Source organism: Microbacterium sp. NPDC080005 (assembly GCF_040702445.1).
Lineage (GTDB): Bacteria > Actinomycetota > Actinomycetes > Actinomycetales > Microbacteriaceae > Microbacterium > Microbacterium oleivorans_D.
On the sequence record NZ_JBFBLD010000002.1, the window covers coordinates 1 to 56,681 of the forward strand.

The window sequence follows — 56,681 nt, forward strand, 5'->3', positions numbered from 1 at the left end:
GCGGACGTGTTCGCCGACCTCCTCCTCTCGGGGACTCCGGCGTTGGACGACACGCGTGACACCACCGCGGGACCGCTGGGCGCGATCCGCGCCCGGGTGCAGGTCCTCGTTCCCGCGGCGACGTTGACGGGTGAGGATGACGGGCCGTGTGATCTCGCCGGCCGCTCCCCCATCGACGCCGGCGCCGCGCGACAACTGGCCGGGAACACTCACATCTGGGAGCGGCTGTTCCACGACCCGATCACCGGGGTCACCGTCGCGACCGACTCGTACCGGGTCCCGTCGGGAATGCGACGGTTCCTGCAAGCCCGTGACCAGCACTGCCGGTTCCCCGGATGCCGCACCGCCGCGATCCGCTGCGAGATCGACCACACCCACGATCACGCCCTCGGCGGGAAGACAGAGCTCGGGAACCTCGCGCACCTGTGCCAACGGCACCACTCGATGAAGCAGTTCACCGCCTGGCGAGTCCGACAACTCACGGGTGGCGTCCTCGAATGGACTTCACCCCTCGGCAGGACCTACAGAGAAGACGCACCCACCCCGGCCGTCGCCTTCAGCCCTGCCGCACCACCACCACCGCCCGCCGCGGCAGAACCTGCGCCGTTCTGAGGCCCCCTGCCTACACTCGACGGATGCCGATGTCCGACTACGTCGCCTCCCTCCGTTCGCGCATCGGCACGGACTTCCTCCTCCTGCCGGGCGTGACAGCCGTCATCAGGGACGGGCAGAACTTCCTCCTCGCCCGCCATCGCCATTCCGGCCTCTGGAGCCTGATCGGTGGAGGCGTCGAGCCCGGAGAGGAGCCTGCCGAGTCCCTCGCGCGGGAAGTACACGAAGAAACGGGCGCCCGCGTCCGCATCCGTCGCATCGTCGGGGTCTATGCAGGCGAACCGATGATGGTGACCTACCCCAACGGTGATCGGGTCGGATACGTCACGACCGCCTACGACTGCGAGCTCACGACCGACGCCGCGGCCGACGGTGACGAGCTGCTCGAGCTCGCGTGGTTCCCCCGCGACGCGATCTTTTCTCTTCCGCGCCGCGGCTGGATCGACCGCGTCATCGGCGACGTCCGCGACGATCTGTAGGGTGCCGCCATGACCACCGACACCCACGGCGATCAGACCGTCGTCCTTCTGCACGGGTGGCCGGGTCTCCCCTCGGACTACGACGCGGTCATCGACGGCCTGCCGGGGGTCAGCGTCATCACGCCCGACCTGCTCGGCTTGGGCGCCGGCTTCGACGGCATCCCCAGCGCCGAGGCATCCACCGCCGATGCACACGCCGAGCACGTCCTCGCACGGCTCGATGACGCCGGAATCGCCGGCAACGTCGTCATCGCCGGGTACGACATCGGCAGCCGGATCGCCCAGGCGACGCTCCGCATCAACCCCGAACGGTTCGACGGCGCGGTGCTGACGCCGGGCTATCCGGGCATCGGCGACCGCGCCGCATCCCCTGCCCTCGCGTCGGTCTTCTGGTATCAGCACTTCCACCGCGATCCGGTCGCGGCGCAGCTCATCGACGGCGACGAACGCGCCGTCCGCACCTACCTGACCCGCGTCTGGGACTCGTGGCGCGCCGATCCCGCTCCTCCTCCGCATCTCGACGACATCATCGCCGCCTACGCGCGGCCCGGCGCGTTCGCGGCCAGCCTGCAGTGGTACGTCGCCAACCGCGGCTACGCCGGCGAGACCCCACGCATCACCGTTCCGACGACGATGCTGTGGCCGGGGGCAGACCCGCTGTTCCCCGTCGAATGGAGCGACGCCCTGAACGACCACTTCGTCGACGCCTGCCTCGACGTGATCGACGGATGCGGGCACTTCATCCCCGTCGAACGCCCCGACGCCATGGTCCGGGCGATCCGGTCACACCTTCGCTGACCGCATCAGGTGGCCGCGAGGCGCGCCTTTTCGGCCTCCACATCGAAATCCGCGGCCGGCCACTGCGGATCGATGCGCTCCAACTCGTCGATGAGCAACGCCTGCACCGCCAACCGCGCGTACCACTTGTGATCGGCCGGCACGACGAACCACGGTGCCTGCTCCGTCGAGGTGCGATCGAACACAGCCTGGTACGCGTCCATGTACGCCGGCCACAGCTCACGCTCGTCGACGTCACCCGGGTTGTATTTCCAGTGCTTGTCGGGCCGCTCCAGGCGCTCGCTCAAGCGCGCCTTCTGCTCGTCGCCGGAGATGTGCAGCATCACCTTCACGATGTGCACACCCCGCTCCGCCAGGCCCGCCTCGAAGTCGACGATCGCCCCGTACCGACGCTCGATCTCCTCGGGAGGAGCGAGCCGGCGCACCCGACCGATCAGCACGTCCTCGTAGTGCGAGCGATCGAACACGCCGATGTAACCCGGCTCGGGGACCTCTCGCTCGATCCGCCAGAGGAAGTCATGCGCGAGCTCTTCGGACGTCGGCTTCTTGAACGCCTTCAGGTGCACGCCCTGCGGATCGGTCGCCCCGATCACGTGCCGGACGATCCCCCCCTTGCCCGCCGAGTCCATCGCCTGCAGCACCAGCAGCACCGCCGGCGAATCCGGCTGCGTGCGGCTCTGCGCGTAGAGCCGCTCCTGCAACTGGTCGAACTGCTCAGCCGCCGCGGCGAGATCCGCCTTCCCCGACTTCTTGCCGCCCTCATACCCCGGCGTCGATGCGGGGTCGACGTCGGCGAGACGGAATCCCGGCCCGACGCGCAGCAGCGTCGAGGGCGAACCGGTCCAGTGATCTCCAGCACTCATGCGGCACATCCTGCCGCGTCGCGGTCGCCCGCGCGACGGGCTTGCGGACTATCGCGTCAGCGGGACCTCGATGATCTGCCGACCGCCCGCGGGCGAGGTCAACGCCTGGTCGAGCGCACCCCGCGTGGTCACACGCTGGTACTCCCACCCGTACGCACGCGCGATCTCCTCGATCCGCGCGGTCTGGGGCGTGAACTGCACCCGGTCGAACGCCTCGGCACCCGCGATCCCCGCCACCTCGAGACCGTCGAAGATCGTCCCTCCGCCATCGTTGCCGACGATCACCTGAACCCGCGGCTCGTTCTCGGCCGACGGATGCAGCAGCGCTCCGACATCGTGCAGGAACGCGAGATCGCCGAGGAGCACGCGGGTGACGCCCGGTGTGGCGCCGCGCTGCGATGCGGCAGCGATACCCAGCCCTGTCGCGACTGTGCCGTCGATGCCGGCCAGGCCGCGATTGGCGTGCACCGGCACCTTCTTGCCGCCGAGCACCTCGTCGGCCACCCGTACGAGTCGCGACGATCCGAACAGCAACCGGTCGTGCGGCCATGTCGCCCGCCAGACGGCATCCACGAGCACGGTCCGGTCCACCGGCGCGCGGATCGCCCCCAGCTCCGCCGAGATCGCGCCGAGGCGCTGCGCCGGCACAGCCGACGACAGCGCGTCGGCATCCGGCGCAGCGGGGCTGAGATCGACGACCTGCTCCCGCGACGCCCGCATCCACGCCCCGAGCCACTCGCGGTCCGCAGCGCCGGAGGGCGCGGACACGCCGTCCACGGCGACCGTCGTGCCGTTGAGATTCACCTGCTCACCCGGACCCCGCACCGCCAGCACCTCGACGTCCCCGCGACTCAGCAGGCGCGCGACCTCCCGACTCAGCGTGGGATGCCCGAACACGACGACCCGTTCGACCCGTCCCCCGAGGTCCGGGTCCGCGAGCAATCGCCGATACCCGTGGACCAGATGCCGCCCGAACCGTGCGCCGCTGACGATCTCCGCGATCAGCGGGTACCCGCCCTCGTGCGCCAGCTGCTCGGCATCCGCTCCGGCATCCGCCCCGGCGACGACGATCGTGCGCGGTCCCGACTCGAGGGCCACCGGCTCCGCCTCGACCACCTCGAGCGCCGCACCGACGCCACCGCCGCCCTGGTAATGCGCACCCCAGTCCGCCTCGGCGGTCTCATCGGCGGGTTCCGCAGGGTCGGATGCCGCGACCACACCGCTCGACGACGGCAGCCACTCCGGCAGCTCACCCGCCAGCGGCTCGCGGAACGGGACGTTGAGGTGCACGGGACCGGCGACACGCGAACCCGCGCCCACCGCGGCATCCCACCCCTCGTCGGCGGCGGCGCGGAACGGGGCGACCTCGTCACCGTCGACCGCCTCCGCGAGTGCCTCGGCGACCGACAGGTCGGACTCGAGTCGGACGAAGCCCGAGAACATCCCCGGCTGTCGCGTCGCCTGGTTCGCACCGACGCCACGCAGCTCCGGCGGTCGGTCGGCGGTCAGCAGCAGCAGCGGCACACCGGAATGGTGCGCTTCGAGGACGGCGGGGAAGAGGTTCGCGACCGCGGTGCCGGAGGTGCAGATGACGGCCGCCGGCATCCGATCCTCACGACCGATGCCGAGGGCGGTGAAGCCCGCCACGCGTTCGTCGACGCGCACGTGCAGCCGGATGACGCCTCGCGCCTCGAGTTCCGCCGCCACGAGGGCCAGCGCCTGCGACCGCGATCCCGGCGAGAGCACGATGTGCCGAAGACCCCTCTCGATCAGTCGGCTCAGCAGCGCGGCCGCGGCGTCGGTCGCGGGGGCGCGACCGGATCGGTCGAGGGTCATGTCAGGAACGCGACCCGCGCGGCTGCTCGTCGGAGTCGTCGTCCGCCGGCGGCTCGATCGGACGATCACGCGGGTCGGGAGCCTCGGAGTCGAGCGCTGCGAGCTCCTCTTCAAGACGGCGGATGCGCTCGTCCTGGTCGCTGGTGGTGTTCAGGCGTCCGAGGAACTCCGGGTCGTCGTCGGGGGCGCGGAAGGCGACACGGCTCGACGAGGCGCGAGCACGGCCGATGACGAACCAGAGGATGCCGCCCACGACCGGCAGCAGGATGACGATCAGCAGCCAGATCGGCTTGCTGACCCCGCGGTGACGGGTCGGAGACTGGACGGCGCAATCGACGACGCTGTAGACCCAGAACGCGGCCAGCAGCAGCGCCAGAACGAGGTACACGCGCGCCATTCCTCCATCCTAGGCGCGCGTTCGCACCCCGAGGCTGCCGGGCGACGGCACGAGGGCACGGTCGTAGAATGGGGATATGCGTGCCCGCTCAGCCCTCGTCTTCGCGTTGCTGCGGCTGCTCGCCTTCTTCGTCCCGTTCGGCATCATGATGCTCTTCCCGGTCCTGCGCGAGCAGTACTGGCTCGCCGCCATCTTCGCCGCCCTCATCGGTCTCAGCCTCTCGATGCTGTTCCTCCGTCGTCCGCTGGACGAAGTCTCGGCCGGCATCGCCGAGACCCGCGCGGCGCGTAAGCGGGCCGAGAGCGACGAAGCGGTCGAGGACGCGGCCAACTGACGCTCAGGCGACGAACGCCCAGAGGATGAACGCGCTCCACGCGAGCGATGCCAGCGAGCTCAGCTGCAGCGCGACGATGAGTTCGCGCGGCGTGCGGTAGGTCCAGACGATGAGCGTGGCCGAGAGTGTCGCGAGCAGGACGATCAGCGAAAGCCACGCCACCGGGTAGAAGACCGCCAGGATCGGCACGATCGCGAACGGCACGAGCATGAACACGGTGTAGAGAACCTGGGACGCGCGCTTGCCGATGAGGACCGTGAGGGTGCGCTTGCCCGCGACACGGTCCTGATCGATGTCGCGCAGGTTGTTCGTCACCAGCACGCCGCACGCGAGGGCGCCGACGGCGATCGAGGGGATCCACGACTCCTGCGGCACGGACCCCGCCTGCACGAAGGTCGTGCCGATGACCGCGACGGGCCCGAAGAAGACGAACACGAACAGCTCGCCGAGACCGAAGTAGCCGTAGGGTCGCTTGCCACCGGTGTAGAACCACGCCGCGACGATGCAGACGGCCCCGACCGCGAGCAGCCACCAGAACTGGGTGCGGATGACGATCGCAAGGCCCGTGACCGCCGCGATGCCGAAGAAGATGAGGGCGGCGATCAGGACCGCGCGGGGCGCGACGCGTCCCGACGCGGTCAGGCGGGTCGGTCCCACGCGGTGGTCGTCGGTTCCCCGCACGCCGTCGCTGTAGTCGTTGGCGAAGTTGACCGCGATCTGAAGAGACACCGCGACGACGAGGCAGCAGAGAGCGAGAACCCAGTGGAAGCCCGCTCCGACGGCGATCGCGGCGCCGGTTCCGACAAGGATCGGGCTGATCGCGAGGGGGAGGGTGCGCAGCCGCGCGGCACCGATCCAGTCGCGCGCCGTCACCGGGGCGGGCTTGGACGGCGCGGACGAGACGCGCGTCTTCGCCGGGTTGCCGCGCGAACCGGAGCGCTTCGCGGCGGGCTTGCGTGAGGTCTTTCGGGATGCGGCCACGACCAAGAATCCTATCCGCGCTCCCCCGCGCCACCCCCTCCCGCGTACGGCGCCGCAGGCGGAGACTGGGCGCATGCTGCACATCGGGAACATCGTGCTCACCGTCGAGGACATCGATCGCGCCATCACGTTCTGGACGCAGGCACTCGGCTACACCGCCCGCAAGACCGACCTCGACTGGGCTCTCCTCGACTCGCCCGAGAAGACCCGATGGAGCGACCCGCTGCCGAGCCTCGCCCTCTCAGTCACCGGCTACCCGCAGCACTACCCGCCGCGGATCCATCTCGACCTCTACGCCGAGGAGCAGGGCGAGGAGGTCGCCCGACTGCTCGCCCTCGGCGCGCGCGAGGTGGACTGGGACGGGTACCCGGCCGATGCGGACTGGATTGTCCTCGAGGACACCGAAGGCAACCGGTTCTGCGTCGTGCAGACCGGTCCGTTCGCATCAGGCGCCGGGGACGGCGTCCTCCGCGAGTAGTCGCCGGAGCAGCGCGCGGTCGGGTTTGCCGCTCGCGGTCAGCGGCACGGCATCGAGCACGAGCAGCTCCCGCGGACGCGCCGGCGCACCGATGGCGGCCGCGACGACCCGGCGCACCTCCTCGAGCACGTCGGGCTCACCCCGGCCGGCGAGCGCTGCCCGTGAGAGGACGACGACGGATGCCGCACCCCACCGCTCGTCCGTCGTCGGCACGACCACGGCACCCTCGAGTCCCTTCACGGTCCGCGTGGCCTGCTCTACCCGGTCGAGCGAGACGTTCACACCACCCGAGACGATGACGTTGTCGCGGCGACCCGTGACCCGCAGCACGCCGTCGTCGAAGGACCCGGAGTCGCCCGTGCGGTACCAGCGCGCCCCGTCCTCGTCCCGGACGAACGCCTCGGCGGTGAGCTCGGGATCGCCGAGATAGCCGTCGGCGAGCGTAGGGCCACTCAGCTGCACCTCGCCGTCGGCGATCCGCACGCGCACACCCTCGAGCGGTCGGCCGTCGTAGACGCAGCCTCCGCTCGTCTCGGTCGATCCGTAGGTGCGGACGATCCGCGCACCGAGCGCGAGGGCGCGCTCGGCGAGAGCGGGCGGGAGCGCCTGCCCGCCGACGAGCACAGCCTCGAACGACGCGAACGCACGCGCGACCGCGGCATCCGTCTCCCCCGCCTCGACCACTGTCTGCACCTGCGCAGGCACGAGCGACGTGTACGTCGGGATCCGGCGCCCGCCCTCGCTCGCGGCCATCGCCGACGCCGCCGCGGTGAAGGTCTGCGCCGTGAACGACCCCGCCAGGATCGCCGGGTCGCGCCCGGCGACGAGCGCCCGCACCATGACCTGGACGCCCGCGACATAGGTGGCGGGCAGGGCGAGGAGCCAGCTGCCGCTGCCGATGCGGTCGGCGGTCGCGAGCGCCGACGACGTCAGCGCCGACCGGCTGAGCGCGACGGACTTCGGGTACCCCGTCGACCCGCTCGTCGTGACGACGACGGCCGTGCCCGCCGCGACCTCGCCCGGCAGGCCCTCCGCGCCGCCGAGCGCCACCGCGGGCCCCGCGCCCAGCACGGCCGCCCGCAGCGCCCGCAGGACGTCACGAGGATCGGCGGAGTCGAGGCGGCGCAGCTGCATCGCCGGACTCAGAAGTGGTACGGGTAGGGCGACCAGTCCGGGTCGCGCTTCTCGAGGAACGCGTCGCGGCCCTCGACGGCCTCGTCGGTGCCGTAGGCGAGCCGGGTCGCCTCGCCGGCGAACACCTGCTGGCCGACCATGCCGTCGTCGATCGCGTTGAACGCGAACTTCAGCATGCGGATCGCGGTCGGAGACTTGCCGAGGATGGTCCGCGCCATGTCGAGGGCCTCGCGCTCCAGGTCGGCGTGCGGCACGACGCGGTTGACCGCGCCCATCTCGTACGCGCGCTGCGCCGAGTACTCCTCGGCGAGGAAGAACACCTCGCGCGCCACCTTCTGCCCCACCTGGCGCGCCATGTACGCCGAGCCGTAGCCGGCGTCGAACGATCCGACATCCGCGTCGGTCTGCTTGAACCTGCCGTGCTCGGCGCTGGCGATGGACAGGTCGCACACGATGTGCAGCGAGTGTCCGCCGCCCGCAGCCCATCCCGGGATCACCGCGATGACGACCTTCGGCATGAAGCGGATGAGGCGCTGCACCTCGAGGATGTGCAGCCGCCCCGCCCGCGCCGGATCGTGGACCGCGCTCTCGTCGTCGGAGTACTTGTACCCGTCGCGTCCGCGGATGCGCTGGTCGCCGCCGGAGCAGAACGCCCACCCGCCGTCCTTCGGGCTCGGTCCGTTGCCGGTGAGGAGCACGACACCGACCTTCGGGTCCTGCCGCGCGATGTCGAGCGCCCGGTACAGCTCGTCGACGGTGTGCGGGCGGAAGGCGTTGCGGACCTCGGGCCGGTCGAACGCGATCCGCGCGACCCGCCCGTCCGTCGAGACGTGCGCGGTGATGTCGGTGTAGCCCTCGGCGCCGGGCGCCGGGGTCCACTCCGCCGGGTCGAAGAGCTCGGAGACGGTCACCGGGCCAGCCTACGCGCGGGGCCGAATCGAGCGGATGCCGCACAGCGTCACACTCGCCGTCGCGAGGAGCCGCGCGCCCCTACCCTGGAGCCGTGACGTCCCGCGCTCTCCCCGCCCTCGCCGCCGCCGTGCTGGCGCTCGCCCTCTGCGCCTGTGCGCCTGCCGCCCCGAACGCCGACCCCGGCCCGAGTCCATCCGACGAACCGACATTCTCCTGGAGCGTGGACTGCGAACCTGAGACGGGCGTCACGATCTTCGTCGACCTGGGCAACCTCCCCGGAGCGGATGACGTCCCATTCCATGCGTGCATTCCCGCCGACGGCCCGATCGCGGCGACCGACGCCCTCGCCGCCGCCGGCGTCGAGCTCGAGGGGACCACCGAGTACGGTGACGCCATCGTCTGCCGCGTGAACGGCCTGCCCGCAGCCGACGAGCCCGTCGGATCGACCGAGGACCCCGACTACGTCGAGACCTGCGAGAGCATGCCCGCCGGCTTCGCGTACTGGGGCCTGTGGGTGCGGACCTCCCTTTACGACGAGTGGGACTACGCGCAGGAGGGCATCGACACCCTGCAGCTCGCGCCCGGCGAGAGCCTCGAACTGCTCTTCTCGCTCGACGGCGAACCGGCGGCTCCGACGTCGTGACCTTCCGCCCCGGACCGCTGCGGGCCGCGACCGCCGTCGCGGTCGGGTTCGTCGTGGTCCGGGTGCTCTACCGCGTCCTCTTCGGTGGTGCGGACGGCGACGGTGCGGTCCTCCTCGATCTGCCCTCGTGGCGTCTGCCCGCCCCGTTCGCGCACGTCGCGGTACTCGGCCCGGTGACCTCCGACGGACTCGTGGAGGCCGCGGCATCCGCTCTGCCGATCGCGGTGCCGCTGCTGATCGTCGGAGCGCTCGTCGCGGTGCTCGACGTGCCGCGCCTGCTCGCGCGCGCGGCGCGGCGCGGTCCTCTGCAGGGGCTCGCGCGTGCGCTCGCCCTCGCATGGGCGACCCTGCCCGCACTGGCCGACGCCGTGCGCGTCGTGCGGCGGGCCGCGCGGCTGCGCGGTGAGCGCCCCGGGGTGCGACTGCTCGCGCCGGTCCTCGAGCGCACCCTGCAGCGCGCTGTCGCCCTCGGAACGGCGCTCGAACTGCGCGGGTATGCCGGGGCGGGCGAGGTCCCCCGGGCCGATCCCGTCGTGCACCTGGACGGCGCGGCGTGGGGGTACGGGGACCGCACCGTCGCGGCCGTCGACCGGCTCGGCCTGGCCGCGGGGACGCTCACCCTCGTCGTCGGCTCCACCGGCGCGGGCAAGACCACCGTGCTGCGGGGCCTCGCAGGACTCCACACCACCACGGACGGCGGATGGAGCGCCGGCACGATCGACGTGGTCGGGATGCCGCGCGACGCGCGGCTGCCCCGCGACACCGCCCGGTCGGTCGGGGCCGTGCTGCAGGACCCCCGCCAGGGGTTCGCCGCCGAGCGGGTGCGCGACGAGATCGCCCTCGCGCTCGAGCTGCGGGGCGCGGCGGGCGGGGAAGTCGACGCGCGGGTCGCCGAGAGCGCGGAGCGGGTCGGGGTGACGCACCTGCTGGACCGTCGAGTCGGGGAGCTGTCGGCGGGTGAGGCGACACTCGTGGCGATCGCCGCGGCGATCGTCGACGGCCCCGCCCTGCTGCTGGTCGACGAACCCCTCGCGGATCTCGACACGGCATCCCGCGCCCGGATCGTCGCACTGCTGGCCGATCTCGCGCACGGGTCGGGGGTCTGCGTCGTGGTCGCGGAGCATCGCGCCGGTGAGTTCGCCGCTGTCGTCGATGACGTCGTGAGCGTCGGCGGGCGGGACGAGGCAGCGCTGCCCGAGCCGCCGGCCAGGGCGATCGGCGCGACGGTCCTCGAGGCACGCGGGGTGACCGTGCGGCACGGCTCGCGGACCGCGGTCGACGGCGCGGACCTGCGCGTCGCGGCCGGCGAGATCGTCGCGGTGCGAGGGCCGAACGGCGCCGGCAAGTCGAGCCTGCTGACCGCGATCGCGCTGGGCGCGCCGGGTGTTCGGGCGACGGGCGACGTCGCCCTGGTCCCGGACGCCTCGGACGATCTCTTCGTCCGCGACACCGTCGAGGCCGAGTGCCGTCACGCCGATCGGCGCGCACGGACAACCGGCACAGCCGCCCTGTTCCTCGACCAGCTCGGCATTGCGGCCGACTCCCCCGCGGCAGACGCGCTGCATCAGCGGCATCCGCTGGACCTGTCAGCCGGCCAGCGACGGTGCCTCGCGATCGCGATCCAGTGCTCACAGCGACCCGCCGCGCTGCTCGTCGACGAGCCGACGCGTGGCCTCGACCCCGCCGCCCGCGCGCTCGTCGCGACCGCGCTCGTGCGCACGGCGGAGACCGGGACCGCAGTCGTCTTCGCGACGCACGACGCGGGGCTCGCTGGTGCCCTGGCAGATCGCACGGTGCGCATCGAGGCCGGGGTGCTGCGCCCGGGCGGTCTGCCGTCGGATCCGGCGATCGTCACCGGATCCGGATCGATCGCGCCCGCGGCATCCGAATCCCGCGACACCGTCCGAATCCGCCAACGGCCGGATGCCGTACCGCGCAGCCCGCGCTCGCGCGGACTCGTGCTGCTCGCCGCGAACCTGCTCGCCGCCGGTGCGTTCGCCTGGCCGCTCGTGGCGGCCGCGCTGCCGTCGCAGGCGCAGGCTGCGGCCCCCGTCATCGCCCTGGCACTCGCTCCGCTCGCCGTCGTGCTCGTCGCGACCGCCGTCGACGCGTCGATCCGCTCGGCCCACACACTCGCCCTGCTGGCGACGCTGGCCGCGATCGGCGGCGCCATCCGGCTCGCATCGACGGGTGTCGGCGGTGTCGAGGCGCTGTTCGTCCTGCTGATCCTGGCCGGCCGCGCCTACGGAGCACGGTTCGGGATGCTGCTCGGCGCCGCGTCACTGCTGCTGTCGTCGCTCGTGTGGGGTGGTGTGGGGCCCTGGCTGCCGTTCCAGATGTTCGCCTGCGGGTGGGTGGCCGCCGGCGCCGCGCTCCTGCCGACGAGGGTGCGCGGGCGGGGCGAGATCGTGATGCTGGCGCTTTACGGCGCCGTGGCGTCGTACCTTTTCGGTCTCGTCATGAACCTCTGGTTCTGGCCGTTCGCGGTCGGCGCCGGAACGACGATCTCGTACACGCCCGGGGCACCCCTGACCGAGAACCTCGCGAGCTTCCTGCTCTACTCGCTCGTCACTTCGACGGCGGGATGGGACACCGTGCGCGCGGTCACCACCGTCGTCGGGATCGCGCTCGTAGGACGCCCCCTGCTGCGCTCGCTGCGCCGCGTGAAGCCGGTCTCGGTCCCCGTCGCAGTGCCCGGGACGCCCGAACCCGTCGCCGTCGTGCGAAGCTTGTAGGGCGGCCCTCACCCCCGACGAGCGCCGCGGAAGGACCCCCGCATGAAGATCACGAGATCATCCGATTGGCGGGACGCTCTTCCGTTCGAGACGCCCGTGCTCGCCGCCGACGCTGTGCCCGGCGAACCGACCCGTTGCGTGAGCTGCCCCGCCGGCAGCGAGCCGCGCGAGCGCACCGAACTGTGGGTCGTGAAGCACCGGCATCCCAACAATCACGCGGGCTTCGTGCGGTACTACTGCGCCGAGCACGCCCCGAAGACCGCACCGCCGCCCCCGCCGTCCGTCGCCCGCCCTGGCAAGGCCCGTGGCACCGCGCCGAAGCCGCGTCCGGAGCGCACCGTCGCTCCGAAGCGCCCTGCGGCGTCGATCGACGTCGTGCGCGCGATGTGCCCGGACTGCTTCGTCGAGGTCTCCGCGACCGGCGTCTGCGGGATGTGCGGCCAGCAGGTCGCCTGATCGCGGATCAGGGTTCGTCCGGTGCGTCCGCGACGTTCGCGAGCCACCAGCCTTCGAGGTGATCGATCGCCGCGGCGGGGAGGAGCCCCGAACCCGTCGAGAGGCCGGTCGTCCCGCCCCCTCTTGGCGTCTGCAGGCTGCGCAGGAGCAACACCGATGTGCCGAGGACGGTCACCCGCACGTGTGGCTCTTCACCTTCGCGGACCTCGTATCGCAAGACGCCCCCGTCCGTCCGCTCGGTGACGCCGTCGCACGACGCGATGAGGCCCACGAGCGGTGCAGCGGCAGCCTGCGTGGCTGATCCGAATCGCCAGACGGATGCCGCGTAGGCGAACCCGACAGCGGCTTCGGTCTCTCCACTGACACGCGCGGACGTCTGGTCGATCGCACCCGCGGCGAACATGTCGTCGGCGGGCTCGGAGTAGGCGGGGGTGTCGCCGACGGCCACGGTGCACGCCGCCGCCGGATAGCCCGGCTCCGTCCTGGCCGGGGCGCATGCGCCGTCACCTCGCAGGTGACGCGCCGCCGTCCACTGCATCGTCGACACGTCGTCGATCCCCGGCATCCCGTCCACGGAGTTGCCCACGCGGAGGTCCTCACTCGCCTCCGCCGTGCACGCGGGGGCCTCGCCGGGTGACGATACGACCGTGCGTGACGGCGTTGGAGTCGGCATTTCCTCGGACTCGATACTGGCCGTGGACACGCAGCCCGCAAGAGCGATCGCGGGGAGCAGCACGGCGGCGAGTCGGAGGGGACGCACCCTCGCAGTATGCCGTGTCCGAGCCCTCGCCTACCGTCGGCACGGTGACGGAACCCGTGCGGTGGTGGTGGCAGCGACGCCAGTTCTCGCGCGGCGTCGAGGTGCCCTACCCCGTCGGCACCTACCGATCGGCGTGGGCGGCCTACCCCGAGCTCGTCCGGCAGTACCACCCCGACCTCAACGAGGGGATCTCGCTGTCGCAGATCCCGCCGGCGGCCGACGTGCTGCTGTGCTGGGAGTGCACGGCCGGCCACCGGTTCGCCGCGACGCCCACCGAGCAGCGCGAGCGGCCGGGGCGGGTCCGGCGGCGGTCCGCCTGGTGTCCCGAATGCTCCGCCCTCGCCGCGCCGCGACCGGTGAAGGTCATCGAGCGGGTGGATGCCGCGGAGGTGTTGGCCGCGGTCGACCGTGCGAAGGCGGTGCGGATGCCGGTGGCCCCCGCTCCGGCACCCCGACCGACGCGCACGGCGCCCGCGATCTGCGAGAAGACCCCCGACGTCCCCGTCGGCGAGCCGTTCGTCAGCGCGTGCGCTCCCCGACCGGCATCCGCTGCCGAAGGCCGACTGCGACAACGGCTCTCGCAGGCGCTCCTTTTCACCGAGGGGATGACGGCGGTGCGGGTGAGCCGGCCGTTCTTCCGGCACCGGGAGGTGTGGCCCGACATCCTGCTTCCCGAGCTGCGGGTCGCGATCGAGTACGACACCCCGGGGCGTCACGGACTCGAGCACGTGGGGCGGCGAGAGGCATCCGATCGGCGGAAGGACGCGCTGCTGCGCAGCGCGGGCTGGGAGGTCGTCCGGATCCGCACGGGCGGGCTCGAGCCCCTCGGCCCGCACGACGTCGTGCTGCGGACGGCGGGCGCGAAGACCGTGCCCGCCGTCCTCGACGCGCTGCGCGGCATCCGCGGCGATCTCGTCGTCGACGCCTACCGTCGCTGAGTCAGAACGGCTCTTCCCAACCGATCACCGTGGCGTTCCCGAGGGGTACCGCGCCCGGCGCGAGCACGTGCGGGATGCCGTGGAACCATGCTCCGCTCACGCCGCGACGCACCATCTCCTCGAGCCACGCGCGGTTCGCCGGCGGGATTACCGTCGCCGTCTCGAAGGACGCCGGGTCGAAGGGCGCCACCTCCGACGGGTGGATCGGGTCCCCGGTCGCCGTGATCGTCCGGTCGAGGACGACGCTCCCCGCGGGCACGTCTCCTGCGGGGATCGCCCAGAACTCCGCGCGCGGGAGCTCCTTGCCGCGCACCTCACACCAGGCGCGCCAGATCGCGTGCGGGTGCACCGGGCTGAGGAAGACGACCTCCGTCCACGACCTCCCCGTGCCGGGGATCGCGGTGTCCCGCAGCCGGCGCCGTTCCGGGGTGTCGTCGTACTTCGCCATGGCCCGGGCGTACGCGGTCGGGTCGAGCGCCGCCAGCTCGGATGCCGGAACCAGCGCGTCGCCCACGAGGTGGACCCGCTGGTGGAAGACGAACCTCACATCACCACCGTACGGCGACCCATCCGTCTCAGCTCAGCGCGACCGCCGTCCACGACACCGGCGGCAGCGTGATCGTCAACGTGTCGCCGTCGAGCACAGCGGACTCGTTCGCTCGCGGCGCGACGCGCTCCCGGTCGGCGAGCGTGTTCTTCGCGTAGACGTCGTCGTCCGAGAGCGTGTGCGTCTCGGCGATCGAGGTGGCGCCCAGGCCCGACACGTCGACCGTGATCTCGATCGCATCGGTCGTGCTGCGGTTGACGAGGAAGACCGCGCTGCGGCCGGTCGCGGCGTCACGCGTGGCGACGGCGTCGACGAGCGGGACCTCGCCGAAGACGGCCGTCTCGTACGACGGCGCGTCGACGAGCACTCGCATCGCGTTCCCCTGCGCGAGGCGCGAGGTGATCGAGAACGGGAAGAACGTCGTCTGGCGCCATGCCGGCCCGCCCGGCTCGGTCATGATCGGCGCGATGACGTTCACGAGCTGCGCGAGCGAGGCGCTCGCGACCCGGTCGGCGTGCTTGAGCAGCGAGATCATGAGGCTGCCGAAGACCACGGCATCCACCACCGAGTACACGTCCTCGAGCAGACGAGGCGCGACCGGCCAGTTGTCGATGCCGTCGATCTTCTCGACGTTCTCCCACCGCGACAGGTACCAGACGTTCCACTCGTCGAACGAGATGTCGATCTTCTTGGTGGACCGCTTGACGGCGGCGACATGGTCGGCGGTCGCGACGACCGTCTCGATGAAGCGGTCCATGTCGACCGCCGAGGCGAGGAAGCTGTCGATGTCGCCGTCCTTCTCCTCGTAGTACGCGTGACACGAGATGAGGTCGACGTCGTCGTAGGTGTGGGTGAGGACGACCCGCTCCCACTCGCCGAAGGTCGGCATCGTCGCGCCGGACGAACCGCACACGACGAGCTGGATCGACGGGTCGAGCTGGCGCATCCCCTTCGCCGTGCGGGATGCGAGCTTGCCGTAGTCCTCCGCCGAGCGGTGGCCGAGCTGCCATGGTCCGTCCATCTCGTTGCCGAGACACCACATGCGCACGTCGAAAGGCTCCGTCGCGCCGTTCGCGACGCGCTGGTCGCTGAGCGTCGTCCCCGACCGGATGTTGCAGTACTCGAGCAGGTCGATCGCCTCGAGCGTGCCGCGCGTGCCGAGGTTCACTGCCATCATCAGGTCGCTGCCGACCTTGTCGAGCCACGACGAGAACTCGTGCAGGCCGACCTCGTTCGTCTCGGTGGAGTGCCACGCCAGGTCGAGGCGACGCGGGCGCTCGGCGACGGGCCCGACCGAGTCCTCCCAGCGGAAGCCCGACACGAAGTTGCCGCCGGGGTAGCGGATCGTGTCGACCCCGAGCTCCTTGACGAGGTCGATCACGTCGGTGCGGAACCCCTCGGCATCCGCCGTCTCGTGACCGGGCTCGAAGATGCCGTCGTAGATGTGCCGGCCGAGGTGCTCGACGAAGCCGCCGAAGATCTTGCGGCGGACCTCGCCGATGGGGGCTGCGGCGTCGACGATGAGGCGTGCGGAGGTCATGTAGGGCTTTCTTGGTCAAACCGGTAAACGTTGTAATTCATGATGGCGGCGCGGATGCCGGGCGTCAAGCGTCAGCGGACGCAATGGATCCGCGACGGCACGCCGTCGAGGCGGGCGCGAACGCGGCGTGCCCCGCGGGATCCGTTGCATCCGCGAACACGGCACGAGCGGATGCCGCGGGCAGACCGCCGAGCGGATGCCGCAGGTCAGTGCGCCGGCGCGGACTCCCGCACCCGCAGCTCGAACGGCGCCGACACCACACCCGCAGGGCCGGCGGCATCCGCCACCCGGGCGAGGAGAGTGTCGACCGCGGTCTGCGCGATCCACCGGCGGCCCGGATCGATCGTCGTGAGGGACGGGATCGCATACTCCGCCTCGTCGAGGTCGTCGAAGCCGACGACGGCCACCTCGTCGGGGACGCGGCGTCCGGCCTCCTGCAGCGCGCGGATCGCCCCGAGCGCGAGGGTGTCGTTCAACCCGAACACGGCGTCGAATCCCGTTCCCCGAGCGAGGAGGCCCCGGACCGCGTCCGCGCCGCCCGCACGGTCCCAGAACCGGGTCTCGACGACGAGCTCGGGATCGAGGGCGATGCCGGCGTCGGCGAGTGCGGCCCGATATCCCCGGAGACGCAGCCCGGCGGCGCCGTCGTCATCGTGCGCGCCGAGGACGGCGATGCGCCGGCGGCCCGCGGCCAGCAGGTGCGCCGTCGCCGCCTGCGCCGCCTCGGCGTTGCGCATGGTCACGTGATCGATGGCGGCGTCGTACACCCGCTCGCCCAGCAGCACCGCGGGATAGGCCCGCGGGCGGTCGGCGAGATCCGAGGCCTGCAGGCCGAGCGGACTGAGGATGAGCCCGTCGGTCAGCCCGAGTCGCGGGCTCCGCAGCAACTCGCGTTCCCGCTCGCGTTCCCCGCCGGTCTGCTCGACCAGCACGACGACGCCGCGCTCCTCGGCGCGGGCGATGACCATCCCGGCAAGCTCGGCGAAGTAGCTGAACGACAGATCCGGCACGGCGAGCGCAATCACCCCGGTCCGCCCGTTGCGCAGGTTCCGCGCCGTCAGGTTCGGGGTGTACCCGAGCTCCGCGATCGCCTGCTGCACCTTCTGCCGCGTCGACGCCCGCACATGAGGGTGGCCGTTGATGACGTTCGACACCGTCTTGATCGAGACGCCGGCCAGCCGCGCGACATCGTGCACCGTCGGTGTCATCGACCCTCCCGCGCGTCACTGTACAGCGGAGCGCAACCCCCACGTCCCCACCGGGCACCGTCCCTAGGCTGACGCCATGACCTCCACAGCCAAGAGCGCCGCTCACGATGCGAAGAACAGCCGGGCGGTCCACGTCCTCGCACGGGCGGGGTTCGCCGCGAGCGGTCTCGTCCACATCCTCATCGGTGTCATCGCGATCTCGATCGCCGTCGGTGGCGGCGGCGGGCAGGAGGCCGACCAGTCCGGCGCACTCGCCCAGCTCGCGGCAGCACCCGGCGGCGTCTTCCTGCTGTGGGCGGTCACGGTCGGGCTCGCAGCGCTCGGAGTGTGGCACCTGCTGAGCGCCGTCCTCGACCGCAGCGCGGAGTCCGGCAAGGACAGGGTCGCGCACATCGTCAAGAACGGCGCGAAGGGTGTCGTCTATCTGGCGATCGCCGTCACCGCCGGCACCTTCGCCGCGGGCGGGTCCTCGAGCTCGTCCGGGTCGACGACCTCGCTCACCGCCGGGCTCCTCTCGACCCCGGGCGGGGTCTTCCTCGTCGTGGCCGTCGGGATCGTGCTGATCGCCATCGCGGGATATCTCGTGTTCAAGGGCGTCACGCGTCGGTTCGAGCGCGACCTCAGCATGCCGAGTGGGACCGCCGCCCGCGGCGTGCGCCTCCTCGGCACGGTCGGCTACATCGCGCGCGGCGTGGCGATGGCGGGTGTGGGCGTCCTCTTCCTCATCGCCGCGGCGACGAACGACCCGGAGAAGTCCAGCGGACTCGACGGTGCCCTGCGCACGATCGCGGGCCTCCCCGCCGGCAAGATCCTGCTCACCCTCGTCGGCGCGGGGTGGATCGCCTACGGCGTCTACGCCTTCTTCCGGGCGCGCTACACGCGGCTCTGAGCGGTCCTCACACCGAGAAGTACTTCGCTTCGGGGTGGTGGAAGACGAAAGCATCCGTCGACTGCTCGGGGTGCAGCTGCAGCTCGTCGCTGAGCTCGACCCCCATCCGCTCCGGCCGCAGCAGCTCCACGACTTTTCTGCGGTCCTCCATGTCGGGGCACGCCGGGTAGCCGAGCGAGAACCGGGCGCCCCGGTACTCGAGCTTGAACAGCCCCGTAGTGTCGGTCGGGTCCTCGCCCGCGAAACCGAGCTCGGCGCGGACGCGGGCGTGCCAGAACTCGGCGAGCGCCTCGGTCAGCTGCATCACGAGACCGTTGAGCTCGTAGTAGTCCCGGTACCGGTTCTCGGCGAACAGCTTCGCGGTGACCTGGTCGATGCGCGCGCCGGCCGTCACGAGCTGCACGGGAAGCACGTCCACCTGCCCCGACTCGCGTGAACGCACGAAGTCGGCGAGGCACAGGTGGCGGTCGCGTCGCTGCCGCGGGAACGAGAACCGCAGCCGCTCGGCGCCGACCTCGCCCCCGGAACCGCCGTCGGGCGCGAGCAGCCCCGGCACGCCGAGGCGCCCGGCGGCATCCGCCCCGTGATGAAGCACCACGACGTCGTCGCCCTCGCTCACGACCGGGAAGTAGCCGTAGGCGACGGACGCGTCGAGCATGCCTTCTGCGAGGATGCGGTCGAGCCAGTACCGCAGCCGCGGGCGCCCCTCGGTCTCGACGAGCTGCTCGTAGCTGAGACCGTCCTCGCCGCGGCCGGGCTTGAGGCCCCACTGCCCCATGAACGTCGCGCGCTCGTCGAGGAAGGCGGCGTAGTCTGCGAGCGCGACGCCGCGGACGATCCGGGTGCCCCAGAAGGGCGGCGCGGGAACAGGGTTGTCGGATGCCACGTCCGACCGCCCGGGCATCGCTTCGGGCTCGGTCAGGGTGAGCTTGGACCCCGCGGAGTGGATGCGCTTCTTCAGCGCAGGGAGACCGACCGATCCCGGGTCCGCCCCGCGCGCGATCTTCACGAGGGGCTCCATGAGCGCCAGGCCCTCGAAGGCGTCCTTCGCGTATCGGACCTCGCCGGGGAAGATCCCCGCGAGATCGTCTTCGACGTACGCACGGGTGAGGGCCGCACCGCCGAGGATCACGGGCCAGCGGCCCGCGAGGCCGCGGGAGGCGAACTCCTCCAGGTTCTCCTTCATGACGACGGTGGACTTCACGAGCAGACCGCTCATGCCGATGACATCGGCGTCGTTCTCTTCGGCGGCCGCGATGATGTCGGCGATGGGCTGCTTGATGCCGAGGTTCACGACGGTGTAGCCGTTGTTCGTCAGGATGATGTCGACGAGGTTCTTGCCGATGTCGTGGACGTCGCCGCGGACGGTCGCGAGGACGATCGTGCCCTTGCCCGACGCGCCGGTGCGCTCCATGTGGGGTTCGAGGAGCGCGACCGCCGTCTTCATGACCTCGGCGGACTGCAGCACGAACGGCAGCTGCATCTGGCCCGCACCGAACCGCTCGCCGACGACCTTCATGCCTTCGAGCAGATGGTCGTTGATGATGTCGAGCGGGGCGACGCCGTTCTCGCGCGCGAGGTCGAGGTCGGCCTCGAGGCCCTTCAGCTCGCCGTCGATGATGCGACGCTCCAGCCGCTCCCCCACGGGCAGCGCGGCGAGCTCTGCAGCGCGCTGATCGCGGAGCGCTGCGGTGTCGACACCCGCGAACATGTCGAGCATGACGGCGAGCGGATCGTAGGTCACGTTCCCCTCGGCATCCGTCTCGCGCCGGTCCTACACCAGGTCTAGCGCGACTTTCCGCTGCTCCTCGGGGATCGAGGCGAGCGGCACGATCTTGGCCGCGTCGACGATCGCCGATGTGAGCCCGGCCTGCGTCGCCTCGTGCAGGAAGACGGAGTTCAGGACCGACCGGGCCGCGGGGTTCAGACCGAACGAGACGTTCGAGACGCCCAGGGTCGTGTTGATCCCCGGGTATTTCGCGACGAGGCCGCGGATCGCCTCGATCGTCTCGATCGCGTCGCGGCGGGTCTCCTCCTGCCCGGTCGCGATCGGGAAGGTGAGACAGTCGACCACGATGTCCGAGACCCGCATCCCCCATACCCCGACGAGTTCGTCGACCAGCCGTGAGGCGATCCGCAGTTTGTCGGCGGCGGTGCGCGCCTGGCCCTGCTCGTCGATCGTGAGCGCGATGACGGCGCTGCCGTGCTCCTTGACCAACGGCATGATGCGGCCGAACCGGCTCGTAGGGCCGTCGCCGTCCTCGTAGTTGACCGAGTTCACGACGGGGCGCCCGCCGATGAGCTCGAGGCCCGCCTGCAGGACGGCGGGTTCGGTGGAGTCGATGACGAGCGGGAGAGTGGATGCCGAGGCGAACCGCGACACGATCTCGCGCACGTCGGCGACCCCGTCGCGACCGACGTAGTCGACGCACACGTCGAGCAGGTGCGCGCCGACGCGGATCTGGTTCCGCGCGATCTCGACGCAGTCGTCCCAGCGCCCGTCCAGCATCGCCTCGCGGAACGCCTTCGACCCGTTCGCGTTGGTGCGCTCCCCGATGGCGAGGTACGCCGTGTCCTGGTCGAACGGCACGTGCTGGTAGAGCGAGGCGACCCCCGGCTCGATCATCGGCGAGCGCGGAGCCGGTGCGGCGACCGGGCGGAGCCGCTCGACGACGGCCGACATGTGCTCCGGGGTCGTGCCGCAGCATCCGCCGACGAGGCCCAGTCCGAACTCGCGCACGAACTGCTCGTGCGCGGTCGCGAGCTCGTCGGGCGTCAGCGGGTAGTGCGCACCGGCGGCCGTGAGCACCGGCAGACCGGCGTTCGGCATGCAGACGACCGGCACCGTCGCGTGCTTCGAGAGGTGGCGCAGGTGCTCGCTCATCTCGGTGGGGCCGGTCGCGCAGTTCAAGCCGATCGCGTCGACGCCGAGCGGCTCGAGGGCGGTCAGCGCCGCACCGATCTCGGACCCCATGAGCATCGTCCCCGTCGTCTCGACGGTCACCTCGACGAAGATCGGCAGACGGATGCCGCGGTGCACGATCGCCTGCTTGCATCCGTTGACGGCGGCCTTGGTCTGCAGCAGGTCCTGGGAGGTCTCGATGAGGAGGGCGTCCGCGCCGCCGTCGATGAGGCCCTCGGCCTGCAGGGCGAAGGTCTCCTTGAGGTGCTCGTAGGTGGTGTGCCCGAGGCTCGGGAGCTTCGTGCCTGGCCCCAGGGAACCGAGCACCCAGCGGATGCGGCCGTCGGCGGCCTCGGCGGCCTCGACGCGCTCCCGGGCGATGCGGGCGCCGGCGGCGGCGAGTTCGTGGATGCGGTCGTCGATGCCGTAGTCCGACAGGTTCGACCAGTTCGCCCCGAAGGTGTTCGTCTCGATCGCGTCGATCCCCGTGGCGAGGTACTCGTCGTGGATGGCGGCGATCATGTCGGGCCGCGAGACGTTGAGGATCTCGTTGCACCCCTCGAGCTGCTGGTAGTCCTCGAGCGTGGGGTCGTGGCGCTGCAGCATGGTGCCCATCGCGCCGTCGGCGATCACGACCCGTTCGGCGAGCGCGTCCAGGAGCGCCTGCGCTCGCGCCGTGCGGGGGACGGATTCGACGTCGAGGGGGAAGCGGAGGGCGAGGGTGCTGCTCACCCGCGCGAGTCTACTTCCGGGGCGTCGTCGCGGACCCGCCCGCCGACCGCGGGCGTCACGCGCCGTGGCGGGCCAGGATGGGGGCATGCACCTGCCCTCGCTGACCGACCTGCGCGCGAGCGCGCGGGTGGTCTCCCTTCCGCTGCACACCCGGTTCCGCGGCATCCTCGTCCGCGAGGCCATGCTGCTCGAGGGCCCCGAGGGGTGGGCGGAGTTCTCACCTTTCACCGAGTACGACGACGCCGAGGCCGCTGCCTGGCTCGCCGCCGCGATCGAGTACGGGTGGGAGGGCACGCCCGCCCCCGTGCGCGAGGCGATACCGGTGAACGCGACGGTGCCGGCGGTGGCCGCGGCATCCGTCCCCGACGTCCTCGCCCGCTTCGACGGATGCCGCACCGCGAAGGTCAAGGTCGCCGAACCCGGGCAGACCCTCGCCGACGACGTCGCCCGCGTGAGGGCGGTCCGCGCGGCGATGGGTCCGGAGGGCCGCATCCGCGTCGACGCGAACGGCGCCTGGAACGTCGACGAGGCCGAGCACGCCGTCCACGCTCTGGCGGAGTTCGACCTCGAGTACGTCGAACAGCCGTGCGCCACGGTGCCCGAGCTCGCGGAGCTGCGCACCCGCATCCGCTACATGGACATCCCCGTCGCCGCCGACGAGAGCGTCCGGAAGGCCGAGGACCCCGTCGCCGTCGCCCGCGCTGGCGCGGCCGACCTGCTCGTCGTCAAGGTGCAGCCGCTCGGCGGCGTGCGGCGCGCACTCGCGGTCGTGGCCGAGGCGGGACTGCCCGCCGTCGTCTCGAGCGCGCTCGACACCTCCGTCGGCCTCGCGATGGGCACCGCCCTCGCCGCGGCTCTGCCCGACCTCGCGTTCGACTGCGGGCTGGGGACGGCGTCGCTGCTCGCGGCCGATGTCACGGCGGAGTCGCTTCGACCACGCTCCGGCGAGCTCCCGGTGGGGCGAATCGCCCCCGACACGGCGCTGCTCGAGACCCACGCCGCGGCGCCGGAACGGCGGGACTGGTGGCTCGCGCGCCTCGAGCGCTGCCACGCGCTCCTCTCAGCGGGCTGACGCTCAGGGCTCGCCGACGAGGAGCGGCACGAGCTGCTCCAGACGGGACTGCATCGCGCGGTTCGCCTGCCGCTCCGAGAGCCGCTCCAGAGCCGCCTGCACGCTGCACTGCTCCGACACGTCCAGCAGCAGCGCGGCCGCGTCGGCCACCGGCATCCGCAGCGGCAGGGAGTGGAGGTCGCTCACGTCGCGGACGATCGTCTCGATACGCCCCAGCATCTGCGCCCGCCACGCCAGGAACGCCTCCGCCAGCCGCGGGTCGCGGAGCGCCTGCGTGCGGACCTCACTGAGAAGCTGCGGCTCCATCCGCTCCGCGAGCGACATGTCGGCGACCTGCCGGACGAGATCGACCGGACTGTCGGTTCCCGAGAGCCCTTTCACCCGCACGGACACCTCGTCGAGCTTGTCCTCCGACAGCTGACGGATGAGGGCGAGGAAGAGCTCGTCCTTGGACTCGAAGTTCGAGTAGAACGCGCCGCGCGTGAATCCGGCGCGCTCGCAGATCGCCTCGACGGAGGCGGCGTCGAGGCCGACCTCGGCGAAGACCTCGTGCGCGGCCTCGAGCAGGCGTGCCCGCGTGTTCTCGCGACTGCGCGCCATCTCACACCCACCCCTCAGACTCGGCACCCTCGTGCGGGTCTACGATACACATGTGTATCGGATACAGCGCTGTATCGAACCCGTCCGACTCTGACCAGGAGCGCCCGTGTCCACCATCCTCTTCACACTCGGCCGATGGGCCTACCGCCACTCGTGGCGCGTGCTCATCGCCTGGATCGTCCTGCTCGGCATCGTCGGCGGCGGCGTCGCCCTCTTCGCCAAGAGCACGGACAACTCGTTCGGGATCCCCGGCACCGAGGCGCAGCAGGGCATCGAGCTGCTGAATCGCACCTTCCCGCAGGCCAGCGGGGCGAGCGCGCAGCTCATCGTCGTCGCGCCGGAGGGCGGGACCGTCGAGGATCAGCCGCTCCGGGGCGAGATCGATGACGTCGTGAAGGCACTCGGAGACATCGACGGCGTCACCTCGGCCACCTCGCCGTTCGACGAGATGGTCGAGGGTCTGGTCTCCGACGACGAACGCGCGGCCCTCATCCAGATGCAGTTCGACGGTCAGTCGACGGAGGTGTCCGACGCGACGATCGCAGCGGTCGAGAAGGCCGCAGCCGACTTCCACGACCAGCTGCCCGCCGGGGCGCAGTCGGCGCTCGGCGGCGACCTGTTCGCGGCGTCGATCCCCGCCCTGTCGATCGTCGAGGTGATCGGCGTGCTCGTCGCGCTGTTCGTCCTCATCGTGACGTTCCGCTCGTTCGCCGTCGCCTGGTTCCCGCTCGTCAGCGCGCTGATCGGCGTGGCCCTCGCGATCGCCCTCATCTTCCTCTCGACCGCCGTCGCGTCGATCTCGTCCACGACGCCGATGCTGGCGGTGATGCTCGGCCTCGCCGTCGGCATCGACTACGCGCTGTTCATCGTGTCGAGACACCAGGATCAGGTGCGTGCGGGCATGGATCCCGAGGAGTCCGCCGCCCGCGCCGTGGGCACCGCGGGCTCCGCCGTTCTCTTCGCCGGCGTCACCGTCATGATCGCGCTCGTGGGCCTCAGCATCGCGAACATCCCGTTCCTGTCCACGATGGGCATCGCCGCCGCTGTCGCGGTCGCCGTGGCCGTCGCGGTCGCGGTCAGCCTGACGCCCGCCCTCCTCGGGTTCGCGAAGGGTCGCGTGGTCGGCTGGGGCGGACGGATGCTGCAGCGCGGCGTCCCGACCCGCCGTCGCACGGCGGATGCCGCCGACGACGAGAGCGAGAGCACCGCGGAGGCCGCGCCTGCCGCGCCGACGGCCCTGCGGCCGAACCGCTGGGTCATGCTCGTCACGCGGCATCCGGTCATCGCCACCGTCGCCGTCATCGTCGGCCTCGGGGTCATGGCGATCCCGTCCGCGAGCCTGCACCTCGCCCTGCCGAACGCGGGCGTCCAGCCCCCCTCGAGCCAGGCGCGCCAGGCTTACGACCTGAACGCCGAGTACTTCGGCGCGGGGTCGAACGGCCCGCTCGTCATGACCGGGACGATCGTCACCTCCACCGATCCGCTCGGCCTCATGGCGGACCTCAAGGAAGAGGTCGAGGCGATCCCCGGCGTCGAGCGGGTCGCGCTCGCGACGCCGAACGAGACCGCCGACACCGGCCTCATCCAGATCGTTCCGACGACGGCTCCCGACGACCCCGCGACCGCGGACCTCGTGCGCGAGCTGCGGTCTCATCACGACGAGTGGGAGGACGAGTACGGCGTCGACCTCAAGGTGACCGGCTACACCGCCGTCGGCATCGACGTCTCCGACCGGCTGGGCGCGGCCCTGCTCCCCTTCGGGATCTTCGTCGTCGGCCTCTCCTTCGTCCTCCTGATGATCGTCTTCCGGTCCATCTGGGTGCCGCTCAAGGCGACCCTCGGCTACCTGTTGTCGATCCTCGCCGCCTTCGGCGCGGTCGCCGCCGTGTTCGAGTGGGGCTGGCTCGCCGACCTCCTCCACGTCACGCGCACGGGCCCCGTCATCAGCTTCATGCCGATCATCCTCATGGGCGTGCTCTTCGGCCTGGCCATGGACTACGAGGTCTTCCTCGTCTCGCGTATGCGCGAGGACTTCGTCCACGCCGTGCGCGCCCGCGCCGGGCGGTCGGACCGCGAGACCGCCGTCGCCGCGGTCCGGAGCGGCTTCACCGCCTCGGCCCGTGTCGTCGTCGCTGCGGCGGTCATCATGTTCGCCGTCTTCGCCGCGTTCGTCCCCGAAGGCGACAGCTCCATCAAACCCATCGCTCTCGGCCTCGCCGTGGGCATCGCCGTCGACGCGTTCCTCGTCCGCATGACGCTCACCCCGGCGGTGATGGCCCTGCTGGGCGACAAGGCGTGGTGGATGCCGCGGTGGCTCGAACGCCTGCTCCCGAAGGTCGACATCGAGGGCGAGGCCGTCGAGCACGAACGCAGCCACGCCGACTGGCCGGAACCCGATTACCGCGGCGCGCTGGCGGCCGACGACCTCGAGGTCCGCGCCGAGACCGCCGACGGCGACGTGGTGCTCTTCTCGGGTGCGAGCGTCCGTCTCGCCGAGGGCGGCACGCTCCTCGTGACGGCCGACGATCCGCACGTCTCGCGTGCGTTCCTGCTGACCGTCGCCGGTCGGATCGAGCCCACCGACGGACTCCTGCGGGTGTCGGGTCACCTGCTGCCCGGTCGCGCCGCCTGGGTCCGCGCCCACGTGTCGATCGCCGAGCTCGCGGGTGCCGACGCCCCCCTGACCGAGTTGCGGCGCGCCCTCGCCGGCCGCACACGCTTCATCGTGATCGCGGGGCTCGACACCCTGACCGGAGCGTCCCGCGACCAGGCGGCAGCCCTCCTGCGCGACGCCGCGAACGCGGTCGCCGCGAAGGCGGGCGAGCTGACGGTCGTCGCGTCGGCGCGCGATCTCGACGCGGCTCGCGGCCTGCTCGCGGACGCGTATCGGCCGAGACCCGAGACGCTGCGACTCACCGTCCCTGCTCCCCGCACGACCGACGCCGACACCCAGGTGATCCCCTCATGACTCTCCCCATCGAACGCGCACAGACCCGACGACCCGTCTCCTGGCTCACGCTCCTCGGCGTGCTCCTGCTGCCGGCCGTGATCGGCGGCATCCTCGTGGCGGCGCTCTACAACCCGACCGAACGGCTCGACGCGATGAACACCGCGATCGTGAACAACGACGAGCCGGTGGAGGTCAACGGTCAGACGACGCCGCTCGGCCGCCTCCTCACGGCCGGGCTGGTCGAGGGCTCGGACGACCTCGACAGCAACCTGACGTGGACCATCTCCAACACGGAGGACGCCACGCAGGGCCTCGAGGACGGCACCTACGACGCGATCGTCACCATCCCGAAGAACTTCTCGGCTGCGGCCACCTCGACCGCCCCCGGTGGCACCCCGGAACGCGCGACCATCGAGCTGACCCCCTCCCCCGACGCGCGCATCGTCGACGACGCCATCACCAACCAGGTGACCTCCACCGCGGCATCCGTCCTCGGTGAGCAGCTCACGACGACCTACCTCGAGAACGTGTTCCTCGGGTTCACCACCCTGAACGAACAGCTGGGCGAGGCCGCGGACGGCGCGACCCAGCTCGCGGACGGCGCGACCAGCGCAGCCGACGGCGCCGCGCAGCTGGCCGACGGCGCGTCGACCGCCGCGGACGGCGGGTACTCGCTCGCCGACGGCGTGCGGCAGCTGCAGTCGGGCGCCTCGGGCATCGCCTCCGGAGCGGGGTCGCTCGCCACCGGTGCGAGCGGCATCGCCGACGGCGCACGGGGCCTCGCCGACGGGGCGGGCACGGCGGCGGACGGCATCGACCAGCTCGCGGACGGCGCGGATCAGCTCGCCGGGGGTGCCGCACAGACCTCCCAGGGACTCGACGAGTGGGCGGCGGGCGCCCGTCCGATCGCCGACGGCACGCAGGAGCTCGCCGACGGCCTGGCGCAGGCCGCGCAGCAGACGGCCGCCATCCCCGCCATCCCGAGCGACGTCGTCGACGGGATCAAGGCGCTCACCTCCGACGGCGCGCAGAACCGCGAGGCGGTGACCGCGGCTGTGCAGGCGATCTCCGCGGCCGCGGCGGCCTGCGACCCGGAGGTCGCGGGCGCGGAGCTGTGCGATTCACTGACGGATGTTGCGGCGCAAGCCACCGCCGCCCTCCCCGGCCTGCAGGACACCGTCGGCGACGCGGAGCAGCTCTCGGAGGACATCGACACGCTCGCGAACTTCGGCCCCACCCTGACGCAGGGACTGCAGACCTCCGCCGCGGCTGCGCAGCAGCTCGCGACCGGTATGGACCAGCTCGCCGACGGCGCCGACCAGCTCGCCGGTGGGGCGGGTCAGCTGTCCACGGGCGCCGCAGGTCTCGCGGACGGTGCCGGACAAGCCGCGACGGGCGTGCGCCGGCTCGCGGGCGGTGCCGATCAGCTCGCCGACGGCGCGGACCAGCTCGCGTCGGGTGCCGGGCAGCTCTCGACGGGAGCTCAGGCACTCGCCACCGGCGCCGGTACGGCCGCCGACGGCACCGACCAGCTCGCCAACGGCGTGGGCGCATTGTCGACCGGTGCCGGCGACCTGTCGACGGGCGTCGGCAAGCTGGCCGACGGGACCGGCGACCTCGCGAGCGGGCTCGGGCAGGCCGTCGACGGACTGCCGACCTACACCGACTCGCAGGCGAAGGACCTCGCGGCCGTCGTCGCCGACCCCGTGGTCGCCGACGGCACCGGCACGTCGCTGTTCGGGGCATCCGCCGTGCCGCTCCTGGCGACCCTCGCGCTCTGGTTCGGCGGACTCGCGTCGTTCGTGGTGCTGCAGGCGATTCCGCGCACAGCGCTCTCGTCCCGGCGCTCGTCCGCGGGCCTCGCGCTGCGCGCACTGGCCCCGGGCGCCGCGGTCGGCGCGCTGCAGGGTGCGCTCGTCGCGGTCGTCGTCCAGCTCGCCGCCGGCTACGACCTGGGCGCATGGGCGCTCTTCGCGGCGATGTGCGTTCTCGCCGGCGTCACCTTCGCGGCGGTGAACCACGCGCTCGTCGCCCTGTTCGGCGGCATCGGGCGCTGGATCTCGGTGCTCGTGGGCGTCCTCGCGGTCGCGACGGGCATCGTCTCGACCGTTCCCGGCACGCTCCTCGACATCGCGGGACTCCTGCCGACGGCCCCGGCCTACACCGCGATGCTGGCGTCGCTGACGGATGCCGGGGGCGGCGCCCCCGCCGCGATCACCCTCGTCATCTGGGCGGTGCTCGCCGTCGCGGCGAGCATCCTGGCGGTCGCGCGACACCGCTCCACATCGGCCCGCGCGGTGCTCGCGCAGCCCGCCTGACCCGCCCGCGACCCGCGCCGGGAATGCCGGCGCGGGTCAGCGCGCGACGCGGATGACGGTGGTCATCGTCAGCTCGACACCGCCGGGCACCTCGACCGCCTCGAGTGCGACGGTGATCGCCTCGATCTCCGCGAGCGAGGTGAGATGGGTGCCGCCGCAGGGCAGCTCGACGGTCCCGTCGGGGAGCTCGCAACGCCAGGTGCGACGCCCGGCGAGGGTGCGGTCCTCGCGGTGGATGCCGATCGCGCCGGGTGCCCCCGCCCAGCCGGCGAGCACGGCATTCGCACGCGCTTCGACGGCGCGCAGGTCGTCGAGCGCGGCGGGGTCGAAGCCCTTCCGCCGCAGCGACTTGCCGATGCGATACACGTCGGTCGAACCGTACTCTGCGATGCGGGAGGTCCGGATCGCCAGCATGTCGAACGCGGGGTGACCCGCGGCATCCGTCGGCACGTCCTTCTTCCAGGCGCCCGCGAGAGCCGCGTCGAGCGCGAGCGAGGCGAGGTGGCACGCCGTGTGCCCGGCCGACAGCGCGGCGCGCAGCCGTCCGTCGACGTGCGCGTCCACGGCGGTTCCGACCTTCGGCGCGGCGCCGTCCAGGACATGGACGACGACGAAGGTCCAGCCCTCCGTTCCCCCGCGGACGGGCAGATCGTCTCCGACGACGAGATCGCCCTCGTGCACTCCCCCGGTGACGACGGTTGCGACGCGCACATCTCCGTCGGGCGTCCGCAGGAGGCCGGTGTCGGCGGGCTGGTCGGGCCACGCCGTGTCGACTGGGTGGAAGGGGGTGGTCTCGAGCACGACCCCTGTCCGCCCGTCCCCGAGGACGGTGACGTGGGTGACCGTGGACGAACCGGTGAGCGCACCGTCGGGGTAGGTGACGACGGTCGGGGCGAGTTCGGTCACGCGATCAGCTGGGCAGGCCGCTGTACGAGTGCAGGCCCTGGAAGAACTGGTTCACGATCGTGAAGTTGAACAGCACCGCCGTGAAGCCGACGATCGACAGCCAGGCCGATCGCGTGCCGCGCCAGCCGCGCGTCGCGCGGGCGTGGATGTAGCCGGCGTACACGACCCAGATCACGAAGGTCCAAACCTCCTTCGTGTCGAAGCCCCAGTAGCGGCCCCACGCATCGTTGGCCCAGATGGCGCCGGCGATCAGCGTGAAGGTCCACAGGACGAAGCCGATGATGGCGAACCGGTAGGCGAGCGACTCGAGCACGTCGGCGCTCGGGAGGGTCCGCAGGAACGGCAGTCGGGTGCGCGGCGCGGCATCCGTCCCCACCGCGGCCAGCGCGAGCCGCTCGCGGCGCGACTGGAGGAGCTGCACGACCGAGAGGGCGAAGGCGATCGCCAGGAACGCCGAGGCGAGCGAGGCGACGAAGACGTGGATGACCAGCCAGACGCTCTTGAGCGGGTCGGACAGCGGCACGACCTCGACGTAGTACGCGAGCGCGGCGCCGCCGAGAAGGACGACGATGAGGCCGTTGATGAACGCACCGAGGAAGCGCAGGTCGTACTTCACGAGCACGCCCAGGAAGACGGCGACGACGAGGAGGGTGCCGGTGAGCGCGAACTCGTAGTTGTTCGACCAGGGCACCCGGCCGGCGGCGATGCCGCGGGTGACGTCGGCACCGAGGTGGAACAGCCACGCGATCGACGTCAGCACGACGCCGAGTCGGGCGAACAGGAACCGCCCGCGCTGCGACGGCGCGGCCTCGAGCGCGACCTTCGCGGCCGCCTCTTCGGCGCGGATCTCGTCGATCGTCTGCCCCCCGCCGGCGGCGACGAGGGTGCGCGCCTGCGCCTGAGCCTTGGCGTCCTGCGCGACGATCGCGAGCTCCGAGCGGCGCGCGAGGTCGACGGTGAAGGCGAGGAAGCCGAGCGTGTAGACCGCGATCGCGGTCCACAACAGCAGGACGGAGATGTCATCGAACGACATGGGGTCCTCCGGAGGAGATGGGTGGTTTCAGTCTACGTTCGCCGGGCTGACCGGGGCGGATGCCGGTTCCTCGCCGAGCGCGTCAGCGTGGCGTCGGGCGAGGTCGGCGACCGCGACGGCGATCGCGGGGTCCTCGCCGCGGGCCAGGCCCGCGTACTCGATCCGCACCTCGTCGCCGTCGGGAGTCGCCTTCACCCACATGCGACGGCGCGGCACGAACAACGCCGTGAACAGCCCGAGCATGGCGAGGATCGCGAACACGAGCACCCACGTCGCACTCGAGTCGTTGTGGATCGACAGGGAGATGTAGCGCTTGACGGACTCGGGGGCGCCGGCGCTCCGCTCGTCCTCGAAGGTCACCGTGCCGCGGCCGCCGGGCAGGTCGACCGTCTGGCCCGGCGAGAGCTCGAGCGACGGGGCGTCGGCGTTGCGTCCCGCGATCTCGGTCATGCCGTCGGTGTCGAGGGCGTACACCGAGCGCGGCGTGCCGTCGTCGATGCCGAGGTCGCCCTCGTAGACGAAGAAGGTCAGGCGGGGGTCGAGCAGATCCCCGTAGGCGGAGGTCAGCGCACCCGTGTCGAGCTCGGCGACCGTCGGGTAGAAGAAGCCGACCATGCCGAGCTGCTCGCCGCCGGTGTCGGGGATCTTGACGACGCCCTGCGAGGTCATCGTCGCGCTCTGCGGCAGGAACGGGACGGACTCGCTGAACACCACGTCACCGGCGCCGTTGCGCACCGTGATCGTCGGAGCGTAGCCGTTGCCCATGAGGTACACGCGGTCGCCGGCCATCGTGATGGGGTGGTTCACCTCGATCACCTGATCCTCGGGATCCTGGCCCGGGAAGCGGGTGGTCACGTGCGCGGCGAAATCGCCCGCCTGACCCGAGCCCGGCGCGTAGGTCACATCGAACCGGTCGAGGGTGATGGAGTACGGCGTCAGCGCCTCGGTGTCGACGAAGCGGCCCGGGTTGAAGGACGTGTAGCCGAGACCCAGGGAGTTCACGAAACCGTCGCCCTCGGTGATGACGGTCTGGCCGGTGTAGGTGAAGCCGCCGCCGATGCCCACGGACAGCAGCACGCCGACCAGCGCGCCGTGGAAGACCAGGTTCCCCGTCTCGCGCAGATAGCCGCGCTCGGCCGAGACCGAGGCGACGCCGTTCCGGTCGTAGCGCTCGACCCGGTAGCGCGCCGAGCGGAGCTGCGCCTCGGCGAGGTCGACGGCATGCGCGGCGTGGCCCGCGGCGTCCTCCCCCTCGGGGACCGCGACCGTGGTCTCGGCGTGGTCGGCCAGCCGCGACAGCCGCGCGGGGGTCCGCGGCGGGCGCGCGCGCAGCGCCTTCCAGTGGTGCTTCGTCCGCGGCAGGACGCAGCCGATCAGCGAGATGAACAGCAGGATGTAGATCGCCGAGAACCACACCGAGGTGTAGACGTCGAACAGCTGGAGCGCGTCGAACGTCGGGTACAGATCGGGGTTGGTGGCCCGCCACTGCGTGACGCCGTTCGGGTCGGCGCTGCGCTGCGGGACGAGCGAGCCCGGGATGGCGGCGATCGCGAGCAGCAGCAGCAGGACGAGGGCCGTCCGCATGCTCGTCAGCTGACGCCAGCCCCAGCGCAGCCATCCGACGAACCCGAGCGCCGGCTGAGCGATGCCGTCCGACTCGTCGCGCTCGCGCGCTGCCGTGTCGAGGCGGTCCTCGGTGCGATCGAGGTGGTCGCCGGGGCGGAGCGGACCGTCGACGACGTCCGCGCGGGGGTCAGAGGAACGTCGGGACACCGGCCACCACCCCCTGGAACGAGGCCATGAGCGAGGTCCACAGACCCGTCACCATGAGGACGCCGAGGAGCACGAGCATGGCACCGCCGATGATGTTCACGGCGCGGATGTGCCGGCGGATGAACGCGACCGACCGCGTCGCCCACGACGCGCCGACCGCGAGCAGGATGAAGGGCACACCGAGGCCCATCGAGTACGCGACGGCGAGGAGACCCGCGCGCGTCGGATCGGCCTGGCTGTACGCCATGCTGAGGATCGTCGCGAGGGTCGGGCCGATGCAGGGCGCCCAGCCGACACCCATCGCGACGCCGAGCAGGGGCGCCCCCACCAGGCCCAGGTTCTGCGTGAGCTGCGGCCGGTACGTGCGCTGCGCGAGGCCGAACACGCCCACGAAAACCAGCCCCATGACGATGACGACGGCGCCGAGCACGCGCGTGATGACCTCCTCGTACTGCAGGAAGAGCCGTCCGAGGCTGCCGGCGAACACCCCCATCGACAGGAAGACGACGGTGAAGCCGGCGATGAACAGCAGCACCCCGACCAGGAGCCGACCGCGTCCCACGGCGGGACGGGTCGCGGTCGCCGTGGCGACGCCGGCACCGGATGGCGCAGCCCGGGCCACCGGCATCCGTCGCCCGTCGCGGGGGGTCATGGCGCCGCCGAGGAATCCGAGGTAGCCGGGGACGAGCGGCAGGACGCACGGCGAGAGGAACGAGACGAGACCCGCGAGCGCCGCGATCGGGATCGCGATCCAGAGCGCCCCGTCCGCGACGACCGCGCCGGGGTTCACTGCTTCTCCGCCAGGGTGTCCTCGACGAGGTCGCGGAGGGTCGTGGCATCCGGCAGCTGGCCGAACAGGCGCGCGGCCACCCGACCCTCACGGTCCACGACGAGTGTCGTCGGCGCCGCCTGGAGCGAGGTCCAGTCCGCGAACGCGAGCTTCAGGTCGACGTCGCCGCGGGCGAGGATCGAGGGGTAGGTGATCCCATAGGTCTCGTCGAACGAGGTCGCCTGCTCGGGTCCGTCGTAGATGTTGACGCCGAGGAACTGCGCGCCGTCCGCCTTCGTGTCCTGGAACGTCTCCTCCAGGACAGGCGCCTCGGCACGGCAGGGGCCGCAGGCGGCGTACCAGAAGTTCAGGACGACGACGTCACCGGCGAAGTCGGCGCTCGAGACGGTCGAGCCGTCGACGGCGGTCCCGGTGAACGAGAGGGCCTCGCCGCGCTTCGCCGCGGGGATCGTCTCGACGCGCCCGTCGCTCGAGATGAAGCCCTGGGTGTTGCCCTCGCGGTACAGGTTCGCGAGATCGTCGTTCTGGCCCGAGCACGCGGCGAGGCCGGCGACGAGCGTCACGGCCGCGAGAGCACCGAGGATGCGGCGCCTCATACCGCCCCCACGTCCACCGCGCCGGCGGTCGCGGCCGGCTCGGCGTAGTCGACCTCACGCCACACGTCGCCCGAGAGCTCGAAGCTCGTGATGCTGGAGAGTTCGCAGCGACGACGACGCGGGTCGTGTCGCAGCGGCAGCCCCGCGACGGAGAGGTGCGTGATCCAGATCGGCAGCTGATGCGAGACGATCACCGCGTCACCCGAGGGCGTGCGGTTCCACGCATCGCGCATCGCCGCCTGCATCCGCTCGACGACCTCGAGGTAGGCCTCGCCCCAGCTCGGCAGGGCAGGGGTGCGCAGGTGCCACCAGTTGAGCGGGTTGCGCAGAGCGCTCCGCATCCGCTTGCCTTCGAAGACATTGGTCGGCTCGAGCACCCGGGCGTCGATGACGGGGGTGAGGCCGAAGACCTCCGCGATGGGGGCGGCGGACTCGCGCGCGCGTTCGAGTGGAGAGGAGACGAGCGACTTCACCGGTCGCCCCTGCGCCTTGAGGTGCTCCGCGGCGGCGCGGGCCATGCCACGGCCGTCATCGCTCAGATGGAAGCCGGGGAGGCGTCCGTACAGCACGCGCTCGGGGTTATGGACCTCCCCGTGGCGCACGAGATGGAGGCGGGCGGCGGGCACCCCTCCAGTCTACGTGCGGGCCTCCTATGCAGGGCCTGAGCGCCGGTCACGCACGGCGGCGCGGATGCGGACAGAGAGGAACCACGCCACCAGGAGGACGACGATCACGATGACGATGTTCTGGAACACCCCCGCGTACTCCTCGACGATGTGCCAGTTCTCGCCGAGGAAGTAGCCCGCGAGCACGAAGATCGAGTTCCAGATGAGGCTTCCTGCCGTCGTCAGCAGCCCGAACTTCCACCAGTGCATCTTCGAGACCCCGGCCGGGATCGAGATGAGGCTCCGGAACAGGGGCACCATCCGACCGAAGAAGACGGCCACGGAGCCGTGTCGCTCGAACCAGGCGACCGTCTTCGTGACGTCCTCCCCCTTCATCAGGGGCATCTTCTCTGCGACGCGGGTGAGCCGGTCGGCCCCGAGCACACGGCCGAGCACGTAGAGGATGTAGGCGCCGAAGACCGACCCGAAGGTCGTCCAGCCGATCGCCTCGGCGAGGGTGAACGATCCACGCGATGCCGCGAGACCCGCGAGCGGCAGGACGACCTCGCTCGGGATCGGCGGGAAGAGGTTGTCGAGGCCGACGGCCACCGCGGCTCCGGGCGGACCGATGACGTCCATCAGCTTCACGACCCAGTCGGCCAGGGCGGACAGCCACGACCCGTCGCCGGAGCCGGACGCGGCGTAGAACAGATCGGTCATCGGGTGCTCTCTCGCGCTCGGTGATCGGATGCCCGGCCGGGCCCCCTGTGTCGCTCCAGCCTAGGCCGATCCGACTCGGCGTCTCCTGGGCGCCGCGTAGACTCGTCCCTCGTGAGTGAACGCACCCTCGTCCAGCAGCTGCAGTCCCGTGAAGACGGCCCCGTCTCGGTCTCCGGATGGGTCGAGACCGTCCGCGATCAGAAGAAGGTGCAGTTCGTCATCCTCCGCGATGAGACCGGCGCGGTGCAGCTCGTGAACCCCGCGACGCGTCCGGCCGAGGACGGGAGCGAGCAGGATGCCGCCGCTCTGGCGCTCACCGACCTGATCTCGAACCTCTCCACCGGCACGTTCCTCACGGCCACCGGCGAGCTCAAGCACGACGAGCGGGTGAAGCTCGGCGGCGTCGAGATCAAGATCAGCGGACTCGACATCGCCGCAGCCGCGCTGCCCGAGACGCCGATCGCCGCCGACTCCGGTCTCGACAAGCGGATGGACTGGCGCTTCATCGACCTGCGTCAGCGCCGCAACAACCTCATCTTCCGCGTGCAGACCACCCTCGAGCACGCGATGCGCAGCTACTGGATCGAGCGCGACTACATCGAGGTCCACTCGCCGAAGCTGATGGCGTCGCCCTCCGAGTCGAACGCCGAGCTGTTCGAGGTGCCCTACTTCGAGGAGAAGACGGCGTACCTCGCACAGAGCCCGCAGTTCTTCAAGCAGATGGCCCAGGTCGCCGGCTTCGGGAAGATCTTCGAGATCGCGCCCGCCTTCCGCGCCGACCCCTCCTTCACCTCGCGCCACGCGACCGAGTTCACCTCGATCGACGCCGAGATCAGCTGGATCGACTCGCACGAGGACGTCGCGCGCATGCAGGAGGAACTCCTGCAGACCGCGATCCGAGCCGTCGCCGAGAAGCACGGCGACGAGATCAAGGCCCTCTTCGACGTGGACGTCGTGGTCCCCGAGCTTCCGTTCCCGCGCATCCCGCTCGCCGAGGCGCGCGAGATCGTGGGCGCTCGCGGATACGAGATCCCCCGCACCGACGGCGACCTCGACCCGGAGGGCGAGCGCCAGATCGCCGCGCACGTCCAGGAGACGTACGGTCACCAGTTCGTCTTCATCACCGATTACCACCCGGAGATCCGCGCGTTCTATCACATGCGCGACGAGGAGACCGGGCTCACGAAGTCGTACGACCTGCTGTTCAACGGTGTGGAGATCACGACCGGCGCCCAGCGCGAGCACCGGGTCGACGTCCTCATCGAGCAGGCGAAGGAGAAGGGACTCGACCCCGAGCACCTCGACTTCTACCTCGACTTCTTCCGCTTCGGCGCGCCGCCCCACGGCGGCTTCGGCATGGGCCTGGCCCGCGTGCTGATGCTGCTGCTCGGGCAGGACTCGATCCGCGAGGTCACCTACCTCTTCCGCGGACCGACCCGCCTGGCCCCCTAACACGGCACCCGGCACGTTCGGCAAGCGCTCGGTTTCGGCCGGGCGTTCGCCGTATCGTGGCTGACTCCCCGACCGGAAGGAGCAGCCCGTGTGGGATCTTTGGACGCAGTTCGGTGTCGCGGTCCTCATCGCCGTCGCCGCAGGCGTCGTCGTCGCTGTGATCGCGACGATCGTGCTGGCGATCGTCGCGCGACGTCGGCGGTGGGCCGGCGTCCTCAGCCGGCACTCGCGCGCCCCGTTCCGGATGCTTCTGCTCGTCGCGGGGCTCTGGGTCGCCGTCCGGGTGTCGTTCCCCGACGAGACGTGGGGCAGCATCCTCACCCAGATCCTCACCATCGCGATCATCGCGGCGAGCGCCTGGCTGCTCGCCTCGCTCGTGGTCGTCGCCACCGACATCGCGCTCGGCCGCTACCGGATCGACGTGCCCGACAACCGGGTGGCCCGCCGCATCCGCACGCAGACGCTCGTCGTCCGGCGCCTCGCGATCGCCATCATCGTCATCATCGGGATCGGCGCCGTGCTGCTGACCTTCGACTCGGTGCGCGCGGTCGGCGCGAGCGTGCTCGCCTCGGCCGGCATCGCCTCGGTCGTCGCCGGACTCGCGGCGCAGTCCGTTCTCGCCAACGTGTTCGCGGGGCTCCAGATCGTCTTCAGCGACTCGCTGCGGGTCGATGACGTGGTCGTGGCGGACGGCGAATGGGGCCGCGTCGGCGAGATCACCCTGAGCTACGTCGTCCTCGACCTCTGGGACGACCGCCGCCTCGTCCTCCCGTGCACGTACTTCACGACCACCCCGTTCGAGAACTGGACCCGACGAGGGTCCGAGCTGCTCGGCGCCGTCGAGATGGACCTCGACTGGAACGTCTCGCCCGAGCGGATGCGGGAGCACCTGCACGACGTCGTGGCGGGGACCGACCTGTGGGACGGACGCACCGCCGTGCTGCAGGTGACCGACGCGATCGCCGGCTACGTGCGTGTCCGCATCCTCGTGACCGCGAAGGACGCGCCCACGCTCTTCGACCTGCGTTGCCTCGTCCGTGAGGCGATGGTGACCTGGGTGCAGCGCACCATGCCCGACGCGGTCCCCGTTCAGCGTGTGCGGATGACGGATGCCGCGGGTGCCGCGCCGGCGCAGGACACCGAGACCCGCCGTCACGACGGCCTCTTCACGGGGAGCGTCGAGGCCGAACGCCGCGCCTCGACCTTCACCAACGCGATCCCGGTCGTCCGCGAACCCGACACGGAGCGCTGAGCGGCCGACCACCCGTCCCCCGACGGTCACCGGCCGTTCACCGGCCGGGGGCCGGCGGTCCATCCGGCGGTCGTAGCTTCCCCTCGTCCCCCCTGCATGCCGCGCTCATCCGCACGCGCAGGACCACCCGAGAGGAATCGCATGTCCCGTCTGTTCCCGCGCCGCGCGTCCGTCGCTGTCGGCCTCACCACCATCGCCGCCTTGTCGCTGGCGGCCTGCGCCGGCAGCCCCGACGCCGAGAACGCCGCCGGCGAGGGCCCCGCGGCGGCCACCGCGACGAGCGTCGCCGACTTCGGCTCGTTCGCCGACCTCGAGGCCGCCGCCAAGGCCGAGGGCAACCTCAACGTCATCGCGCTCCCCCGCGACTGGGCCAACTACGGCGAGATCCTCGACCTGTTCGCCGAGCGCTACCCCGAGATCACGATCAACGAGCAGTCGCCCGACATCTCGAGCGCCGAGGAGATCACCGCCGCCGAGACGAACGAGGGCCTCGACACCGCCCCCGATGTCTTCGACCTCGGTCTCACCGTCGCCCTGCAGAACACCGACCGTTTCGCCGCCTACAAGGTGCAGACCTGGGACGAGATCCCCGAGGCGCTGAAGGAGCCGACGGGCCTGTTCGTGGGCGACTACGGCGGCTACATGTCCGTCGGCTACGACTCTGCGAAGTTCGACGCGCCCGCCGAGCTGGACGATCTGCTCGGCGACGAGTTCCGCGGTTCGGTCGCCATCAACGGCGACCCGACCCAGGCGGGCGCCGCCTTCGCCGCCGTCGGACTGGCCGCCGTGCAGTCGGGCGGGACGCTCGACGACTTCCAGCCCGGCGTCGACTTCTTCAGCGAGCTGAACAAGGCCGGCAACATGCTCAAGCTCGACGTCACGAGCGCGACGGTCGCGAGCGGGGAGACCCCCGTCGTCTTCGACTGGGACTACCTCAACGCGGCCCACAAGGCGGACGTGCCCACCTGGGAGACGGTCGTCTTCGACGGCGTCGGCTACGCCGGGTACTACAACCAGGCCATCAACGTCGACGCGCCGAACCCGGCCGCGGCGCGGCTCTGGCAGGAGTTCCTCTACAGCGACGAGGTGCAGAACCTGTGGCTGAAGGGCGGGGCTCGGCCCGTCCGCATGGAGGCGATGACCGAGGCCGGCACGATCGACGCCGACCTCGCGGCGGCGCTCCCCGAGGCTCCGGCCGAGACGGTGGTGCCCACCGAGGCGCAGTCGACCGCCGCGGGCGAGCTGCTCGGCGCGAACTGGGCCGCCGCGGTCCAGTGACGACGACGGCACCGGTGGGGAGCCCGGCGACGGGCACCCCGCTCGGCGCGCCCGGGGGGTCGGAGCGGCATGCTCCGGCCCCCCGCGGGGGGCGCCGCATCGATTGGTCGTGGCTCGGGCTCGCGCCTTTCGCCGGTTACCTGGCCCTGTTCCTCGTCCTGCCCACCGTCCTCGCTCTCGCGACCGGGTTCGTCGACGGGTCGGGAGCCCTCACGGGTGAGAACATCGCAGCGCTCGTCGATCCGGTCGTCCTCACCACCTTCGCGAACTCCACCGGGGTCTCCCTGCTGACCGCCGCGATCGGCGCGGTGCTGGGGGCCCTCGTCTGCGTCGCGATGCTCGGCCTTCCCGAGACCGGCATCGTCCGCACGACGGTCGATGCGGCATCCGGGGTTCTCGCGCAGTTCGGCGGTGTGATGCTCGCTTTCGTCCTCATCGCGACCATCGGGACGCAGGGGGTCGTGACGCGTCTGCTCGACGATCTGCTCGGCGTGCAGATCTTCGCCGGCGGCGCCTGGATCTACGCGCTGCCGGGACTCATCCCCGCCTACATCATCTTCCAGGTGCCGCTCATGGTCATCACCTTCATGCCGGCGCTGTCGGCCCTCAGGCCGCAGTGGCTCGAGGCGCACCTGACGCTCGGCGGGACGGTGCGTGGCTTCTGGCCGCAGATCGGGATGCCGGTGCTCGCCCCCTCGTTCCTCGCGAGCTTCCTGCTGGTGTTCGCCAACGCCTTCTCCTCCTACGCGACGGCGGCCGCGCTCGCCAGCCAGGGATCCCAGATCGTGCCCCTGCAGATCCGCACCGCCCTCACGAGCGAGACCGTCCTCGGCCGCGAGAACCTCGCCGGTGCGCTCGCGCTCGGGATGATCGTCGTCGTCGCCCTCGTGATGGTCGCGTATGCCCTCATCCAGCGGCGTGCCGCCCGGTGGCAGTCGTGAGCCCCGCATCGCTCGCCCCCTCAGCGGCGACGCGCTGGACGATCGGGCTGCTCATCGGTGTGGTCTTCGCCGTCCCCTTCCTGGCGACGGCACTGTTCACGCTCACGGCCCCCGACGGATCCCTCACCCTCGAGCGCTGGGCGGCACTGTTCGACCCGGCGCTGTCGGCGAAGTATCGCCCCGTGTGGACAGGCCTGGTCAACTCGCTCATCCTCGCGCTGGTGACGGTGGCGATCGTCCTGTTCGTCTTCGCGCCCACGATGGTCCTGGTGAATCTCCGGTTCCCCCGGCTGCGCCGCGCCTTCGAGTTCCTCGCGCTGCTGCCCATCACGATCCCCGCGATCGTCCTCGTCGTGGGCCTTGCCCCCATCTACCTGCAGATCGGCCGCACCGTCGGAACCGGCGCGTGGACCCTCGCCTTCGCCTACGGCGTGCTCGTCCTGCCCTTCGCCTACCGCTCCATCCAGGCGGCGATCGACGCGGTCGATCTCGCGACGCTGACCGAAGCGGCCCGCACCCTCGGCGCGGGGTGGGCCAGCGTGCTGCTGCGCGTGGTCGCGCCGAACCTGCGTCAGGGGCTGCTCGCGGCATCCCTCATCTCGGTCGCCGTCGTCCTCGGCGAATTCACCATCGCGTCGCTCCTGAACCGTCAGGTGCTGCAGACGGGCCTCGTCGTCATCAACAAGCAGGATGCCTGGGCCTCGGCGATCTTCACCCTGCTGGCGCTGGCCTTCGCGTTCGTCCTGCTCCTCGTCATCGGCCGCGCGGGACGCGTCGGCACCGGAAGGAAGACCTCGTGACCCTCGAATCCACCCCCGCCGCGCGGGTGCTCCCGCGCACCGCCGACAACGCCCTCCTCGCCGGCGCGAACGAGGGGACCCGGGTCGAGTTGCGGGCCATCGTGAAGGATTACGGCCCGACGCGCGTGCTGCACGGCGTCGACCTCGACGTCTCGCCCGGCGAGTTCGTGTCGCTGCTCGGTCCGTCCGGATGCGGCAAGACCACCGCCTTGCGCGTCATCGCCGGCTTGGAGGCCGCCACCGGGGGGACCGTCGCCTTCGGCGGGACGGACGTCTCGCGCACGCCGACGAACAAGCGCGACATCGGGATGGTGTTCCAGGCCTACTCGCTGTTCCCGCATCTGCGCGTCATCGACAACGTGGCCTTCGGCCTGCGCCGCCGCCGCGTGGACACCTCCGCTGCACGGCGCCGGTCGGCGGAAGCCCTCGACCTGGTCGGCCTGGGCCACCTCGCCGACCGGTTCCCCCACCAGCTCTCGGGCGGCCAGCAGCAGCGCGTCGCGCTCGCCCGCGCCCTCGTGACCGAGCCGCGTGTGCTGCTCCTGGACGAGCCGCTCTCGGCGCTCGACGCCAAGGTGCGCGTTCAGCTGCGCGACGAGATCCGCCGCATCCAACTGCGTCTGGGGATCACGACGATCTTCGTCACCCACGACCAGGAGGAGGCGCTTGCGGTGTCCGACCGCATCGCCGTGATGGCAGCCGGCCGCATCGCGCAGATCGGGACGCCCGAGGACCTCTACCTGCGACCGGCCACGCCCGACGTCGCCGGATTCGTCGGGCTGTCCAGCGCCCTCCCGGGCGTCGCCTCGGCCGGTGCCGTCGAGATCTGGGGCACCTCCGTCCCGATTCACTCCGGTGCGCTCGAGGGGCCCGTCGAGGCACTCGTCCGACCCGAGAACGTCCGTCTCGTCGGCGCTGGGGAAGGCATCGGCGCCGTCGTGGAGGAGAGCACGTTCCTGGGCAGCATCCGTCGCACCCTCGTCCGCACGGACGACGGCGCCCTGGTGCGGCTGCAGCATCCCGCGGACGACCGGCTGGAGTACGGCGAGCGGGTGCGCGTCGCGGTGGCACCGGTTCCGGTGTCGGTCAGGACGCGCGACTGAGCGCCGGTCAGACCTCGAAGTCGACGGCCATCCGGCCGCCGGTGACGCTGCGGATGTACGCCGCGACCTCCTGGTGGGCGGGGTGCATCTGGTAGGCCTCGAGCGCGTCGAGGTCGTCGACGTCCATGACCAGCGACACGTCGGCGTTCGCTTCGGGGACCGCGACGTTGGTCCCGACGCTCAGCGATCGGATCACCGGCACCGCGGTCTCGAGACCGCGCAGGAGCCGCACCACCTCGGCGGCGTGCTCGGCGCGCGTGTGCGCGTCCTCGGCGGCCATCTTCCAGACCACGACGTGACGGATCATGCGGATTCCTTCCGGGTCAGCGCGGAGCGCAGGCGATCGGCGGACAGACGCCAGTGCGCGTGCAACTCGCCGTCGATGAGGACGACCGGGATCTTCTCCCACCACGTCGCGTAGAGCGCCGGATCGTCCGCGATCGAGAGCTCCTCGACGTCGACCCGCCCCTCGGGCAGGTCCGCCACCACCGTGTCGACGATCTCGCGCGCGACGTCGCAGAGGTGGCAGTCCGGTTTGGAGATGAGGGTGAGTGCGGTCACGGCATCCATTCTCTCCCGCTCATCCACGTCGCGGACGCAACACGAAGCGCCCCGACGACCGGCGGACCGGACGGGGGCGCTTGTGTGCGATGCCGCTTACTTCTTGTTGCGGCGCTGGTGGCGAGTCTTGCGAAGCAGCTTGCGGTGCTTCTTCTTCGCCATGCGCTTGCGGCGCTTCTTGATGACTGAACCCACGGTAAACCTCACTAAGTCGGGGTCTGGACGCGCGGTGTCGGCGTCCGGGAACGGCAAGACGGAAAAATGCCTCGGATCAGTCTAGCCGACGTCGGCGATGGGACGTTGCAGTGCTGCGGTGACGGCCGTCTCGGGGACGCGATAGCTGCGGCCGAAGCGTACGGCGGGAAGCTCGCCGGAGTGCACGAGGCGGTAGACGGTCATCTTCGAGACGCGCATGAGATCCGCGACCTCCGCGACCGTGAGAAAGCGCACATCCGAGATGTCCGACATTGGTGTCCCCTTTATGGTTTTCAACCCCCGTGAATTCCTCCACATTAGGGGGTGGCTGGGACGTGTGTAAACCGGTGTGACTCGTGTGGCAGAGCGCCGGTCACCGGCCCGGCAGCTTGTGGAACACGCTCGCCACGGCATGCTTCGCCGACGCCGCTGCGCGACCCACGACCTCGGCGGCATGCGCCGCGCCGTCCGGCAGCGCAGGCGCCGACGGCAGGTCGTCGTCGTCCACCGCGAAGAACGGGAACAGCCAGTCGTCCACGGCATCCAGAGGTGCCGGAGACAGGCTGTAGTACCGGTGCTGGCCCTCCTCCCGGACGGAGACGAGGGATGCCTCCCGCAGCACCTTCAGATGCTTGGAGACCGTCGGCTGGCTCACGCCCAGGGCGGAGACGATCTGCGAGACGCTCGTCCCCTTCTCCCCCGACGCCCCTCGCTCGCGCAGCAGCTGGAGGATGTCCCGACGGGTGCCGTCGGCGATCACGTCGAAGATGTCCGCCATGGCATTAGGTTAGCCCGCCCGTGCGCGGGAGTACCATGACATCGATCCGAATGAGAAAGGGGCGCGAATGACGGGCCTTGCCGTCGACGAGCGCGCGCCCCGGCGCGGACCGGCGTGGCATCGACGGGTGTTCTCCGCGATGCGCGACCTGGCCACCGCGTCGCCGTCGCGATTCGCCGTCCTCATCTTCTCGGCCCTCATCCTGTTGTTCACCGCGATCTTCTCGCTGCCGGTGATGGCCTCGGACGGCCGCGTGACGCCGCTCCCCGACGCGCTGTTCACGGCCGTGTCCACCATCTGCGTGACCGGCCTCGCCACCGTCGACATGGCGACCCACTGGTCGCCGCTCGGGCACGTCGTCGTCTTCATCGGCGTCAACGTCGGCGCTCTCGGCGTCCTCACGCTCGCCTCGATCCTGGGCCTGGTCATCTCCAAGCGCCTGGGCCTGCGGGCCAAGCTGCTCGCAGCCGGCGACAGCAACCCCATGCGGGCCCACGGCGGCCCCGTGAACGAGGGACAGGCCGTCCGCCTCGGCGAGGTGGGCCAGCTGCTGGCGACCGTCGCGCTGTCGACGCTCGTGATCGAGGCCGCGCTCGCCGTGCTCCTCTACCCGATGCTGCTGGCCAGCGGCATCGACCCGCTGACGGCGCTCTGGGAGGCGCCGTACTACGCGGCCATGGCCTTCACGAACACGGGGTTCGCCCCGAACGCCGAAGGGCTGACGCCGTTCGCGCAGAACTACCTGCTCCTCACCGTCCTCATGGCAGGCGTGTTCCTCGGCTCCATCGGATTCCCCGTCATCTACGCCCTCTGGAAGCACCACTGGCACGTCCGCCGCTGGTCGATCCACGTCAAGCTGACCCTGATCACGACCATCGTGCTGTTCTTCGCCGGCGCGATCGCGTTCGTGATCCTGGAGTACGGCAACCCCAAGACCTTCGGGACGATGGATGCGTGGGACACGACGTTCCAGGCCCTGTTCCTGTCGGCGATGACCCGCTCCGGCGGCTTCTCGGTCATCGACATCGGCGAGCTGCACGAGTCCTCCATCGTCGTGGGTTCGATGCTCATGTTCGTCGGCGGCGGGTCCGCCTCCACCGCGGGAGGGATCAAGGTCACCACCCTGGCTGTGCTCGCCCTCGCGGTGTGGTCGGAGGCGAAGGGCCGCCCCAGCGTGTCGGCGTTCGGCCGCCGCATCCCGAGCGACGTGCAGCGCGTCGCCCTGTCGGTCGTCGCGTGGGGCGCGACGATCGTCGCGCTGTCGACGATCACCATCGCACATCTCACGAAGGCGCCCCTCGACGAGGTGCTCTTCGACGTCGTGTCGGGCTTCGCGACCGTGGGCCTGTCGACGGGACTCACGCAGGAGTTGCCCGACCCCGCCGTCTTCGTCATGGCCCTCACGATGTTCATGGGCCGCGTTGGTACAGTGACACTCGCCGCGGCGGTGGCCGCGACCAGCCGAACGCAGCATTATGCGCTGCCCGTGGAAAGGCCCATCGTTGGTTGAGCAGTTGCGCAGCGATTCGCCCGTCCTCGTCATCGGACTCGGTCGCTTCGGCGCCGCGTGCGCGGGCGAACTCGACCGCCTGGACCGGGATGTCCTCGCGATCGACGACAACCTGGATCTCGTGCAGAAGTGGTCCGAGCGCGTCACCCACGCCGTGCAGGCGGACGCGCGCAACATCGAGGCCCTGAAGCAGATCGGTGCGCAGGACTTCCAGGTCGCCGTGGTCGCCGTCGGCTCCTCGATCGAGGCATCCGTCCTCATCACCGCCAACCTCGTCGATCTCAAGGTCCCGCAGATCTGGGCGAAGGCGGTCTCGCAGTCGCACGGCAAGATCCTCGCTCGCGTCGGCGCCAACCACGTCATCTACCCCGAGCGCGAGGCCGGCGAGCGCGTGGCACACCTCGTCAGCGGGCGGATGCTGGACTTCATCCGCTTCGACGACGACTTCGTCCTCGCCAAGATGTACCCGCCGCGGTTCATCCGCGGTGTCGGGCTCAACGAGTCGGGTGTCCGTTCGAAGTACAACGTGACCGTCGTCGGGGTGAAGAGCCCCGGCAAGCCGTTCCGCTACGCCGAGGCGACGACCGTCGTGACCAACCACGACCTCATCATCGTGTCGGGCACGAACTCCGACATCGAGCGCTTCGCGTCGCTCGACCGCTGACCGGGCTCAGGCCTCGCGCTGCGCGTTCGCGAGCAGCCGCGCGAGGAGCTCTGCGAGGGTCTGCCGCTCGGCGGCGCTGAGCCCGTCGAGGAGCCGCTCGTCATGGGCGAGCGCGCGCGGCATCTCGCGCTCGACGAGGGCACGACCGGCATCCGTCAGCGAGAGCTGCACCGCGCGTCCGTCGCGGTCCGACCGCTCGCGGCGCAGAAGCCCCGCGGACTCGAGGCGCGTCGTGAGTTTGGTCGTCGCCGCGCCGCTCAGCATCGTCTCGGCGGTCACCTCGCTGGCACGCAGCGGGCGTCCCGTGCGTGCCAGGGCGCAGAGGACGTCGAACTCGGAGCGGGTGACACCGCTGTCGGCGAGCAGCCGTTCGATCTGCGCCGTCGCCAGCACGGAGGCGCGGTTCAGCCTGCCCCAGACGTCGATGGGCGACGTGTCCATGGTGGGCATCTCCGCCGCCCAGGCGGCGCGGATCCGATCGATGAAGTCGGCGCGCTCGGTCACAGCTCCACTGTAGCGATGCATCCGATTTAGTTTACCGGTGAATCATCGGTGTACGATTGGACGAATGACCGCTGTCGACACCGGAACCCGCCCCGTCGCACCCGCACCTCGCCTGCTCTCCCAGCCGCCCGCGGTGTGGGCGATCGCCTTCGCCGCGATGATCGCCTTCATGGGCATCGGCCTCGTCGGTCCGATCCTCCCGACCGTCGCCGCACAGCTCCACGCCGCCCCCGTCGAGACATCGTTCCTGTTCACGAGCTACCTCGCGGTGACCGCCTCGGCGATGTTCTTCACGAGCTGGCTGTCGACCCGCATCGGCACCCGTGCCGTCATGATCCTCGGGCTGAGCGTCATCGCGCTGGCGGCCGTCGGCTGCGCCCTCTCGCCGAGCATCGGCGCGCTCATCGCCTTCCGCGCCGTGTGGGGGCTCGGCAACGCGCTGTTCCTGTCGACCGCGCTGGCGTCGATCGTCTCCGCCTCGGGCGGCCGCAGCGAGCACGCCGTCATCTTCTACGAGGCCGCTCTCGGCATCGGCCTGGCCGCCGGCCCCCTCCTGGGCGGACTGCTCGGCGAGATCGGCTGGTTCGCGGCGTTCTGGGGGACCGCCTCCCTCCTGGCGGTCGGCGTCGTCGCCCTGCTGTCCCTCGTGCGCGACCCCGGCCACGCCGCACAGCGCAGCACGGTGAGCGCGCCCTTCCGCGCGTTCGCCGACCGCGGCCTGCTGGCCATCAGCGTCGTCGCCTTCCTCTACAACGCGGGCTTCTTCGTGACCCTCTCGTACACGCCTTACGCCCTGGAGCTGCCGGCCATCGGCATCGGCCTGGTCATGATGGGCTTCGGCGTCGGGCTCGCGATCGCGGGCGTCGTGATCGCTCCCCAGCTGACACGGCGCTTCTCGGTCGTCTCGGTGCTGTTCTGGTTCCTCGTCGCGTTCGCCGCGACGCACGTGCTCGCCACCCTCAGCGCGGGGTCCCGGCCGCTGCTGATCGTCTGCGTCGTGCTGCTGGGCATCGAGATCGGGGCGGTGAACACCATCCTGACGGAGGCGGCGATGGAGGCGACCACCCTTCCGCGCGCCGTCGCCAGCTCGGCGTACTCGGGCTTCCGCTTCTTCGGCGGCGCCATCGGGGCCCCCGTGGGTACCGCGCTGGCGGTCTTCGGCGTCGGAGCGCCCTACGCCGCTGCCGCGATCTCGGCCGCGATCGGCGCCGCCCTCCTGTTCGCGCTGCGGCGCCTCATCGGGCGCGCGGACCACACCGCGCGACTGAGCGAGCGGGCGACGGCAGAGGATCTCACCCTCGGCGACGCCTGAGCGGATGCGTCAGACGCCGCTCGCGAGCTCACGAGCGCGGGCGAGCGCGGCATCCGTCGCCTGCGAGAAGAGTCCGTCGAGGTTCGCCGTCTGCAGGACGCCGATGGCGCGCTCAGTCGTGCCCTTCGGGCTCGTGACCCGGCGGCGCAGCTCAGCCGGATCGTCGCCGGTCGCCTCGAGCAGAGCCGCCGCGCCGATGAAGGTCTGTTCCGCCATCAGTCGCGCGTCGTCCTCGTCGAAGCCCTTTCCGCGTGCGGCCTCGGTGAGCGCCTCGACCAGCAGGAACACGTACGCCGGCCCCGATCCCGAGACGGTGGACAGCGCGTCGATCTGCGCTTCGGGCACCTCGATCACGACACCGCACGTCTCGAACAGCGCGCGCACGAGCGCGATGTGCTCCGCCGTCGCCGTCGACCCGGCCGCGAGCCCGGTGACGGCCTTGCCGACCACGGCCGGAGTGTTCGGCATCGAGCGGATGACGGGGATCTCGGGCCCGACGATCGACTCGAACGTCTCGATGGTGACACCCGCCGCCAGGCTCACGACGATCGTCCCGGGGCGCAGCGAGCCGGCGATCTCGCGGAGCACGTCGGGGACCATCGCGGGCTTGACGCCGACGAGCACGATGTCCGCGGACGCCGCGGCATCCGCGTTCGCCGTCGGAACCTCCGCGAGGGCCAGGCTCGTCACGCCCGTCAGCCCCTGGAGCTCGCTCGCCTTGGCGGCCGTGCGGTTGGTCACCACGACCGACGCGGCCTGACCCGAGCGGGAGATGCCCTGCGCGATCGCACCCCCCATCGAACCGGCTCCGAGGATGGCGACGGGCGGGAGGTGGTGCGTCATGCGTTCCATCCTGTCATCCACCCCCGCGGCTTATCATCGCCTCATGACCCTCCTCGACGGAATCACGTCCCGCATCATCGACACGGACCGGCTGAGCGTCAACATCCTCGAGCGCGTCGGCGACACCGCCGACGCCGATCCCGAGCGCACCGTCGTCCTCCTGCACGGCGCCCTGTCGTCCGCCCTCGTCTGGCAGGAGCTCATGCAGGATCTGCCCGCCGAGTTCCGGGTGGTCGCCGTCGATCTGCGCGGTTTCGGGGGCACGGAGCACATGCCGGTCGACGCCTCCCGCGGCGTCCGCGACCTCAGCGACGACGTGGCCGCCACCCTGGCGGAACTCGGCATCGAGGCACCGCACCTCGTCGGGTGGGATCTCGGTGGTGCCGTCGCGCTGCAGTTCGCTCTCGATCACCCGGTGCGCACGATCCTGCTCGAGTCGCCCGTCTCGCCCTTCGGCCTGGGCGGCACCCGGCTCGACGGGTCCCGGCTGACCGATGACGACGCGGGCTGCGGGGCGGGCACCGCCAACCCGGAGTTCGTCCGTCGGCTGACCGCGCGCGAGACCGGCGCCGACGCGTCCACGTCACCGCGGAGCGTCTTCCGGGCGAGCTTCGTCGCCGAGGGCTTCCGGACCGAGCGCGAGGACCTCTGGATCGAGGCCATGCTCTCCACCTCGACCGCCACGGGCAACTACCCGGGCGAGTCCGTGACGAGCCCGCACTGGCCCGGCTACGCGCCCGGCCGGGTCGGCGTGCTCAACGCCCTGGCGCCCCGCAACTTCGACGTCTCGGGCATCGTCGATCTGCCCGAGAAGCCCTCGATCCTCTGGGTGCGCGGCGTGCTCGACCCGGTCGTCTCCGACACGTCCTTCTCGGACCCGAACCACCTCGGCGCGCTGGGGATCATCCCCGACTGGCCGGGCGCCGACGTCGCCCCGGCCCAGCCGATGGTGGCGCAGACCCGCGAGGTGCTGCGGCGGTACACGGATGCCGGGGGCATCGCCACCGAGCTCGCACTGCCCGGCGTCGGTCACACCCCGCACCTCGAGCGCCCCGCGGTCTTCCGACGCGCGCTCCTGGAGCTGACCGGCTACATCGGATCGCCGGCATCCCCCGCACCGCCCACCGAGGCCATCATCCTCAGCTCGTCGGACTGACAGGTCGCTCAGCGCCTCTCGTCGAAGAAGTTCCGCAGCAGGTCCGCCGCGTCCGCCGCGCGGACCCCGCCGAGCACCTCCGCCCGGTGCGGCATCCGTCGGTCCCGCAGCAGGTCGTGCACCGATCCCGCGGCTCCCGCCTTCTCGTCCCATGCGCCGAACACGACGCGCGCGACCCGGGTCTGCAGGATCGCCCCCGCGCACATGACGCACGGCTCGAGCGTCACCACGAGCGTGCAGTCGTCGAGGTTCCAGGAACCGAGAGCGGATGCCGCGGCCCGCAGCGCGACGACCTCCGCGTGCGCGAGCGGATCACCGTCGCGTTCGCGCAGGTTGCGTCCCTCGCCGACGATCAGCCCCGCACGCGTCACCACCGCCCCGACCGGCACGTCACCGTGGCCGGCCGCCAGGGCGGCGAGGTCGAGCGCTCGCGCCATCGCCGTATCGTCGGCGGCGGGGACGGGCAGACTCACGTCGTCAGCGTAGCCCCGGTAGCCTGGACCCATGCGTGTGCACGTCGCCGACCACCCCCTCATCACCCACAAGCTCACGGTGCTGCGCGACAAGCGCACGACCTCGCCGGTGTTCCGTCAGCTGACGGCGGAGCTCATCACCCTCCTCGCCTACGAGGCGACCCGCGGCGTGCGCGTCGAGGAGATCGAGATCGAGACCCCGGTCACCCGCACGACGGGGCTGAAGATCAGCGAGCCGCGCCCGCTCGTCGTCCCGATCCTGCGCGCGGGCCTCGGCATGCTCGACGGCATGACGACCCTGCTCCCGACCGCCGAGGTCGGCTTCCTCGGGATGGCGCGCAACGAGGAGACCTTCGAGCCGTACACGTACGCCGAACGTCTCCCCGACGACCTGAGCGACCGCCAGTGCTTCGTCCTCGACCCGATGCTCGCCACAGGCGGCTCGCTGGGTGCCGCGATCGACTTCCTCTTCGCCCGCGGTGCGCAGGACGTCACCGCGGTCTGCATCCTGGCCGCGCCGGAGGGCCTCGCCGCGATCGAGAAACAGGTCGGCGACCGCGACGTCACGCTCGTCCTGGGTGCCCTCGACGAGCGACTCAACGAGAAGGGCTACATCGTGCCCGGACTCGGCGACGCGGGCGACCGTCTTTACGGGACGGTCTGAGGCGACACCCTTCTGTCGCCGTCCGTGGCGGCGTGCGACGGGAGACCGCCCGCGCCGACCAGGCGTGCGAAGGCGCTCAGTCGGGTGACGCCGTCGGGCGTGCGGGGAAGGTCGTCGAGCAGGCCCGTGCCGTAGACCACGAACGCCGTGTGCATGGCACGGGAGACGGCGACATTGATGCGGTTCTGCAGCAGCAGGAATTCGAGCCCGCGCGGGGCGTCCCGACCGGAGGACGCCGCGAGCGAGACCACGACGACGGCCGCCTCCTGGCCCTGGAACCGGTCGACGGTCCCGACGCGGACGCCCGGGAAGCCGGCCCCGGTCAGTGTCTCCTCCACCAGCACCTGCTGGGCGTTGTAGGGAGTCACGACGATGACGTCCTCCGCCTCCAGCGGACGGGTGATTCCCGCGTCCGTCCAGGGCGCCCCCACGAGATCGCGGACGATGCGCACGACCTCGTCGGCCTCTTCGGGAGACTGCGTCGCGTTGCGCGTGTGCGCGAGGGGGACGGGGACGACGCCGGCGGGAACGCCGTCGAGTGCGCGCAGCGCCGTGTCGGGGTGCGCCTCCAGCTGCCCCTCGTAGGCCAACTGGGAGACCGGCTCGGCGACCTCGGGACGCATCCGACGGGTCCGAGCGAGGAAGTAGCCGCGGTCGGCGGGGATCACGGCGTGATCGTCCATGACCCACCCGAGTGCAGACGTGTCGACCGGTTCCGGGTGCGTTCCCTGACTGACCTGGGGCAGCTGCTGCGGGTCGCCGAGAAGCAGCAGTCGACGGGCTGAGGCCGACACCGCGATGGTGGAGGCGAGCGAGAACTGCCCCGCCTCGTCGATGACCAGCAGGTCGAGGGACCGGCGCGCGACCCGCCCGGTGTGGGTCAGATCCCACGCCGTACCGCCCACGACAAATCCGGCGGGCTGCGACTCGATGTAGCCCGCCAGCTGGTTCTTCGCGATCACGGTGAACCGCTCGTCCCCGGTCGCAGCACCCTTCGGTGCCTTCGCGACCAGTGCCGGATCGAGCCCCGCGGCGACGATCCGGTCGAGCATGTGTTCGACGACGTTGTGCGACTGCGCGACCACGCCGACACGGAAGCCCTTCTCACGGACCAGACGCGCCACCACGTGCGATCCGACGTAGGTCTTGCCCGTGCCGGGCGGGCCCTGCACCGCGAGGTAGCCGTCGTCCAGGCCGACGAGCGCGGCCGCGATGTCGGCGACGTCGTCGCCGGTGCGCGGGAGCGGCCCCTCGTGTCGCGGCGGCCGGCGCAGCAGGAGGTCGGTGGCCGGGTCGGCGGGGAGGGTGGGGGATGCCGCCAGCACGGCGTCCGCCCACTCGTCGATCGCGGCCTGCTGGCTTCCGGCGCGCGGCGGCGCCGGCGGGGTCAGTGCGACGGGGAGCTCCTGCCATGTGAAGCCCTGGTAGGCGTTCTCCTCGATCACGACCCCGTCGTCGAGGACATCGACGACGGAGACGGAGCGCGCGGCGTGGATCCAACGCGGGCTGGTCTCGATCGGGAAGGGGGCCGGCAGTTCGTAGACGGCGTACGGACTCTGACCGACGGTGAGGCGCGTGCCAGGGGCGAACTCGCCGCGGATCTCGACGACGCGGCGCACCGCGGTGAGACCTTCCGGTCGATGCCAGTCGGTCAGCACGCGACAGCGGTCGCGGTCGACCACCACGACGTCGCGCGTGTCCTCCCAGACGGACACCGGCTCGCGCAGTCGCAGGAAGTGCGTGGCCCAGAAGGTCTTCGCCTCGCGTGGGTAGTAGTCGATGGCCGCCGCTCCGAGGCGCAGCGCCTGGGCGACGACCTCGTCCTCGGCATCCACCGCGAAGCGGGCGAGCGCTTCTGCGCGCGGCGACGGCTCGTACACCGCCTCCCCCGCTTCGGGCTCACGCGAGGGCACCAGCTTCGCCTCTCGGGCACGGTCGACGAGCCAGTCCCGCAGGCGACGAGTCGACACGCAGTCGTAGCGGTTGTAGTCGGCGAGGTCGTCGAGGATGAGGCGGGCCGCTGCATCGTCACCGGCGTCCTCGAGCGCACGTGCCTCGACGTAGCGGACGATCGAGTCATCCCCTCGCTGGACGTCGCTGGTCCGGACCTCGTCGCCCATGTAGAGGGGCTCGAGCTTCTTGATGGAGTAGGACCGAGACCCGACGCGGAGGGCGCGACGGACGATCGGGTAGAGGTCGACGAAGACGCCGTCGCGCAGCAGCCGGTCGACTGCCGCCTCCCCCACCCCGTGCCTCGCCGCCATCGCGAGCAGGTGCGTCGGCTCGTACGGGGCGTAGTGGTAGATGTGCATGCCGGGATGCGTGCGGCGGCGGACCGCGACGAACTCGAGGAACTCCTCGAGCGCCCGCTTCTCGTCGGCGAAGGAATGGGCCCACAGGGCGGAGTACTGCTCGGTCTCGTCGACCCAGCCGAAGAGGTAGTCGATCCCCCACTGCACCGCCGCGCCCTCGGTGTAGAGGGGGTCGCCCTCGAAATCGAAGAACAGATCTCCGTGGTCGGGACGCGGGAGGGCGCCGAGCGCCTTCGGGAAGACGACGTCGAAGGTGGGGATCGCGGGTCCCGCCGGAGCGATGCCCGTCGGCACCGGGGCGTCGTCGACGCCGCCGGCCGGGCTCTCGAGCTGCAGCCTCGCTTGCGTGCGCAGCCCCGAGAAGGTGTCCCACGACATCCGCGGCGGGGCCTCGCGGGACGCTGCCAGGGCGTCGATGGTCGCGACCCCCGCTGCCCGCAGGCGGTCGCGCTGAACGGGTCGCATACCGGCGACCAGCAGCAGGTCGCGGTGCGCGACGACCTCGAGGTCGCACGTCGCGCATCGCCCGCAGGCGACGACGCGGAGCTCGCCTCGGTCGTCGCCCCACGGGATCGGCGATCCCGAGGACCCCGCGGGCACGTCGCGGTCCGCGATGAGCGCGCGGAGCCTGTCGCGACGGAGTCCGAACACCGGCATCAGGTCGCGCACGGCGTGGGTGGAGACGGTGCCGTCGCCGAGCAGCAGCTGCACCTCGTCGGCGCGCGTGACGCCGAGGCGGTCGAGCTGATCGACGTATGCCGCCAGCTGCATCAGTGCGGTGACGCGAGCGTGTCGGGCGAGCTTGGTGTCCTGCACGATCCAGCGGCCGTCGGCGGCACGCACGAGGAAATCGGCGAACCCGACGAACTCGTCGGTGGAGAACGCCGCCTGATAGACGACCCGCACGTCGGGGTCGGCGAGCGCCGCGTCGGTCGCGGCCACCGCGGCGGCGAGGCCTGCCGCATCCGACGACCGGGTCTCGGCGATCTCGACCACGGCTCCGGGGTGCGCGTCGCGATAGGCCTCGAACACCCGGCGCTCGTGCTGGGTGCCGAGACGTCCCGCGCGCTCGAGCGTGAGGTCCTCGGGGTCCTCGACCGCCGCGATCCGGCCGAGCTTCGCGTCGATCGCCCGCAGCCAGGCGAATTCGCACTCGGCCGCGGCTTTCAGGTCGCTCGCGCTCCAGACGATCCGGCCGTCGTCTTCGATGTATCGCATGATCCCCTCTCGGGAACCGACACTATCCGCGACCACCGACATGCTTCCCGAGCACGCACAAGCCCCATGGCGGGCGGGCAGGCACCTGACAGACTGGACCCGTGACCCAGGAGCTGCCTTTCGAGAACCCGTACCGGCACGGGTACGCCCGCGTCGCCGCGTGCACGGTGCCGGTGGCCATCGCCGATCCCGCCGCCAACGCCGAGTCGATCCTGGCGAGCGCGCACGCCTGTCACGACGACGGTGTCGCCGTCGCGGTCTTCCCCGAGCTGGGGCTGACCGGGTACGCGATCGAAGACCTCGTGATGCAGGACGTCGTCCTGGATGCCGTCCTCGTCGCGATCGACCGCCTGGTCGCGGCATCCGCCGACCTCACCCCTCTGCTGATCGTCGGCGCTCCCCTGCGGATCGAGAACCGGCTCTACAACTGCGCCGTCGTCATCCACCGCGGCAGCGTCCTCGGCGTCGCGCCGAAGTCCCACCTCCCCACGTACCGCGAATTCTACGAGTCGCGCTGGTACGCCCGCGGCGACGACGCGCCGAGCCACATGGCCCTCGCCGGCGCGGAGGTGCCGGTGGGTACCGACCTGCTGTTCGAGGCGACGGACGTGCCGGGACTCGTCGTGCACGCCGAGATCTGCGAGGACTTCTGGGTGCCCGTGCCGCCGTCCTCGCACGCCGCGCTCGCGGGCGCGACGGTGCTCGCGAATCTGTCGGGGAGCCCCATCACCATCGCCCGCGCCGAGGACCGCCGCATCCTCGCGCAGTCGCAGTCCTTCCGGTGTCTCGCTGCCTACGTCTACGCCGCCGCAGGACAGGGTGAGTCGACCAACGACGTCTCGTGGGACGGGCAGACGATCATCTACGAGAACGGCACCCTCCTCGCCGAGACCGAGCGCTTTCCCGACGGTCCGCGCCGGGCGGTCGCCGACGTCGATCTCGACCGGCTGCGCCAGGACCGGCTGCGCCAGGGCACCTTCGAGGACAACGCGCGCAGCGTCGGGGTGCCCGTGCGCCGCATCCCGTTCACCGTCGCCGCGGCGGCATCCGTCCGCGGACTCCGACGACCGCTCGACCGGTTCCCGTTCGTCCCCGACGACCCGGCCCGTCTCGACCTCGACTGCTACGAGGCGTTCAACATCCAGGTCTCCGGTCTCGAGCAGCGCCTGCGCGCGATCGGACAGCCGAAGCCGGTCATCGGCGTCTCGGGCGGCCTCGACTCGACGCACGCTCTGCTGGTCGTCGCCCGCGCGATGGACCGGATGGGCAGGCCCCGCAGCGACATCCTCGCGTTCACGATGCCGGGCTTCGCCACCGGCGACCACACGAAGTCGAACGCGATCGCCCTCGCCGAGGCGATCGGAGCGACGATCGAGACGATCGACATCCGGCCGATGGCCACCGAGCTGCTGACGGGACTCGGACACCCGTTCGCCGAGGGCGAGCCGGTGTACGACGTCACGTTCGAGAACGTCCAGGCGGGCGCACGCACCGACTTCCTCTTCCGCCTCGCGAACCAGCGCGGCGGCATCGTCATCGGCACCTCCGACCTGTCCGAACTCGCCCTCGGCTGGGCGACTTACGGCGTCGGCGACCACATGGCGCACTACGGCGTCAACGCGGGCGTCCCCAAGACCCTCATCCAGCACCTCATCCGGTGGGTGATCGCGCACAGCGACGAGTCGGGGACGACCCTCACCGACCGCGCGAAAGAGGTGCTCCGGGCAGTGCTCGACACCGAGATCAGCCCCGAGCTGGTGCCGGCGGGCGCGGACGGCAAGGTGCAGTCGACCGAGAGCACGATCGGCCCGTACGCGCTGCACGACTTCACGCTCTTCCACGTGCTGCGCTACGGCTTCCGCCCGTCGAAGATCGTGTTCCTGGCCGAGCAGGCATGGGCGGACGCGGATGCCGGGGCGTGGCCCCCCGGCTTCCCGGAGGACGAGCGGTACGCCTTCGACCGCGAGACGATCGTGCGGTGGCTGCGGGTGTTCCTGCAGCGCTACTTCGGATTCGCGCAGTTCAAGCGCAGCGCCGTGCCCAACGCCCCGAAGGTCTCGCCCGCGGGCTCGCTCTCGCCCCGGGGCGACTGGCGCGCACCCTCCGACGGCAATGCCGCGGCCTGGCT

At 71.3% G+C, this 56,681-nt stretch carries 52 protein-coding genes and 1 pseudogene (1 of these 53 running past the window's edge); 25 read left to right on the forward strand and 28 right to left on the reverse strand.

Annotated elements, in window-relative coordinates; genetic code table 11:
* The 3 genes from AB0259_RS06905 to AB0259_RS06915 all read left to right on the forward strand — a co-directional run.
* Window positions 1–612 (forward strand): HNH endonuclease signature motif containing protein (locus AB0259_RS06905; RefSeq protein ID WP_366222692.1); only part of this gene is annotated, 612 nt, incomplete at its 5' end.
* Between the two features lie 23 nt (window positions 613–635).
* A complete protein-coding gene (locus AB0259_RS06910) occupies window positions 636–1,091 on the forward strand; it encodes an NUDIX domain-containing protein (protein WP_251578628.1) in 456 nt (151 codons plus the stop codon).
* Between the two features lie 9 nt (window positions 1,092–1,100).
* Window positions 1,101–1,889, forward strand: coding sequence for an alpha/beta hydrolase (locus AB0259_RS06915; protein ID WP_366222689.1), 789 nt, complete (start codon window positions 1,101–1,103; stop codon window positions 1,887–1,889).
* 5 nt (window positions 1,890–1,894) lie between these two features.
* Here AB0259_RS06915 and AB0259_RS06920 read toward each other — a convergent pair whose 3' ends face one another.
* The 3 genes from AB0259_RS06920 to AB0259_RS06930 are packed head-to-tail and all read right to left on the reverse strand — an operon-like array spanning window position 1,895 to window position 4,985.
* On the reverse strand, window positions 1,895–2,752 hold the full coding sequence (locus AB0259_RS06920; RefSeq protein ID WP_366222688.1) for a polyphosphate kinase 2 family protein: 858 nt from the start codon (window positions 2,750–2,752) through the stop codon (window positions 1,895–1,897).
* A gap of 48 nt (window positions 2,753–2,800) precedes the next feature.
* A complete protein-coding gene (gene menD / locus AB0259_RS06925) occupies window positions 2,801–4,588 on the reverse strand; it encodes a 2-succinyl-5-enolpyruvyl-6-hydroxy-3-cyclohexene-1-carboxylic-acid synthase (RefSeq protein ID WP_366222687.1) in 1,788 nt (595 codons plus the stop codon).
* Window position 4,589: 1 nt separating this feature from the next.
* Window positions 4,590–4,985, reverse strand: coding sequence for a PLDc N-terminal domain-containing protein (locus AB0259_RS06930; RefSeq protein WP_366222686.1), 396 nt, complete (start codon window positions 4,983–4,985; stop codon window positions 4,590–4,592).
* Window positions 4,986–5,061: 76 nt separating this feature from the next.
* Here AB0259_RS06930 and AB0259_RS06935 point away from each other — a divergent pair, with 76 nt between their 5' ends.
* Window positions 5,062–5,319 carry a DUF4229 domain-containing protein gene (locus tag AB0259_RS06935; protein WP_251578618.1) on the forward strand — a complete coding sequence of 86 codons (258 nt, stop codon included), beginning with the start codon at window positions 5,062–5,064 and terminating at the stop codon, window positions 5,317–5,319.
* Window positions 5,320–5,322: 3 nt separating this feature from the next.
* Here AB0259_RS06935 and AB0259_RS06940 read toward each other — a convergent pair whose 3' ends face one another.
* The gene (locus AB0259_RS06940; protein ID WP_251578616.1) at window positions 5,323–6,300 is read right to left on the reverse strand and encodes a 1,4-dihydroxy-2-naphthoate polyprenyltransferase; all 978 of its coding nucleotides are present in this window, start codon (window positions 6,298–6,300) and stop codon (window positions 5,323–5,325) included.
* Between the two features lie 73 nt (window positions 6,301–6,373).
* Between AB0259_RS06940 and AB0259_RS06945 the strand changes: the two genes are divergently transcribed.
* Window positions 6,374–6,778 carry a VOC family protein gene (locus AB0259_RS06945; protein ID WP_366222685.1) on the forward strand — a complete coding sequence of 135 codons (405 nt, stop codon included), beginning with the start codon at window positions 6,374–6,376 and terminating at the stop codon, window positions 6,776–6,778.
* Here AB0259_RS06945 and AB0259_RS06950 read toward each other — a convergent pair.
* Window positions 6,746–7,912 carry an AMP-binding protein gene (locus AB0259_RS06950; protein WP_366222683.1) on the reverse strand — a complete coding sequence of 389 codons (1,167 nt, stop codon included), beginning with the start codon at window positions 7,910–7,912 and terminating at the stop codon, window positions 6,746–6,748. The genes AB0259_RS06945 and AB0259_RS06950 overlap by 33 nt on opposite strands.
* 8 nt (window positions 7,913–7,920) lie before the next feature.
* Window positions 7,921–8,823, reverse strand: coding sequence for a 1,4-dihydroxy-2-naphthoyl-CoA synthase (locus tag AB0259_RS06955; protein WP_366222681.1), 903 nt, complete (start codon window positions 8,821–8,823; stop codon window positions 7,921–7,923).
* A 92-nt stretch (window positions 8,824–8,915) separates the two neighbouring features.
* On the opposite strand from AB0259_RS06955, the gene AB0259_RS06960 reads away from it, so the two are divergent.
* Genes AB0259_RS06960 through AB0259_RS06970 form a run of 3 tightly spaced genes read left to right on the forward strand, consistent with a single transcriptional unit; the run spans window position 8,916 to window position 12,658 of the window.
* Entirely contained in the window at window positions 8,916–9,467 is a 552-nt protein-coding gene (locus AB0259_RS06960; protein ID WP_366222679.1) for a hypothetical protein, read from the forward strand.
* Complete coding sequence (locus AB0259_RS06965) at window positions 9,464–12,202, forward strand: ABC transporter ATP-binding protein (protein WP_366222677.1); 2,739 nt, start codon at window positions 9,464–9,466, stop codon at window positions 12,200–12,202. Before AB0259_RS06960 ends, AB0259_RS06965 begins: the two co-directional genes overlap by 4 nt.
* A 42-nt stretch (window positions 12,203–12,244) precedes the next feature.
* On the forward strand, window positions 12,245–12,658 hold the full coding sequence (locus AB0259_RS06970) for a glucose-6-phosphate dehydrogenase (RefSeq protein WP_366222675.1): 414 nt from the start codon (window positions 12,245–12,247) through the stop codon (window positions 12,656–12,658).
* Between the two features lie 7 nt (window positions 12,659–12,665).
* Here AB0259_RS06970 and AB0259_RS06975 read toward each other — a convergent pair whose 3' ends face one another.
* Window positions 12,666–13,244: a hypothetical protein gene (locus tag AB0259_RS06975; RefSeq protein WP_366222670.1), complete on the reverse strand. Its 579-nt coding sequence runs from the start codon at window positions 13,242–13,244 to the stop codon at window positions 12,666–12,668.
* Between the two features lie 218 nt (window positions 13,245–13,462).
* On the opposite strand from AB0259_RS06975, the gene AB0259_RS06980 reads away from it, so the two are divergent.
* The gene (locus AB0259_RS06980) at window positions 13,463–14,356 is read left to right on the forward strand and encodes a zinc-ribbon domain-containing protein (protein ID WP_366222668.1); all 894 of its coding nucleotides are present in this window, start codon (window positions 13,463–13,465) and stop codon (window positions 14,354–14,356) included.
* A gap of 1 nt (window position 14,357) precedes the next feature.
* Here the strand turns inward: AB0259_RS06980 and AB0259_RS06985 are convergent, their stop codons facing one another.
* From AB0259_RS06985 to AB0259_RS06995, 3 genes are all read right to left on the reverse strand, one after another.
* A complete protein-coding gene (locus tag AB0259_RS06985) occupies window positions 14,358–14,903 on the reverse strand; it encodes a hypothetical protein (RefSeq protein ID WP_366222666.1) in 546 nt (181 codons plus the stop codon).
* 28 nt (window positions 14,904–14,931) lie between these two features.
* On the reverse strand, window positions 14,932–16,443 hold the full coding sequence (locus tag AB0259_RS06990) for an alpha-N-arabinofuranosidase (protein ID WP_366222665.1): 1,512 nt from the start codon (window positions 16,441–16,443) through the stop codon (window positions 14,932–14,934).
* Between the two features lie 206 nt (window positions 16,444–16,649).
* A complete protein-coding gene (locus AB0259_RS06995) occupies window positions 16,650–17,651 on the reverse strand; it encodes a LacI family DNA-binding transcriptional regulator (RefSeq protein ID WP_366222664.1) in 1,002 nt (333 codons plus the stop codon).
* Window positions 17,652–17,727: 76 nt separating this feature from the next.
* Here AB0259_RS06995 and AB0259_RS07000 point away from each other — a divergent pair, with 76 nt between their 5' ends.
* Window positions 17,728–18,540: a DUF1206 domain-containing protein gene (locus AB0259_RS07000; RefSeq protein WP_366222663.1), complete on the forward strand. Its 813-nt coding sequence runs from the start codon at window positions 17,728–17,730 to the stop codon at window positions 18,538–18,540.
* 7 nt (window positions 18,541–18,547) lie between these two features.
* Here AB0259_RS07000 and metH read toward each other — a convergent pair.
* Window positions 18,548–22,174, reverse strand: a pseudogene (gene metH / locus AB0259_RS07005) (methionine synthase).
* 85 nt (window positions 22,175–22,259) lie between these two features.
* Here metH and AB0259_RS07010 point away from each other — a divergent pair.
* A complete protein-coding gene (locus AB0259_RS07010) occupies window positions 22,260–23,246 on the forward strand; it encodes an o-succinylbenzoate synthase (protein ID WP_366222662.1) in 987 nt (328 codons plus the stop codon).
* A gap of 3 nt (window positions 23,247–23,249) precedes the next feature.
* On the opposite strand, the gene AB0259_RS07015 is transcribed toward AB0259_RS07010, so the two are convergent.
* Entirely contained in the window at window positions 23,250–23,846 is a 597-nt protein-coding gene (locus AB0259_RS07015; protein WP_251578585.1) for a TetR/AcrR family transcriptional regulator, read from the reverse strand.
* Window positions 23,847–23,952: 106 nt separating this feature from the next.
* On the opposite strand from AB0259_RS07015, the gene AB0259_RS07020 reads away from it, so the two are divergent.
* Both AB0259_RS07020 and AB0259_RS07025 read left to right on the forward strand, forming a co-directional pair.
* Window positions 23,953–26,814, forward strand: coding sequence for an MMPL family transporter (locus AB0259_RS07020; protein WP_366222661.1), 2,862 nt, complete (start codon window positions 23,953–23,955; stop codon window positions 26,812–26,814).
* Window positions 26,811–29,114, forward strand: a complete 2,304-nt coding sequence (locus tag AB0259_RS07025) for a YhgE/Pip domain-containing protein (protein WP_366222660.1) — start codon at window positions 26,811–26,813, stop codon at window positions 29,112–29,114. The genes AB0259_RS07020 and AB0259_RS07025 overlap by 4 nt, the downstream gene beginning before the upstream one ends.
* A 36-nt stretch (window positions 29,115–29,150) precedes the next feature.
* On the opposite strand, the gene AB0259_RS07030 is transcribed toward AB0259_RS07025, so the two are convergent.
* Genes AB0259_RS07030 through AB0259_RS07060 form a run of 7 tightly spaced genes read right to left on the reverse strand, consistent with a single transcriptional unit; the run spans window position 29,151 to window position 35,537 of the window.
* A complete protein-coding gene (locus AB0259_RS07030) occupies window positions 29,151–30,020 on the reverse strand; it encodes a metal-dependent hydrolase (RefSeq protein WP_366222658.1) in 870 nt (289 codons plus the stop codon).
* A 4-nt stretch (window positions 30,021–30,024) separates the two neighbouring features.
* On the reverse strand, window positions 30,025–31,053 hold the full coding sequence (gene ccsB / locus AB0259_RS07035) for a c-type cytochrome biogenesis protein CcsB (RefSeq protein WP_366222657.1): 1,029 nt from the start codon (window positions 31,051–31,053) through the stop codon (window positions 30,025–30,027).
* Window positions 31,054–31,080: 27 nt separating this feature from the next.
* Window positions 31,081–32,826: a cytochrome c biogenesis protein ResB gene (locus AB0259_RS07040; protein WP_366222655.1), complete on the reverse strand. Its 1,746-nt coding sequence runs from the start codon at window positions 32,824–32,826 to the stop codon at window positions 31,081–31,083.
* A complete protein-coding gene (locus tag AB0259_RS07045; protein WP_366222654.1) occupies window positions 32,807–33,616 on the reverse strand; it encodes a cytochrome c biogenesis protein CcdA in 810 nt (269 codons plus the stop codon). Before AB0259_RS07045 ends, AB0259_RS07040 begins: the two co-directional genes overlap by 20 nt.
* A complete protein-coding gene (locus tag AB0259_RS07050) occupies window positions 33,613–34,212 on the reverse strand; it encodes a TlpA disulfide reductase family protein (protein WP_251578571.1) in 600 nt (199 codons plus the stop codon). The genes AB0259_RS07045 and AB0259_RS07050 overlap by 4 nt, the downstream gene beginning before the upstream one ends.
* Complete coding sequence (locus AB0259_RS07055) at window positions 34,209–34,838, reverse strand: histidine phosphatase family protein (protein ID WP_251578570.1); 630 nt, start codon at window positions 34,836–34,838, stop codon at window positions 34,209–34,211. The genes AB0259_RS07050 and AB0259_RS07055 overlap by 4 nt, the downstream gene beginning before the upstream one ends.
* Window positions 34,839–34,862: 24 nt before the next feature.
* Entirely contained in the window at window positions 34,863–35,537 is a 675-nt protein-coding gene (locus AB0259_RS07060) for a DedA family protein (protein WP_366222653.1), read from the reverse strand.
* 111 nt (window positions 35,538–35,648) lie between these two features.
* On the opposite strand from AB0259_RS07060, the gene aspS reads away from it, so the two are divergent.
* The 6 genes from aspS (at window position 35,649) to AB0259_RS07090 (ending at window position 42,363) form a co-directional block, all read left to right on the forward strand.
* Window positions 35,649–36,989, forward strand: a complete 1,341-nt coding sequence (gene aspS, locus AB0259_RS07065; protein ID WP_366222651.1) for an aspartate--tRNA(Asn) ligase — start codon at window positions 35,649–35,651, stop codon at window positions 36,987–36,989.
* Between the two features lie 88 nt (window positions 36,990–37,077).
* Window positions 37,078–38,241, forward strand: a complete 1,164-nt coding sequence (locus tag AB0259_RS07070) for a mechanosensitive ion channel domain-containing protein (RefSeq protein WP_366222649.1) — start codon at window positions 37,078–37,080, stop codon at window positions 38,239–38,241.
* A 141-nt stretch (window positions 38,242–38,382) separates the two neighbouring features.
* Window positions 38,383–39,519, forward strand: coding sequence for an ABC transporter substrate-binding protein (locus tag AB0259_RS07075; RefSeq protein ID WP_366222647.1), 1,137 nt, complete (start codon window positions 38,383–38,385; stop codon window positions 39,517–39,519).
* A gap of 14 nt (window positions 39,520–39,533) precedes the next feature.
* Window positions 39,534–40,460 carry an ABC transporter permease gene (locus tag AB0259_RS07080; protein ID WP_366222646.1) on the forward strand — a complete coding sequence of 309 codons (927 nt, stop codon included), beginning with the start codon at window positions 39,534–39,536 and terminating at the stop codon, window positions 40,458–40,460.
* Window positions 40,457–41,260 carry an ABC transporter permease subunit gene (locus AB0259_RS07085; protein ID WP_251578558.1) on the forward strand — a complete coding sequence of 268 codons (804 nt, stop codon included), beginning with the start codon at window positions 40,457–40,459 and terminating at the stop codon, window positions 41,258–41,260. The genes AB0259_RS07080 and AB0259_RS07085 overlap by 4 nt, the downstream gene beginning before the upstream one ends.
* A complete protein-coding gene (locus AB0259_RS07090) occupies window positions 41,257–42,363 on the forward strand; it encodes an ABC transporter ATP-binding protein (RefSeq protein WP_366222643.1) in 1,107 nt (368 codons plus the stop codon). The genes AB0259_RS07085 and AB0259_RS07090 overlap by 4 nt, the downstream gene beginning before the upstream one ends.
* A gap of 7 nt (window positions 42,364–42,370) precedes the next feature.
* Here the strand turns inward: AB0259_RS07090 and AB0259_RS07095 are convergent, their stop codons facing one another.
* The 5 genes from AB0259_RS07095 to AB0259_RS07115 all read right to left on the reverse strand — a co-directional run bounded on the left by AB0259_RS07095 (window position 42,371) and on the right by AB0259_RS07115 (window position 43,897).
* Window positions 42,371–42,670: a Dabb family protein gene (locus tag AB0259_RS07095; RefSeq protein WP_251578554.1), complete on the reverse strand. Its 300-nt coding sequence runs from the start codon at window positions 42,668–42,670 to the stop codon at window positions 42,371–42,373.
* On the reverse strand, window positions 42,667–42,924 hold the full coding sequence (locus AB0259_RS07100; RefSeq protein ID WP_366222641.1) for a glutaredoxin family protein: 258 nt from the start codon (window positions 42,922–42,924) through the stop codon (window positions 42,667–42,669). Before AB0259_RS07100 ends, AB0259_RS07095 begins: the two co-directional genes overlap by 4 nt.
* Before the next feature lie 96 nt (window positions 42,925–43,020).
* Complete coding sequence (locus AB0259_RS07105; protein WP_003792170.1) at window positions 43,021–43,119, reverse strand: AURKAIP1/COX24 domain-containing protein; 99 nt, start codon at window positions 43,117–43,119, stop codon at window positions 43,021–43,023.
* A gap of 81 nt (window positions 43,120–43,200) precedes the next feature.
* Window positions 43,201–43,392, reverse strand: coding sequence for a helix-turn-helix domain-containing protein (locus AB0259_RS07110; RefSeq protein ID WP_018186843.1), 192 nt, complete (start codon window positions 43,390–43,392; stop codon window positions 43,201–43,203).
* A gap of 100 nt (window positions 43,393–43,492) precedes the next feature.
* Complete coding sequence (locus tag AB0259_RS07115; RefSeq protein ID WP_366222639.1) at window positions 43,493–43,897, reverse strand: metalloregulator ArsR/SmtB family transcription factor; 405 nt, start codon at window positions 43,895–43,897, stop codon at window positions 43,493–43,495.
* Between the two features lie 67 nt (window positions 43,898–43,964).
* Here AB0259_RS07115 and AB0259_RS07120 point away from each other — a divergent pair, with 67 nt between their 5' ends.
* Window positions 43,965–45,407, forward strand: a complete 1,443-nt coding sequence (locus tag AB0259_RS07120; protein WP_251578548.1) for a potassium transporter TrkG — start codon at window positions 43,965–43,967, stop codon at window positions 45,405–45,407.
* Complete coding sequence (locus AB0259_RS07125) at window positions 45,400–46,071, forward strand: TrkA family potassium uptake protein (protein ID WP_064003900.1); 672 nt, start codon at window positions 45,400–45,402, stop codon at window positions 46,069–46,071. Before AB0259_RS07120 ends, AB0259_RS07125 begins: the two co-directional genes overlap by 8 nt.
* A 6-nt stretch (window positions 46,072–46,077) precedes the next feature.
* Here the strand turns inward: AB0259_RS07125 and AB0259_RS07130 are convergent, their stop codons facing one another.
* Window positions 46,078–46,575: a MarR family transcriptional regulator gene (locus AB0259_RS07130; protein ID WP_366222636.1), complete on the reverse strand. Its 498-nt coding sequence runs from the start codon at window positions 46,573–46,575 to the stop codon at window positions 46,078–46,080.
* Window positions 46,576–46,639: 64 nt separating this feature from the next.
* On the opposite strand from AB0259_RS07130, the gene AB0259_RS07135 reads away from it, so the two are divergent.
* Window positions 46,640–47,887: an MFS transporter gene (locus AB0259_RS07135; RefSeq protein WP_366222635.1), complete on the forward strand. Its 1,248-nt coding sequence runs from the start codon at window positions 46,640–46,642 to the stop codon at window positions 47,885–47,887.
* 9 nt (window positions 47,888–47,896) lie between these two features.
* On the opposite strand, the gene proC is transcribed toward AB0259_RS07135, so the two are convergent.
* A complete protein-coding gene (gene proC / locus AB0259_RS07140) occupies window positions 47,897–48,730 on the reverse strand; it encodes a pyrroline-5-carboxylate reductase (RefSeq protein ID WP_366222634.1) in 834 nt (277 codons plus the stop codon).
* 43 nt (window positions 48,731–48,773) lie between these two features.
* Here proC and AB0259_RS07145 point away from each other — a divergent pair, with 43 nt between their 5' ends.
* Window positions 48,774–49,886: an alpha/beta hydrolase gene (locus tag AB0259_RS07145; RefSeq protein ID WP_366222632.1), complete on the forward strand. Its 1,113-nt coding sequence runs from the start codon at window positions 48,774–48,776 to the stop codon at window positions 49,884–49,886.
* Window positions 49,887–49,894: 8 nt separating this feature from the next.
* Here AB0259_RS07145 and AB0259_RS07150 read toward each other — a convergent pair whose 3' ends face one another.
* Entirely contained in the window at window positions 49,895–50,323 is a 429-nt protein-coding gene (locus AB0259_RS07150; protein ID WP_366222724.1) for a nucleoside deaminase, read from the reverse strand.
* Window positions 50,324–50,390: 67 nt separating this feature from the next.
* Between AB0259_RS07150 and upp the strand changes: the two genes are divergently transcribed.
* Window positions 50,391–51,023 carry a uracil phosphoribosyltransferase gene (upp, locus tag AB0259_RS07155; protein ID WP_251578538.1) on the forward strand — a complete coding sequence of 211 codons (633 nt, stop codon included), beginning with the start codon at window positions 50,391–50,393 and terminating at the stop codon, window positions 51,021–51,023.
* On the opposite strand, the gene AB0259_RS07160 is transcribed toward upp, so the two are convergent.
* Window positions 51,008–54,553, reverse strand: coding sequence for a TM0106 family RecB-like putative nuclease (locus AB0259_RS07160; RefSeq protein WP_366222630.1), 3,546 nt, complete (start codon window positions 54,551–54,553; stop codon window positions 51,008–51,010). The two genes, upp and AB0259_RS07160, sit on opposite strands and share 16 nt — an antisense overlap.
* Window positions 54,554–54,654: 101 nt before the next feature.
* Here AB0259_RS07160 and AB0259_RS07165 point away from each other — a divergent pair, with 101 nt between their 5' ends.
* Window positions 54,655–56,681: the 5' portion of an NAD(+) synthase gene (locus AB0259_RS07165; protein WP_366222629.1), read on the forward strand. The gene runs 40 nt beyond the window's last position; the window shows 2,027 of its 2,067 coding nt (coding positions 1–2,027); its start codon is at window positions 54,655–54,657; its stop codon lies beyond the right edge, outside the window.

Excerpts from the sequence above, each read along its gene's own strand:
- AB0259_RS06910 (WP_251578628.1), top strand. The coding sequence starts at position 636 with ATGCCGATGTCCGACTACGTCGCCTCCCTCCGTTCGCGCATCGGCACG.
- AB0259_RS06915 (WP_366222689.1), top strand. The coding sequence starts at position 1,101 with ATGACCACCGACACCCACGGCGATCAGACCGTCGTCCTTCTGCACGGG.
- AB0259_RS06920 (WP_366222688.1), bottom strand. The coding sequence starts at position 2,752 with ATGAGTGCTGGAGATCACTGGACCGGTTCGCCCTCGACGCTGCTGCGC.
- menD (WP_366222687.1), bottom strand. The coding sequence starts at position 4,588 with ATGACCCTCGACCGATCCGGTCGCGCCCCCGCGACCGACGCCGCGGCC.
- AB0259_RS06930 (WP_366222686.1), bottom strand. The coding sequence starts at position 4,985 with ATGGCGCGCGTGTACCTCGTTCTGGCGCTGCTGCTGGCCGCGTTCTGG.
- AB0259_RS06935 (WP_251578618.1), top strand. The coding sequence starts at position 5,062 with ATGCGTGCCCGCTCAGCCCTCGTCTTCGCGTTGCTGCGGCTGCTCGCC.
- AB0259_RS06945 (WP_366222685.1), top strand. The coding sequence starts at position 6,374 with ATGCTGCACATCGGGAACATCGTGCTCACCGTCGAGGACATCGATCGC.
- AB0259_RS06950 (WP_366222683.1), bottom strand. The coding sequence starts at position 7,912 with ATGCAGCTGCGCCGCCTCGACTCCGCCGATCCTCGTGACGTCCTGCGG.
- AB0259_RS06970 (WP_366222675.1), top strand. The coding sequence starts at position 12,245 with ATGAAGATCACGAGATCATCCGATTGGCGGGACGCTCTTCCGTTCGAG.
- AB0259_RS06990 (WP_366222665.1), bottom strand. The coding sequence starts at position 16,443 with ATGACCTCCGCACGCCTCATCGTCGACGCCGCAGCCCCCATCGGCGAG.
- AB0259_RS06995 (WP_366222664.1), bottom strand. The coding sequence starts at position 17,651 with ATGACACCGACGGTGCACGATGTCGCGCGGCTGGCCGGCGTCTCGATC.
- AB0259_RS07000 (WP_366222663.1), top strand. The coding sequence starts at position 17,728 with ATGACCTCCACAGCCAAGAGCGCCGCTCACGATGCGAAGAACAGCCGG.
- AB0259_RS07010 (WP_366222662.1), top strand. The coding sequence starts at position 22,260 with ATGCACCTGCCCTCGCTGACCGACCTGCGCGCGAGCGCGCGGGTGGTC.
- AB0259_RS07015 (WP_251578585.1), bottom strand. The coding sequence starts at position 23,846 with ATGGCGCGCAGTCGCGAGAACACGCGGGCACGCCTGCTCGAGGCCGCG.
- AB0259_RS07025 (WP_366222660.1), top strand. The coding sequence starts at position 26,811 with ATGACTCTCCCCATCGAACGCGCACAGACCCGACGACCCGTCTCCTGG.
- ccsB (WP_366222657.1), bottom strand. The coding sequence starts at position 31,053 with ATGTCGTTCGATGACATCTCCGTCCTGCTGTTGTGGACCGCGATCGCG.
- AB0259_RS07050 (WP_251578571.1), bottom strand. The coding sequence starts at position 34,212 with ATGAGGCGCCGCATCCTCGGTGCTCTCGCGGCCGTGACGCTCGTCGCC.
- AB0259_RS07060 (WP_366222653.1), bottom strand. The coding sequence starts at position 35,537 with ATGACCGATCTGTTCTACGCCGCGTCCGGCTCCGGCGACGGGTCGTGG.
- AB0259_RS07075 (WP_366222647.1), top strand. The coding sequence starts at position 38,383 with ATGTCCCGTCTGTTCCCGCGCCGCGCGTCCGTCGCTGTCGGCCTCACC.
- AB0259_RS07095 (WP_251578554.1), bottom strand. The coding sequence starts at position 42,670 with ATGATCCGTCACGTCGTGGTCTGGAAGATGGCCGCCGAGGACGCGCAC.
- AB0259_RS07110 (WP_018186843.1), bottom strand. The coding sequence starts at position 43,392 with ATGTCGGACATCTCGGATGTGCGCTTTCTCACGGTCGCGGAGGTCGCG.
- AB0259_RS07115 (WP_366222639.1), bottom strand. The coding sequence starts at position 43,897 with ATGGCGGACATCTTCGACGTGATCGCCGACGGCACCCGTCGGGACATC.
- AB0259_RS07120 (WP_251578548.1), top strand. The coding sequence starts at position 43,965 with ATGACGGGCCTTGCCGTCGACGAGCGCGCGCCCCGGCGCGGACCGGCG.
- AB0259_RS07135 (WP_366222635.1), top strand. The coding sequence starts at position 46,640 with ATGACCGCTGTCGACACCGGAACCCGCCCCGTCGCACCCGCACCTCGC.
- proC (WP_366222634.1), bottom strand. The coding sequence starts at position 48,730 with ATGACGCACCACCTCCCGCCCGTCGCCATCCTCGGAGCCGGTTCGATG.
- AB0259_RS07145 (WP_366222632.1), top strand. The coding sequence starts at position 48,774 with ATGACCCTCCTCGACGGAATCACGTCCCGCATCATCGACACGGACCGG.
- AB0259_RS07150 (WP_366222724.1), bottom strand. The coding sequence starts at position 50,323 with ATGGCGCGAGCGCTCGACCTCGCCGCCCTGGCGGCCGGCCACGGTGAC.
- upp (WP_251578538.1), top strand. The coding sequence starts at position 50,391 with ATGCGTGTGCACGTCGCCGACCACCCCCTCATCACCCACAAGCTCACG.
- AB0259_RS07160 (WP_366222630.1), bottom strand. The coding sequence starts at position 54,553 with ATGCGATACATCGAAGACGACGGCCGGATCGTCTGGAGCGCGAGCGAC.